The following is a 56895-nucleotide window of genomic DNA, read 5'->3' on the forward strand; positions in this document are numbered from 1 at the left end:
CCTGGAGTGGTGCGAGATGAACTGTGGCAGGCGCTGGCGGTTTGAGCGGCTTTCTTTTGCATACTTTTCTTTGCCGCTGCAAAGAAAAGTAGGTGCCGCCCCGCACAGGGGCAACGCTGGCATACCGCCACGAACACAAGGAAAGGCCAAAGCCCTCAACGCACAGAAGGTTTTCTTCTACTAGCCACCTTAAACTAACCACTCCGCGCGCCAGCAACAGTCTCACGCCCCTGCAAACCCAGATCGACAGCACGCTCCTCAGACTCGAAGTCAACCGCGCCATTTAAAACCGCCCGCGCGCGATCAACATCAATCGCCCCTTCCCACCGTGCAACCACAATAGTCGCCACCCCGTTTCCGATCAGATTCGTCACCGCACGGGCTTCATTCAGAAAGCGATCCACGCCAAGCAGCAGCACGAGCCCCGAAACCGGAATCTTGTGCATCGACGCGAGCGTAGCCGCAAGCGCCACGAACCCCGCGCCCGCGACGCCAGCCGACCCCTTCGAAGTCAGCAGCAAAACGCTCAGCACAACAATCTGATCGAGCACCGTGAGATGAATATTCATCGCCTGCGCGACAAAGAGCGCCGCCATCGTGAGATAGATCGCCGTACCGTCCGCGTTGAACGTGTAACCGGTCGGCAGCACCATGCCGACAACCGGCCGCGAGCAGCCCAGGTGCTCCATCTTGACCAGCATCTGCGGCAGCACGGCCTCGGTCGACGCCGTGCCGAACGTGATCAGGATTTCGTCGCGGATATAGCGCAGATACTTCCACAGCGAAAAGCCGAAAACGCGCATGACGAGCCCGAGCACGACCACGACGAAAAAGATCGACGTCACATACAGGCACAGCATCAACTCGCCAAATGACGCCAGTGTGCCGAGCCCGTACTTCGCGATGGTGAACGCCATGCCGCCAAAAGCGCCCACGGGCGCGACATACATGACGATACGCACGACACCGAACATGCCCTGCAAAAACATGTCGAGCATATCGACGAGCGGTGCAGTGCGCGGACCAAGCTTCGCCAGTGCGATGGCGAACAGCACGGAGAAAAAGATGATGGGCAGAATTTCGCCATTCGCAAACGCGCCGACAATGCTGTTCGGCACGATGCTCATGAGAAACCCGATCGCCGTGTGATCGTGAGCGGCGTGTGCGTAGCCGGCGATAGCCGAACTGTCCAGGTGCGCCGGATCGATGTTCATGCCGCTGCCTGGCTTGATCACGTTCACGACAACGAGGCCCACCAAAAGCGCGATGGTCGATGCCACTTCGAAGTAGAGCAGCGCCTTCACGCCTACGCGCCCCGCCTCGTGCAGGTCGTTCATGCGGGCAATGCCCACGACGACCGAGGCGAAGATGATCGGCGCGAGCGCCATGCGGATCAGCTTGATGAAGAGATCGCCGAGCGGCTTGAGATCGGCGCCGAAATCCGGGTAGAAGTGGCCGACGAGAATGCCGGCCACAATGCCGATCAAAACCTGTACGTAGAGCTTCGAAAGGTACTTTTTGAGTGTCGAGGGCCGCATGTCTGTCTCCTGAGCATGGCGCCATCCAGGTGAATCCAGGCGACCGCCAACCGCCATGCGTGCAGCGGTTGTGTTTCCGGTCGCGCTTTTCCCTTTACTTCGTTGCGCTTCGCGCGAGCGTCACGGTGCGAGCTTTTGCATCTGCTCAAACAGATCGGCCTTGCCCTCGAAGCCGATGCCGGGCAGGTCGGGCATCGTGATATAGCCGTTGTCGACCTTCACGCCATCGGGGAAGCCGCCATACGGCTGGAACAGGTCGGGGTACGACTCGTTGCCGCCAAGCCCGAGACCCGCCGCGATGTTGAGCGACATCTGATGGCCGCCGTGCGGAATGCAGCGGCTCGCCGACCACCCGTGTTGATGCAGCATCTCCAGCGTGCGCAGATATTCGACGAGGCCATAGCTGAGCGCGCAGTCGAACTGCAGCCAGTCGCGGTCGGGACGCATGCCGCCGTAGCGGATCAGGTTGCGCGCGTCCTGCATCGAGAACAGATCCTCGCCGGTCGCCATCGGCTTGTCGTAGTAGTTGCGCAGCGTGGCCTGCAATTCGAAATCGAGCGGGTCGCCCGGTTCTTCGTACCAGAACAGGTCATATTGCGAGAGCGCTTTGGCGTACTGGATCGCGGTGTCCAGATCGAAGCGGCCATTGGCGTCGACGGCAAGCTTCTGGCCGTCACCGAGCACGCTCAGGATCGAGTCGATGCGGCGCAGGTCCTCGTCGAGCGATGCGCCGCCAATCTTCTTCTTCACGACCGTGTAGCCGCGGTCGATATAGCTGCGCATTTCGTCTTTGAGCTTGTTGTGGTCCTGGCCCGGGTAGTAGTAGCCGCCCGCCGCGTACACGAAGATCTTGCGGTTCGGCTGCCCGTTGCCGTAACGGTCGGCGAGCAGCTGAAAGAGCGGCTTGCCTTCGATCTTCGCCACGGCGTCCCACACCGCCATGTCGATCGTGCCGATCGCCACCGACCGCTCGCCGTGGCCGCCCGGCTTTTCGTTGGTGAACATCGTGGCCCAGATCTTGTGCGGGTCGAGGTTGTCGCCCGCGTCGTTCACGAGCGAGGCGGGATCGGCTTCGAGCAGGCGCGGGATGAAGCGCTCGCGCATCAGCGTGCCCTGGCCGTAGCGGCCATTCGAGTTGAAGCCATAGCCGACGACAGGCTTGCCGTCGCGGATCACGTCGGTGACCACGGCGACGAGGCTCAGCGTCATCTTGCTGAAGTCGATATAGGCGTTGCGGATCGAGGAACTGATCGGCACGGTTTTTTCGCGGATTTCAACGATTCTCACGGGTGTCTCCTGGTGGCACGGCCAGCGCTGGTGGTTGGCTGGCTGTTGGAGACGCTAGGTTATGCGCCCGGATCGGTACTATGATTCACTTGTTTTCACATCTTTATTAACCTGCGGTGAAGAATGACCTGACCTCGTATCTGGAGTTTTTCGTCCTGCTCGGGCGTTACGGAAGCCTTTCGAGCGTGGCGCGGGACATGGACATCACGCCGCCGGCGGCGACCAAACGGCTCGCGCAGCTCGAGGCGCGCCTGGGCGTGCGGCTCGTCAACCGGACGACGCGCAGCGTGAGCCTGACCGCCGAAGGCGAGACCTTTCTGCACTACGCGGCGCGCATTCTTGCCGAAGTGAAGGAAATGGAAGACGTGGTGTCGTCGAGCCGTTCCGTGACGCGCGGCTTGCTGCGCGTGAACGCGACACTCGGCTTCGGGCGCACGACGATTGCGCCGCTCGTTTCGGAGTTCGCGCGGCGCCATCCGCATGTCGAGGTGCAGCTCGACGTCACCGACCGGCCGATCGATCTCGTCGAAAGCGGCGTGGATCTCGCGATCCGTTTTGGGGAGCTGCCCGACAAGCGGCTCATTGCGCGGCGCATCATGACGAACCGCCGCCTGCTGTGCGCCTCGCCGCGCTATCTGGAGCGGCAGGGCACGCCTGCCACGCTTGCGGATCTCGCCAGTCATCAGTGCATCGTGCACCGCCAGAACGACAGCGCTTATGGCATATGGCGGCTGGAGCGCGGCGGCGAGGCGCATTCCGTAAAGGTGCACGGCATGCTGTCGAGCAACGACGGCGACATCGTGCTCGGCTGGGCGCTCGACGGTCATGGCATTCTGCTGCGCTCCGAGTGGGACCTGGCGAAGTATCTGGAGAGTGGGCGTTTGCGCGTCGTGCTGCCTGAGTTCGTGCAGCCGCTTGCCGATTTGTTCGTCTATTACCCGAACAAGCGGAACCAATCGGCGCGTGCGCGCGCGTTCATCGATTTTCTGGCGGAGCGCTTCAATCAGCACGATGCGGTGGCTGCGCCCGGGGGCGAGTGAATTCCCCTAAGGGCGTATGACGCGCCTCGCACGCTACAGCGAACTGCCCCCGCAGATCATGATCTGCTGCCCCGTGATCGCGCCGGCCTGCGGGCCGAGCAGATACGCGACCATCGAGGCCACTTCCTCCACGCTCACGTAGCGCCCGATAGGCGGCATGACCGGCGCGCTGGACGTGCGCTGCGGGTCGCTCAGCATGGGCGTGGCGGTCGCGGCAGGCGACACCACGTTGACGGTGATGCCGCGCGGTGCAAGCTCGATGGCCCACGAACGCGCCATGCCGACCATGGCGGCCTTGACGGCGGCGTACTGGCTGCGCCCGGCGGCGCCCGCCGACACGCGGCTGCCGATCAGCACGATGCGCGCGCCTTCGCGCATGGCGGGCACGAGCGCGTTGGCAAGCGCCGAGGCGGCGGCCACGTGCAAGCGCCACATCGCTTCGCCACTGGCTTCGTCGAGTTCGCCAAGGCGCGCCGTTTTCATGAAGCCCGCTGCGTGCACAAGGCCGTCAACCGTGCCCAGCTGTTGTGCGAGTCCGGCAATCGCGGCGGTATCGTCGAGGTCAGCGGTGCACCACGTGAAGCGAGGATGATCGAGGTCCGGCGCGCTGCGGCTCAGGCCAATCACGTCATGGCCTTGGGCGAGCAGTTGCTTCGCAATGGCGTAGCCGATGCCGGAGCTTGCGCCCGTCACGACCATGCGTTTGTTCGTGGCGCCAGCCAGCGTGTCAATCGTTGGGCTCGTTGCGTTGTCCATTGTCGTCTTTCAATGCGCGGCTCCCGCGGGCACTTCAATCGGCTCGATCGTGAGCCCCGCGAGATTGCGGAACGCCTGCAACTCGACATGCGTAGCGCTCGCGTCCGTGATCAGCGTCCACGGCTTTTCAATCGGCGCCCAGTGCTGCTGGCTGTCGCGGTTGAGCTTGTCGGCGGTCACGAGCACGAAGAGGCTCGCGGCCTGCCGCATCAGGCATTCCTTGAGGTAGGCCTGGTCGGCGGTCGCTTCACACAGGCCGCGGCCGGGCACCACGCCATCGGCGCCGAGGAAGGCCTTGTCGACCGTCACCCGCGTGAGCGCGAGCTGCGCGATCGGCCCGAGCGTGCTCATGCTCGACTCGCGCACCTCGCCGCCAATCAGCGTGAGCGGCACACTGCTGCCCGCGAGCGCCTGCACGACGAGCAGGTTGTTGGTCACCACGCGTATGTCGTGGCGGCCGGCCTGAGCGAGCGCGCGTGCGAGCGCGGCGGTGGTCGTGCCGCTGTCGAGGAAGATCGTGTCGCCGGCGCGCACGTGAGCGGCCGCCGCGTGGCCGATGGCGTCTTTCTCCGCCTGGAAGCTCTGGCGGCGCTGCTCGAGCGATTCCTCGGGCGCGTGCGTGCCGACCGAGGCCGCGCCGCCATAGGTGCGCAGGATCAGCCGCTCGTCGGCGAGCGCGCGCAGATCGCGGCGCACGGTGGCCTCCGACATGCCGAAGTGTTCGCACAACTCTGACACCTCGGTCATGCCGGAGAGGACGGCCTGGAGCATGGCTTCGCGGCGGCGGGCTACTTTCATGGAGTGTTCGGCGTTGGGTTCGGGACGCCGCTTCGCGGCGAGGCAGACGGCTTGGACAATACGGCGCGCACGCAGTTTACCGCGTACTTCACCCCGTACTGTATCCACTTTCCGACGCCTCGCGTTCATCGCGCAGGTCCCGGTTCCCGGTGTGCCCGTGACCCGTCAGGCTGCGGCGGGCGCGGGCTGCGTGGCCGCGGGGGCCGTGCTGGCCCATTCCTCGGCCACGCTCACGTACTTGATGCGCTGGCGGAAGTACGTGTAAGCGATATGCAGGCGGCCATCGGGCGACTGCGCGATCGACGGGTACGAGAACTCGCGGTTGAGCTTGTCCGTCGAGTTGTTCGTCATGCAGTAGCCGTCGCCGGTTTCCAGGTTGCGCGTGATGGGCCAGGTGCGGCCGCCATCCATGGAGATGGCGAGCGTCATCGGCGCGCGCGGTGCGCCCCAGAATGCGGTGCCGTGCGCCGAGGCGGCTTGCGTCACGAGATCGCCGCTGTCTTCCGAGTCTTCGATATCGTCGTAGAGCGAGGCGCGCCGCCCGGTGCTCTGCGCCGCGCTGCTCGCGTTGAACACGAGGCCCAGGTGGCCGTTGGCGAGCGCGACGAACTGGATCGACGAGTTGTTGTTCGGCAGGGCGAGCGGCTCGGGCGCGCTCCACGCCATGCCGTCGGCGGAGCGGCTTGCGTAGATATGGTCGGCCCAGCGGCTGCGGTAGAGCGCGAGGAGCGAGCCGTCAGCGAGCGGCTGGATGTTCATGTGCACGCAGCCCACGCTCGCGGGCACCGCGTGCTCGGTCCAGCTCGCACCGTTGTCGGTCGAGCGCATCACCACGCTCACATCGTCGTTGCCCGACCAGCGCTCGCCGGGTTGCACGCGGCACAGGAACACCGGGCACAGCCACGCACCGTCGCGCGCCACCACGATAGGCTGGCGCACGAAGGTGCCGGGGCGTTCGAACAGCGTTTCGATGGGGCCCCAGGTGCGGCCTTGATCGGCGGAAACGCGCCGGCGCACGATCGAGGTGTTCTGGTGACCCGAGAGCTGCGCCGTGTAGATCAGCCAGATGTCGCCGTTGGGCGCGGCAAAGAGCACCGGGTTCTGCTCGGAGCGCGTGGGGTCGTCGGAGAGGCGCACCGGCTCGCTCCATTGGTCGCTGCCCTTGTTCAGGCGCGAGAGGTAGACCGAAATGTCGGGCACGCCTTCCTGCGTGCCGCCGAACCACGCGCACAGCACGTCGCCGTTGGCGAGCGCGAGCAGGTTCGCCGCGTGGCACTGCACCGTGGCGGCGGGGAGGTAGGCGTCCGTGCGCGCGGCGTCGCCGGCGGCGGCATGCAGGCGGCCGGGCAGGGTGAACGCGGCGTCGGGCAGCGTGGAGGGAGTCGTCATGATGTATTCCTGTTGCGGTGTGGCAAGGGGTTCGCAGGTCGCGCTTTACGTGTCGCGCTTCACGAGTCGGTGTGTGCGACGCGCGGGCCGTTGCCGCTCGCCGTGGGCGCGAGCAGCTTTTCGACGACCATCACGATCGCAGGCGAAACGAGCGCGACGTACATGTTGTCGATGCCAAGCGGATTGCCGAGCAGATACCAGATCGTCGTGGCGATCGTGGCGACCACGAGCGCGCTGATCGCGCCGCGGTTGCTGTTGAAGAAGGGCAGGTAAATGCCCATCAGCGCGACCACGGTGACCGAGAGGCGCAGCGCGCGGGTGAAGAACGAGAGCGCGAGAATTTGCGGCACGAACAGCACGAAAATTAGCGGCAGGAAGCCCACCACGAAGGAGATCGTGCGCGTGGCGCGCAGTTCTTTCTCAGGCGTCGGGCGAAAGCGCGGTACGTAGAAGTCCTTGACGATGAGCGAGGCGATGGCGAGCGCCACCGTGCTCACGCTCACGAAGATCGAGGCGACGAGCGAGACCGTGACCACGCCCGAAAGCAGCGGGTGCATGTGCTGGAGAAAGATCGGCAGTGCGTAGAGGCTCTTGATGTTGGGGAACAGGAACTTCGCTGCGACGCCGAGAAAGCCGAGCGCAAGCGCGATGGGAATGCACAGCGCGCCTGCGATCAGCGTGGCGTTGCGCGCCTCGTTCGCGGACTTCGCGCCCGAGATCGCCTGAATGATGAACTGCGTGGAGAAGATCGCGCCGGCCGTGCCGATGATCCATGCGCCGATCGTGCCGCCGCTCAGCATGCCGTTCCAGGTGAAATACTGGGCCGGCATGGCGTGCACCATCGGCGCGACGCCGCCCGTCATGGAGAGCGCGACCCACACGAGAATGCCGATGCCGATGAGCTTCACCGCGCTATGCAGGATCGTCACATAGGCCACGCTTTTCAGGCCACCCCAGGCAAAGTAGATCGTGCTCACGACAGCGGTGATGAACGCGGCGGTGGGCAGGTTCACGCGCATCACGGTCGAAATGGCGGCGGCGCCGCTCACGTAGTTGCCCACGTTCACAATGAAGAGCGCGTAGATCATGACCGCGGAGACGACGAGCCGCGCCGTCTTGCCGTACTTCTGCGCAATGAAGCCCGAGATCGTGAATTCGCCTGAGCGGTACAGACGCTTGGCCATGAACAGGCCGAAGAACACGAAGCCGATGGAAGCGGAGATCACCGACCACGAGGCCGCGAGACCCACGTTGAAGGCTTCCTGTGAGGTGCCGATGGTCGACTTCGCGCCGATGTACTCCGACATCAGCAGGATGGCGATCACGATGGCGGGCGTGGAGCGGCCCGCGACCATGAACTGCTCGGTGGTCTTGCTGCGCAGCCGGATGCTGATCCAGGCCGTGACGACGATGTACACGACCACCATCGCAATGATGATGGAGGTGTCCCACACGGTGAGGCGATTCATAGGTGATGTCTCCGATTGTTGTGTGCTCAACGGCATGCGCCCGCATGCGCGGGCGCGCGCGTTGCGACGCTAGGCCGTTTGAACGGCGCGGCGCGTGGCGAGGTCTTGTGCCTGCTTTAGCGCTTCGAGCATGCTGCGTTCGTCCGCAATGCCCTTGCCCGCGATATCGAATGCCGTGCCGTGATCGACCGAGGTGCGGATCACCGGCAGCCCCACCGTCACGTTCACGCCCGCTTCGAGGCCCATCACCTTTACGGGGCCGTGGCCCTGGTCGTGATACATGGCCACGACCACGTCGAAGTCGCCGCGGCCCGCACGGAAGAACAAGGTGTCGGCGGGGAGCGGGCCCTCCACGTCCCAGCCGCGCTCGCGCAGCACGGCCACGGCGGGCATGATCTTTTCCTCTTCCTCGCCATAGCCGAACAGGCCGTTTTCGCCCGCATGCGGATTGATGCCGCACACGCCGATACGCGGTTGCTCGATGCCCGCGCGCATGAGCGTTTCGTGTGCGCGTTCGATCGTGCGCTGCACGAGGCCCGGCTCGATCTTGCGAATCGCATCGAGCAGGCCGATATGCGTCGTCACGTGAATCACGCGCAACTTCGGCGCCACGAGCATCATCGAGACTTCGGGAATGCCCGTGAGGTGCGCGAGCATTTCCGTGTGGCCGGGGAAAATGTGGCCGCCCGCGTGCAGCGCTTCCTTGTTCAGCGGCGCGGTGCAGATCGCGTCGAGTTCGCCCGCCGAAGTCAGTTCGACCGTGTGCGCGATGTACTGGTACGCGGCGTCGCCGGCAACGGCGGAAAGCTGGCCGTAGGGCATCGATTCGGGAATCAGGCCGAGGTCGATGCAGTCGACCACGCCGAGCTGGAAGCGGGCTTCGGCGGGGGCCTTGATCGAGCGCACTTCTAGCGTGACGCCCGCGCGCCGTCCGGCATCGACGAGCCGTTTGGCGTCGCCGATCACGAGCGGGCGGCAGCCGTCGTACACCGACTGGTGCGCGAGGCTCTTCATGATGATTTCCGGGCCCACGCCGGCGGCATCGCCCATCGTGATGCCGATTACGGGACGATAGTTCATGGCTTCCTCTTTGCTGGATTGGCGCGGCGCCTTCGCGTGCGCTTGCGTCATGGCGGCGAGCCGCTGCCATGCACGATAAAGGGTGTCGGGACGCCCGAAGCCGCCCGCCTTGGTGACGACGGGCAACACGCGCGACGCCTGGGTGGCGGCCATGAGCGGCACGCCGTTTTCGACTTCTTCGATCACCCGCAGCGTGGCCACGCCCATGGCCGCGAGCAGCGCGTGCGCCGTTTCGCCGCCTGTGGCGATCAGTGCGGCTGCGTGGGCGGCGGCGGGGGCGAGGCTTTCCGCGAGCTGGCGGGCGAGCAGTTCGCCATCGCCTATCAATACGCGCTCGGTTTGACTCAAGGCCACCACCGCGTGGCGCCCGCGCATAAGCGTGTTCGCAACGCGTGTGCCCAACGTGAGCGACTCGGGGCTCACCGGGTCGAGCAGCGCCACGACATCGACTTCGAATACGTCGACGGCATCGCCCGCATGGGCGCGCAGCGTGGCGACCTGCTCGTGCGAGACACTCGACATGCTGCCCACCACGGTCAGCACGCCGCGCGGGTGTTGCGAGATCGTTGCATGCGCAACGGCAGGCGTGGACGTTGCTGCACTGTGCTGCGCGCTTTCGTTCGTGAGCGTTGCGATCAGCGTTTGCGCGAGTCCCGCCGAGCCGACCCAGAACACGCCGTCGAGCGTGGCGGACGCTTCGGCAAGCATGGCGAGATCGGCGTCCGTTTCGCTGTCGCAGACCACGGCCTGGCACTTCGAGGCGCGCAGGGCTTCGAGGCGCGCGCGCAACGGCGCCGCGCCTGCGCGCACGGCTTGCAGGCCGATATGCTCGACCCGCAGACCAGCGCCCGCGAGCATCGAAGGCAGATGGCCCGTGCCGCCGAGACTTTCGTTGCGCCAGACTTCCGTCGCTTCGACGGGCGTGCCGTTCACGAGAAGGCAGCCGTTCTGCGTCGCGCGGCCCGCCTCGGGCAGCGCGGGCGCGACGATCGCCATGCCCGCGTGCGCCGCGAGCGCGGCCACTTCGGCGGCGACGTTGCCTCGCAGCGTCGAATCGATCTTCTTGTACAGCCGCCGGCCGGCAGCGTGCGTGCGCCATGCCTGCGCATTCGCGCTCGCGGCATCGGCGGGAGAGGCGCGACGCGTGTCGGTGTCGATCGCGAGCACGTCGGGACCCGCTGTGCGGTCCTGCGCCGCTGAAGCGTTCAGGCACACCACGCTGGAGAGGCCGCGATGCGTGCTCTTCACGGCGCAGTCCGCCGTGCCGGAGAGATCGTCTCCGAGAATCAGCAGGCGCACGTTGCGGGTAGTGGGCGCGTTCATGGCAGCAGACGGCTGTAGATTGCCTTGATATCGTCGAGGCTCAGCGCCTTGGGGTTGTTGCCGAGCAGGCGCTTGACCTTCGCGGCTGCAACGGCGAGCGCATCGAGATGCGTTTCCGACACGCCGAACTGGCGCAGATCCTGCGGAATCGCGAGCGCCGCGGTCCATTCGCGCAAGCGCTCGAGGAATTTGTCGGCGGCTGCCTGATCGCTGTCTTCGTGCTGCGCGATGCCGAGCGCGTGCGCGACCGTGGCGAGGCGGCCGACGATCGCGTCGAGATTGAACGCCATCACGTGGGGCAGCAGCATCGAGTTGGCCACGCCGTGCGTGATGTTGAACATGCCGCCGAGCGGGTAGGCGAGGGCGTGCACGGCGGCCGTGCCGGCCGCGGTGAGCGCGAGGCCGCCGTACATCGAGCCGAGCAGCATGGCTTCGCGCGCCTTCAGCGAGTGGCCGTTCTCATAGGATTCGAGCAGGTTCGCGCCAATCAGGCGCATGGACTCCATCGCGAACATGTCGCTGATGGGATTGGCCTTGGTCGAGATATACGATTCGAGCGCGTGAATGAACGCGTCCATGCCCGTGGCGGCCGTAATGGGCTTCGGCAAGTCGAGCGTCAGCGTGGCGTCGAGTATCACGAGCTGCGGCAGCAGATGGCGGCTCACGATACCCACTTTCAGCTCCTCGTCGGGCAGCGTGACGATGGCGTTGGGCGTGACCTCGGAGCCGGTGCCGGCCGTGGTCGGCACGAGAATGAGCGGCACCCCCGGCGTCTTGATCAGATCGATGCCGAGCCATTCGCGCAGCGGCTGCGCGTTGGTGAGGCGCGCGGCGAAGAGCTTCGCGGCGTCGAGCACGCTACCGCCGCCAACCGAGAGCACCGCATCGGGCGCGAACGGCTCGATCTGGCCGCGAAACACCGTCTCCACGTTCTCGATGGTCGGCTCGGGCTGCACGTCGCGCACGATCAATACTTCGATGTCCTTCGCTTCGAGCGCCGCCACGACGCGCGCCGCGACGCCGTTTTCCTCCATCACCGGTTGCGTAATGAACGCAATGCGGCGAACCGGGCGGTCGAGCAGCGCGAGCTTTTCGGGCAACTGGTCGAGGCTGTTGGCGCCGTGCACGACGTGCTTGACGGTCTGGAAGTGGTAAACGGGGTTCATATCGTGAGTCTCAATTTCGGTCTTGCTACTGGGCGCTAATGGGCGTTCGTTCGGTGGCGGGCGTGACGTCAGGCAACGCGCGGGTAGATTTCGAGCGCCTTCGCGAGGCGTTCGCGCGTGGCGGCATCGAGCGGCTGCGCGGGCGAGCGCGCCGGGCCGGCGGGCATGCCGAGCATGGCGGCCGCGGTCTTGAGCACGACCGGCATCGTGCCGAGCGCGAAGGCGTCGCGCAGCGCGCGCAGCGATTCCTGGGCGCGGCGGGCCGCCTCGATGTCACCCGCCTGGAAGTGATTCCAGATCGACATCACGACGCTCGGCACCGCATTCGTCGTGGCGGCAACGGCGCCATCGCCGCCCGCGATCAGCGACCAGAGAATCATCGAATCGGTGCCGGTAAATACGGCGAAATCGTCGCGGCGCAGGTTGATGAGCTGCAGCAGGCGGTCGAAGTCGCCGCCGCTGTCCTTGATGCCGCGAATGTTCGGAATTTCGGCCAGGCGGCGCACCGTGTCGATGGTGAGCGTCACGCCCGCTTTGGCCGGAATCGTGTAGAGCATCACCGGCAGCGGGGTGGCGCGCGCGATGCGCTCGTAGTGCGTGAACAGTTCGGGCTGCGAAGCACCGTTGAAGTACGGCGTGATGACGGAGACGGCGTCCACGCCCGTGTCCAGCATCTTGCTGTTCAGTTCGATCACGTCGCGCGTGGCATAGGCGCCGGTGCCCGCGATCACCGGCACGCGCGAGCGCGCCTGATCCACGGCGATGCGCGCGATGCGCAGCTTTTCCGCCTCGGAAAGCGCGATGAATTCGCCATTGGTGCCGAGCACGAACAGCGCGTGCACGCCTGCGCTGATCAGGCGCTCGACGAGGGTGCGCAGGCCGGCTTCGTCGACTTCCTCGTCGGCGGTCATCGGGGTGATGAGGGCGGGGATGATGCCCCGGAAGTTCACTGCCATGTTCGTTCTCCACTTCGCCGGAGAGCAACGCCTCGCTGCCCTCCAGCCATCGCGGCGCGATGGGGCGCGCCGCCATTGTTTGCTGGCTCGTTTGCCTGCTAGAACCGGTGCCGCAGCCCCAGTGCCGCGACGATCTGATGCGAGTTGCTCGAAGCCGTGATCGGCCAGAGCGCGGCCACGGCGGCCTTGCCTGTCGAGTCGGTGCCGCTTGCGCGCTGGTAGGCAGCGGTCAGGTAAATATCGGTGCGCTTGGAAAGCAGATAGTCGCCGCCGATATTGGCCTGGTTGTAGTGCGCGTCGCCGGCGCCGTGGCTGTTCGTATATTCGTACGCTACGCCCATCAAGAGCGCAGGCGTGAACTGATAGCTGAAGCTCACTTCGGCATTGTCGAACACCGCCGTTGCCCCATGGTAGGCCGCAATCGGCGCCGCCGCCGCGCCCGAGCCGAGGTCCTCGAAACGCGAGTTCGAGTACGCGAGACCGACCTTCGCGTTGCCGAACGTGTAATTGCCCGCCACCGAAGCGACCTGTTGCGTGCGTGCCGACGTGTAGCCCGAGAAGATCGGCGAATTGTTCGGCGAAATCGGTGCGGCGCCGGCCGTGCCGTCCCACAGCGCCGTGTTGGGGCGCGAGGTGTTGATGTACGACGCGGCCAGCGCGAGCGGCCCCTGCGTGTAGCCCGCCACGAGGCTCCAGATGCGGTTGTTGTTGAAGGCGCCCGGCGTGCCGCCGAAGCTGAACAGCGCGCCGCCGCGCAAGCCGTGATAGCTCTGGCTCAGGAACTTGATGCTGTTGCTCACGCGCGAATTCACGTACAGGTTGTCGGTGTCGCCCGGATGCGCGCCAATGCCGCCCGCCCACTGGTTCGCGACGACGAGCGGGCCGACAAGATCGGCGGAAGGCTCGTTCTGGCGGCCGAGCGTGACGCTGCCGACCGGCGTGGATGCGCCCACCCAGGCTGCGCGGCCGAACATGCGGCCGTTCTGGCCCAGCGTGCCCGTGGTGCTGCTGAAGCCGTTTTCGAGCTGGAAGATGGCCGCGTACCCGCCACCCAGATCCTCGGAGCCCTTGAGGCCCCAGCGGCTGCCTGACAAGACACCGCTCGACATCTGGTAGTTCGCCGACCCCTTCTGGTTGTTCGTGTACACGAGCGACGTGTCGATCAAACCGTAGAGGGTGACGCTGCTTTGCGCATGTGCGCCGATCGCGGCGCCCAGCAAGCCAAGCATGGCGGTGGTCCTTCTCATCGTTTTTTGTCTCCGGCTGGGTGGGTTATTTGATTGATTCGATCAAAGCGGGGTGGGCTTCAGCGATTGAGCGACCTTGAACTGATCGGTTGAGTCATCTTATTTGACCGAATCGATCGTTTCAACCGAGGGAAAACCCTAAATTTGATTGAATCGATCATTTTTTGGAGGGTTCGTCAGGCGTGGACCGCGCAAATTGACTGCGCAGCGCGAGGACATTCCACCCGGCTGGAAAGGCAGGGGCGATCGTTACAGCCGGGCAATGTTTGCGGTAACGTGCCGATTCGCAGGGGCTGGCATCGAGCGACGAACTGGAGAGAGACAGATGGCAAAGCGAGTCATAGTGACCGGCGGCAGCGGCCTTGCCGGAAAATGGGTGGTCGAGAACCTGGTGGCGCACGGCTACGAAGTGTTGAATCTGGACCGCGTGCCCATGCCAAAGCGCACCGCGCGCACGCTGATCACGGACATTACGGACGCGGGCCAGGTGTTCAATGCGATCGCGTCGACCACGGCGCCGGTGGAATTCGCCGACGACCTGGAGCCGCAGCCGATCGACGCGATCGTTCACTTTGCGGCGATCCCCCGCATCATGTTGACGACCGATAACGAGGTCTACCGCATCAACGTGATGGGGACCTACAACATCCTGGACGCCGCTGCGAAGCTCGGGGTCCGCAAGGTGATCGTGGCCTCGAGCGAGACGACTTACGGCGTGGTGTTCGCCCACCGCCATCGCGATCCCGCGTACTTTCCGCTCGACGAGGACTATCCGGTGGATCCGATGGACAGCTACGCGACCTCGAAAGTGGTCAACGAAGTGACCGCGAAGGCATTCCAGGCGCGCACCGGGTCGGACATTTACTGCTTTCGCATTGGCAACGTGCTCGACCCCGAGGACTATGCGAAGTTCTCCACGTGGCTGAAGGACCCGGCGCTGCGCAAGCGCATTGCGTGGAGCTATATCGACGGGCGAGATCTCGCCAACGCGTGCAGGCTGGCCATCGAAACGGACGGGCTCGGCTTCCAGATCATGAACGTCGCGGCGGACGACGTGTCGTCCGACTTGCCGACCCAGACCCTGCTGGATCGCTACTATCCGGGCGTGCCGGTCAAGAAGCCGCTCGGCGAGTTCGAAACGCTGCTCAGCAACGAGAAGCTCAAGCGGCTGCTTGGCTGGAAGCAGCAGCACTACTGGCGCGAAGAGGCGAAACGCTTCAATCCGTAAGCGCGATAAATGAAAAGGGCCAGCGCGTGCTGGCCCTTTTCAAGTAAACGACCCGCGAGGCGTCAGGCCGCCAGCTTGAGCGCTTGCGAGAAGTCCGCGATCAGGTCGTCGATATCTTCGATGCCCGCCGAAAGGCGCAGCATGCCGTCGGAAATGCCCATCGCCTTGCGCGTTGCTGCGCCGGCTTCGAAAAAGATTGTCGGCGCAACGGGAATGATGAGCGTGCGCGTGTCGCCGAGGCCGGTCGCCTTGATCGGCAGCTCGAGCGCGTTGACGACGTCGATCATGCGCTCCGCGTTGAGCAATTCGAACGAGAGCAGCCATGATGCGCCCTTGAACAGCGCCTGTGCGACCTCGTATTGCGGATGGCTCTTGAGGCCCGGATAGAACACCTTGCCAACAGCCGCGTGGCCCTCGAGGAACTGCGCGAGCGCGAGCGCGTTGTCGCTGCTTTGCTTCACGCGCAGGGCGAGCGTTTCCGCGCCCATCGCGATGGCGTGCGCCTGCTCCGAAGACAAGGAAGCACCCATGTCGCGCAGGCCCTTCTTGCGGATCTGCAGGAGCCCCTGATCCTTCGCAGGCGATCGCCGATAGTCGTCGGCGATGTTCGGGTACGCGCTCCAGTCGAACAGGCCCGTGTCCGTCACCGCGCCGCCGAGTGCGGCGCCATGGCCCGCGATGGTCTTGGTCAGCGAGTTGATGACGAGGCTCGCGCCGACCGCCTTCGGCTGGAACAACGCGGGCGAGGTAATCGTGTTGTCGACGACGTAGGCGATGCCGCGCTCGCGGCACAGCTCGCCAATGCCTTGCAGGTCGGGAATCTGCGTGCCCGGATTCGCGATGGTTTCGACGAACACCATCCGTGTATTCGGGCGGATGGCGTTCTTCACGTTCTCGGCGTCGCAGGCGTCGACGGTCGTGACTTCCACTCCGAGCGTGCGCAATGTGCCGAACAGGCTGTTGGTGTTGCCGAACACGTAACGGCTCGACACGAGATGATCGCCCGCGCGCAGCAGCGTGAGGAAGGTTGCCGTGATCGCGGCCATGCCGGTGCTGAAGCAGACCGTGCCGGTGCCGCCTTCGAGGCTCGTGATCTTGCGCTCGAGCGCGGCGGTCGTGGGGGTGCCTTGCCGCGCGTAGTTGAAGCCGCCTTTCTTCGTGCCCTGGAACACGCCGATCAGGTCCTCGACGCGCTCGAAACCGTATTGCACGGACGTATGAATCGGCTGGCGCACGCCGCCGTGCTCGGTGCCCGCGATCCTGTCGCCGTGAACGATGCCAGTGGTGAAGCCTTGCTTGCTCATCCTTACTCCGTTTCTCAATCGATTGCGTTCGGCACATTATCGCCTGTAACGCGTGTTGCTGGCATTGGGGCGCACCGCGCCCATGTTCCCAGCGCACTAACGCAGTTCGGACTCCGACGGTTCCAGCACGCCGCGCAGTTTGCCGAGCAGCCAGTTGACCAGCGTATTGTTGTGCCGGTAGTGATTCCAAGTGGGAATCTGGCGCGCGCCCAGAATGCGTTTGAACTCATAGGACGTGGCGCCCAGTTCGATCTCCTCGAAGCCTTCGCGAATGCCGAATTCGACCGTGCGGATGAACATGGCGAAGTACAGGCCGTATTCGTGGCTCTTTGCGTAGTCGAGCCCGATATAGCGGTTGACGAGGTGCCGTCCCTTGCCGATCAACTGGGTGAAGCCAATCAGTTCGTCGCCCAGAAAGTACAGCAGATAATGGCTCAAGCTGCGGGTGTTGGCGAAATACTCCGGCGTGAGCTTCTCGAACTTCAACTCGGCCTTTTGCCAGGTGTTCAGATACAGCGCATGCACTTTGGCGACGAGATGATCGGGCAGCCCCGCGCATTCTTCATAGCGCAGTGCGGCCGCTTTCTTCAGCTTGCGTTTGAGCAGGTTTCTGCGGTCGCTCTTCATGGCCGGGTAGTAGTCCGGGCCGATCGACAGTACCGGCACAGGCAGGCCTTTTGCCGCCACGAAGCCGCGCAGCGGCAAATCCTCGGCGAAACCTTTGTAAGCGAGCAGGCTCCCTTTCTTCGCAAGCGCCGTGCTGATGGCAGCGAGCGTTTCCTGCGAGACTTCACCCTGAATACGGCCGGCGTCCACGGTCGGATGCCCGATGCAGGCGAGCTTGAAGCGGATCCAGCTCAAGCTGTTCTTCAGCCAGCCGCTGGGAAGCAGCGTATTGAGCCGGAAATTCATCACGAAGTAGGGCGCCACGGTCACGAGCGTGCCGTCCCGGTACACGGCGAAATAGCCGAAGCTGAAGTCGTCCAGCCGGGCCGTCTGAAAGGCCTCGTAAAACGCCGCCCCCTCCGGCTCGTCGCGCAGAAATCCCTCCGGCGGCGTGGCCAGATCCTCGATGTGCAGCATGGGTTGCGGTCCCCTTTTTTCTGACTGTTCTATTGACTGCCGGATGTAGGGCACCGATTGTCGGCGATCTTCGCTTCGTTGTCGAATGGCCCGCGGCGCCCGTGCAGGCGGCACAGGCATCGTCAACGCGGATCACAGTTGCGAATCGAGCAGGGCGGCCACGTGCTCCAGCAGCTTTTCGCGCAGCGGCCGGCGGCGCCAGTCGTCCAGTGTGATGCGCTTCGCGAGCGCAGCGTCGGCATCGAAAATGGCGGTCTGCTGGCGTGCGAAATCGCGGTCATAGATGTTGAGATTGGCTTCGTCGTTGAGCTTGAACGAGCGGCTGTCGAAGTTGGTCGAGCCGACCGACACCAGATAGTCGTCGACGACGATCAGCTTGCAGTGGAACATCGTCGGCTGATACTCGTACATCTGAACGCCCGCCGCGAGCAGATCGCCCCAGCATGCGCGCGACGCCTCGCGCACCGTGTGGGTGTCGATGTGCTTGCCGGGCGTGATGATGCGCACCGTCACGCCGCGCTTCGCCGCTTCGACAATGGCGTTGATCGTGAGTTTGTCCGGCACGAAGTACGCCGTCGACAAGTGGATGGTTCGCGTCGCGGCGGTGATCGCCATGAGGTACATCAGCTCCATGTCGTCGCTGCCGCCCGAAGGCGAACTGCTGAACATGTGCGCGAGGCCATCGCCCGCGGCGTCGATCGCCGGAAAATATTGCGGGCCGTGCAGCACATTGCCCGTGGACTTGACCCAGTTGTCCATGAAGACGGCCTGCATCTGCCCGACCGCCGGACCTTCCACGCGAAAGTGCGTATCGCGCCAGTGTTTTTCATCTTGCGCGCGGCCGGTCCATTCGTCGGCGATCCCCACGCCGCCCGTAAAGCCGATGCGCCCGTCGATCACGAGCAGCTTGCGGTGCGTGCGGTCGTTCATGCGGCCAAGACCGGTCCAGTGCGGCTTGTGATACAGCACGAGCTGGACGCCGGCCTCGCGCAGCATTTGCTGGTAGCGCTCGTCCATCTTCGAGGAGCCAACCCAGTCGAGCAGCACATGCACGGCAAGACCTGCACGCGCCTTGTCGGCCAGCGCGCTCGCGATGTCCTCGCCGATCGCCCCGGACCAGTAAATGAAGGTCTCGAAGGTGATGGTGTGCTGCGCCGAGCGCATGGCCTCCAGCATCGACGGAAAGATTGCGTCGCCGTTCACGAGCGCCTCGAAGCGATTGCCTCCCAGGACGGGTGGTCCGAGCAGCAGCCCCATCGAGCGGATGAACTGCGGACTGTCGCTGGCGTAGAGCCGTTCGATCTTGTGCTCGATCTTCTTCTCGCCGCTCGTGAGGTTCGCGATGACCAGGATGACGACGAGCGTCACCGTGACGGTCACGGCTATGAGGGCAATTGTCGACATGCGTGGGCCTCGCCTGGCGGATGGATCCATCGATGTCCCGGCGCCCGCCTGGGAACGATCCCATGCAGGTAGCACATTGCGTGCGCGAGTGGCCCAGGGCGATCAATCCGTGTCAGCGGCTGCGTCCATGTCGTCGAGATTCACCTGAAGTTTCATCAAGACGCGATGCGCGGCCTTGATCTCGCTGACCGTCACGCCCTCGGCCAGGCGGTTGACCCAGGGGGCCTGAAGACGCATGGCGGCTTCGAATGCCCGGCGGCCCTCGTCGGTCAGTACGACCAGCTGCGCGCGACGATGGTGTGGGTTTGTCTCGAAGCGCACCAGACCGTCGTTGGCAAGGTCGTTGACGATCCGTTGCACGTTCTGCCGATTGGCTCCCAGATCGCGGGCGATCCAGGCCACCGGCTGTGGCCGCTCCGCAGCGCTGATGGCGCCCAGCATTTGCCAGCGTGCGCTCGTGAGCCCGAGGCCCTCGACGAGGCGGTCCCCCGAGGTGAGCAGCTGGCTATTGAGCCGGAAGAGATCGAGCATGATGCTCGACAGGAGTTCGCCAGCCGGTGTTCTCGCAGGTTCATGCATATGTCACCTTATTTCTAAATTGACATCATCATGTCAATTTACTATAAATTGCCCATGACGGGTTGACATCATGCTTCCAGAACCAGGAGTGCACCATGCTGCAATTGCGACCGCTTGATCCGGCTTGTCCGATCGAGCATCAACTTGCCATTGACGCCGAGCCCGTTGTGCTCGTGAACGTCTTTACGCTCGATCTGGCCGATGACGCGAAGTTTCTTGAGGTCTGGCACGACGACGCCGCATTCATGAAGCAGCAACCGGGCTTCATTTCGACGCAACTCCATCGCGCCCTCGGGGCGCATCCGGCCTATATGAATTACGCGGTCTGGGAATCGACCGCGCATTTTCGGGCGGCGTTCTCTCATCCGGGGTTCAGGTCGCGCCTGGCCGCTTATCCTTCTTCGGTGATCGCATCGCCACACATTTTTCAGAAGGTTGCCGTGCCTGGGATTTGCGCGAGTTAGGCACGGCTTTTACGCTTTTTTGTGAGGTGCAGTTCGATCAGGACCGCTTATTACTTGCCAGCCGATTCATTTGCATCGGGTTCGCTGGTGCGATGCTCGTCATTTGCGGCGCGGTTCGACAAACGGTTCTTGGCGATGGAGTCGCCATGCGGGGAGGCGGTCGGCGCCGGCATGCGCGCCATGGCCATAAACGGTGCCATCATGAGGAGGCCGGCAATGGCGAACGTGGCGTTGAGTCGGCTGAAGTACGTGATCACGCTTTTCTCCTTGATGGTGAAATAAAGGATGACTAATTAATCGATGGATTGACTGGAAGTTCGACAGAACCCCGGGAAGACGCGTTCCGAATCCAAAGCTTACGTGAAGTTTACATTCCGTAAGATTTGATGGCAAGCCACGCGTGAACATTTCGTGCGGCTTAACGCCTCACGAAATAGGGGTATGACCGCGGATGCAGAAGTTTCAGAGCGCGAGCACGCGAGCCTCGATGCGCGCGAGACGTTTGACGTGGCGCGGCGCCGGTACGAGATCGGCGCCGGAGAAGAGCACAGGGGCGCCATGTTGCGCGTCGAGCGGCTTGTCCCCGCATTCGTAAGCGATAACCACCTGCTCGCCTACGGGCGTGTTGAACAGTTCGTGCCAGGAGAACGTCACGAAGTAACCGTCGTGGCCGACCGCGAGAAAGACCATGCGCTTGAAGTCGCCGTCCACGTCGTTGCGCAGTTCCGCTTGACGGAGCAGATCCGTCAAGCGCACCCCGCGGTAGGGCGCGACAGTGCGGATGAAGCGCTGCGTGGTGTAGCAGCGCAGATCGAACGCCGGGCACGTCACGGCCGGATATTGCCGCAGCGCCTCGAGCGACAGGGACATCGGATGCACGAGGCTGCCCGTGAGTTGAAGCGGAGCGCCTGGCTCGACGGCATTGTCGATCGGGGCGGGGGCGGTCGCGATATCCATGTGTGAGTCTCCGGGCCGGTGTCGTTCGATATAACCTCGCGTATATTACGCTCGCGATCCACCGGAGTCAGCCTCGCGAGCAAGATGCCGGACATGCCATAGCGGTTATGGCCCCCGAAGCGGCGCTTTTGTATGCGCGAAATCAGGCCATGGCGGCGTCCCTGAGCCGGAATGCGGCGACGGTCTCGCGCAGCGCGTGCGCCTGCTCGGCCAGCGCATGCGCCGCCGCCGATGCTTCCTCCACGAGCGCCGCATTCTGCTGTGTGACTTCGTCCATTTGCGTGACGGCGATGTTCACCTGTTCGATGCCCGTCGACTGTTCGCGCGAGGCCGTCGAAATGTCCTGAACGGTGCCGGAAACCCGCTGCACGGCCTCGACGATCTCGTCGATGATCTGGCCGGCGTCGGCCACCTGCGACGATCCGCTTTCGACGTGTTCCTTCGACTGCTCGATGAGCGTCTTGATCTCGCGCGCTGCGTTCGCGCTACGCTGCGCGAGCGTGCGAACTTCGCCCGCGACCACGGCGAAGCCGCGGCCTTGTTCACCCGCGCGCGCCGCTTCGACGGCTGCGTTGAGCGCAAGAATGTTGGTTTGAAACGCGATGCCGTCGATCAAGCCGATGATCTCGCCGACCTTGCTGGAGCTATGGGCGATGGACTGCATCGTGCCGACCACGCCGCGCATTACCGTGCCGCCGCGCGCCGCGGTTTGTGCCGCCGTGCCCGCGAGCGAGGTGGCCTCCTGCGCGTTCTGGGCGTTCATGCGCACGATCGAGGTGAGCTCTTCCATGCTCGCAGCGGTTTCTTCGAGCGACGCGGCCTGCTCTTCGGTGCGCGAGGACAAATTCTGGTTGCCGGAGGCAATTTGCGCGCTCGCGGTCGCGACGCCTTCGGCATTGGCGCGGACTTCGCTCACTACGCGCGCGAGACTTGTCTGCATTTTCGCGAGCGCCGTGAGCAGTTCCGCGGTTTCGTCGTCGCCCCGCGCATGCAGATCGGTCGAAAGGTCACCGTTGGCGACTTCGCGGGCAAAGCCCACCGCGCGCCCCAGCGGGCGCGTGACCGTACGGCTGAACAGCACGCCGCCTGCCAGCGCGAGCACGAACGCGACCACCATGAGCACGGCGCTCACGACGGTGGCGTGCGCGGCTTGCACCGCGGCCTGTGCGGCTACCTGTGCGTTGGTGGCGGCAATGGTCTGCGCGGCGCGGTCGAGCAGCTGGGCCGGCGCGCGATCGACACCGGCGACCACGGTATCGCCCGCAACGGGGTCGGCGCCCGCCGCCTTGAACGCCTCGAAGCCCTTGCGATACCCCTGGCCCATCGCCTCGTGCGCCGCGGCGAACTGTTCGACGAGGGCGCGCGCCTCACCATCGGGCAGCTTTGTTTCGAGCGCGGCGGCGAGATCGTTCACGGTGCGCTCCCGCTTCTGAAATGCGCTCCAGTACCGATCGAGTTTTTGCGGGTCCTTGCCGCGCAGGAGTGTGTCCTTCCACTCCTGCACTTGCAGCTTGAACTCGACGAGCGTGGCCGACACCATGCGCTCGTTCGCGGCGGCGTCCTGCACGGTGGTGCGATAGGTATCGATGGCCTGATTGAGCGTGTGGATGCCGTATAACGCCCCCGCCGACATGAGGGTGAGAGACGCGGCGAAAGCGAGGGGAATCTTGCGGCTGAGTTTCATAGGGGGCAGATGACTGAAAACGCAGGGCGCGTGGCGCGCCGACCCCCTTATTACGGCTCGCGCGGGACCTTCTTTAGTATTGGCGCATTACGTCGTCTTTCGTCATACGTAAGCCGTTGCCGACATCGTTTTCGAGCCGCGCCGGGACATTGCGATTGCCAAAAAAAAGTCCGACTATTCGCGAGTCATTCTGAAAGCCTGTGCTGCTGTGCATCGCGGGGCTTTGCAACTTAATGTGGAATGCTTATTAAAGTGACTGTCGCCGTTTGGCATCGTTTCCGTTACGCAGCGTTCAGGCCCAGCATGTTGTAGAGCGTGTAACGCGCAATGCCAGCGTATTCATGGAGCGCAATATCGGCGAGCACGAAGTTGTACGAAAGCGGCAGTGGCGACAGAACGGCGCGTAGATAGTCGGCACGCACCGGAATGGCGTCGACACCGAAGTGCGAAAAATAAAGCGTGCTCCGCTTCAGATGGATGGCCGACGACACCAGCAGAATTTCGTCCGGCTGGTATCGCTGCAGCAAGGCGCGGGTGAACTGGGCGTTTTGCCATGTGTTCATGCTGTCGGGCTCGCTGAGCACATCGGCGGACTTGACGCCGAGCCGAAGCAACGCGGCTCGATACACCGAAGCTTCCGACTCGCCGTTATGGCGCGGATCGCCGCCGCTCACGATGACCTTGCAGTCCGCGCCTGTCATTCGGCAATCACGATAGAGCGCGGCGGCTTCAACGATACGCGAGTACGAGAATATCCCCGGCTCGACGACCCCGGCACGGGGGATCTTTTGCGTGCCTGCGCCGAGCACGACGATGGCGTTTCGTTTGCTCCATTGCACCGTTGGATGCACCGCATAGGCCGATTGCAGGTTCGTCAGCAGCCACGCGGGAACGGGGCCGCAGCCGACAGCAAGAAACAGCGCGAACGCAGCGGCATACAGCGCGCGACTCGTGCGCCGCCATTCGAGCGCGGCGAAACAGGTGGCGATGGCAATGGCGACGAGAAGGACGACGAGCGTCATGCGAATCACCCGATATCGAAACGAAAATGAAAATTGGCGAGCACGATAGCCGCCGCGCGCCGCATCGCACAGAACAGCTCGAGCAAGCCATTTATTCCAGCCGGCTCTGGCAAATATGACTATGCGCGGCTGGCTTGACTCACCCACAATACGCTTCTCGTTCGCCTGCTACGCGCGCCTGCCCGATTAGAGATCTGCCTCCCCTTCAAACGCCTCGAAATGAAACTCGGCGAAAAGGGGAGGGGGCGCATCCATGGGGGACTCGGCAGCGGAGTCCGGGGCTGGCGTTGACGTTTCGTTCGATGCGACCGCGTCGCTCGCGAGGAAAACAATGCCGGTAATCACGCAGCCACCGAGGAGCCAGAATAGTTGATACCAGTAGAAGAACGGCATGCCGTCCCACATGGGATCGATTCTGTCGTAGGTTGGAATGGCGATGAGGGCCAGCCACGGTATGTACAACAGGGAAAGCCGGCGTCGCAGCGATCCTGGTTTGCCTTTCAATTGCGTAGCCCTTCGAAAGTTGCAATCGCCGCGTTAAGGAAATCGGCGATCTGGAAGGCATAACACGCGATCGATCAGGCTTATTCCTGATAAGAAGGATTGTGAATAATAATATGGGATCCGAAATAAATATCTGCCATGCGCGATGAGGCGCGCGGCGGTAAAGCACGCTTACGCGGGAACAACGGATACGCATAGGCGCACGGTTGATAGAATTGTGCAACGCGCAACCGCTCAATTCGAAGGAGCCAGTCTGAATGTCACCGCACACGGATACCGAACTTTTTCGCCTTCTCGCACATAGCTATCGCCGCCTGTTGGGCGTTGCGCTCGTGCCCGAAGGCATGAGCGATGCAGAAGGCGCGGCCTGGCTCTATGAGCGCGCGCCGTTCGGTTTGCTTGCGCACGGCACGCAGGAAGACCCCGTGTTCATGTATGGCAATCGTCGCGCACAGGCGATTTTCGGCTACGACTGGGACGAAATCACGGCGCTGCCTTCGCGTCTTTCGGCGCAGGCGCCCGAGCGCAGTGAGCGGCAGGCATTTCTCGATTCGGTGACGCGCGAAGGCTTCGTGAAAGACTATCGCGGCATCCGTATCACGAAGTCGGGGCAGCGCTTCTGGATCGAGCGCGCAACGGTCTGGCAACTGCTCGACGAAGCCGGCGTGCTGCATGGGCAGGCTGCGATGATTCCGCATGTTGCACCTTGCTGACACGCACACGCACACGCACACGCACACGCACACGCACACGCACACGCACACGCGCTAGCGAAGCCCGCGCTCATTGCGAGTTCAGCGGGCCGTTCTGCTTCGCTTGTGGCGCCCCCACCGCGTAGCCCGCGAGAAATACGTCGACCGCCCGGTTCACGACCTGCAGCAATTTCGCGCGCGAGGTTTTCACTTCATAGCCGAGCGTCGCGAGTTCGACCAGTTCCGCCTCGAGAAGCGCCAGCAGATGGTGCGCCGCGACGCCCGTGTCGCAAGGCCGGATCGCGCCCGACTCGATCGCACTCGCCAGAAAGTCGCGCACGTGCTTCAAGCCCTGTTTCGGTCCCGATTCGTACAAGATCCGGCCCACGTTCGAGCGGTCGACCTCCTGATGGCACAGGCGGCGTATCGCGAGAAAAGAGGGCTGCAGCACGGCGCTCAGGTAGTGGAGCCCGAACGCGACGAGCGACTCGCCTAGCGGCAAATCGAGTGTCAGCTGACTGAAGGCATCGCGGATTTCGGTTCCGGCGCGGCTCGTCATTGTTTCAGCAAATAACGCCTCTTTCGACTCGAAATAGCTATAGAGCGTCGCCTTCGACGCACCTGATCGCGCCGCGATTTGCGTCATCGACGCCTGCTCGAAGCCCTCGTCCCGGAACACCTCCAGCGCGGCTTCGATGATGGATTGGCGCTTTTCTTCCGTCTTCTTTCTCATGCAGTCTCCCTCCCTGACTCGCTCTCCTGGCTGGGACGCGAGCGTCCACTCAACACACCGGCCGGTCACGAATGGAAACATTCGTGACCGGGTAATGTAATTGACAGCCATCAATCGTTCTATTATAAACCATACCGTTCAGTTTAGTTATGTGATCGGGAACATGGGATTTAGGGTTGGAAGGTAATGCGCACTGAGGCCTCAGCATGCTGAGCCTCACGATTCCAACCGCTTAGTAGTGCGAGTCAATTCATTCGCGCCTGTCCATGTTCCAATGCGCGATTCGATGGGATATATGCCACAAAAGATTCATGCAAGAGATGGATGGAGCAGGAAAAGCCGCCGCTTGAGCGCCGCGCTTTTCTGCTCGACCGCAATTGTGATTGCAGGCTGTCAAGGTCACGACGCCGGGATGCCCGCTCACTCCGCAGGCCCTGCTGGCCAGAGCGTTGAAGTCGGCGTCAAGACGCTTGCGCCGCAACGCATCGTGATGACGGCCGAGCTTTCGGGCCGGCTTTCGGCGCTGAAGGTTTCGGATGTGCGCCCGCAAATTGGCGGCATCGTGCAGAAGCGTTTCTTCGTTGAAGGCTCGGACGTGAAGGCCGGCCAGGTGCTCTACCAGATCGATCCTGCGACCTACCAGGCGACCTACGACCAGGCGCGCGGCACGCTCGCCAAGGCCGAGGCCACGCTCGCTTCCGCGAAGACGAAGGCCGACCGCTACGCGCAACTCGTGAAGATCAACGCCGTGAGCGCACAGGACAACGACGATGCGATCGCGGCCGTGCGCGAGGATGAAGCCGACGTGATCGCGGACCGCGCGTCGCTCGAATCGGCACGGATCAATCTCGGCTACACGCGCATCACGGCGCCTATTTCAGGCCGTATCGGTGCTTCTTCGGTGACCGAAGGCGCGCTCGTCACCTCGGAGCAGACCACGGCGCTCGCCACCATTCAGGCGTACGACCAGATGTACCTCGATGTCACGCGTTCGAGCGCCGACTGGCTGCGCTTGCGCAAGGCATTTGCCTCGGGCCGCCTCAAGCGCTCAGGCGAGGGCGCGGCCGTGCAACTCGTGATGGAGGACGGCACGGCCTACGCGCACGCGGGCGTGCTGCAGTTCTCGGGCATCACCGTGGACGCGACAACGGGCTCGGTGACGTTGCGCATGGTCTTCCCGAACCCGGAGGGCGAACTGCTGCCCGGCATGTTCGTGCGGGCGCAGCTCGACGAGGGCGAGAGCACGAGCGCGCTGCTCGTACCGCAGCTCGCGGTCACGCGCGCTTCGGATGGCGGCGCGAGCGTGTGGGTCGTCGATGCAACCGGGCACGCGAAGCAGGTCGCAGTGCGCGCGGACAGCGCCTATGCGGACCAATGGATCGTCACGAGCGGCCTGAAGGACGGCGATCGCGTGATCGTGAGCGGGCTGCAAAAAGTGCAGGCCGGGGTGGCGGTACACGTGGCGGCGGATACGGCCGCGCCCGTTGCCGCCTCGGGTGTCTCGGTCACGTCCGCGGCGACGTCTCCGGCAAAGTCGTAAGGAGGGCGCATGGCAGGTTTCTTCATCCAGCGCCCGATCCTCGCGTGGGTCATCGCGATCGTCATCATGTTGATCGGCGGTGCGGCGACCACCACGCTGCCAATCGAGCAGTATCCGACCATCGCGCCGCCTTCGGTGCAGGTTACGGCGACCTATCCGGGCGCCTCCGCCGACACGGTTGCGAAGACCGTCACCCAGGTGATCGAGCAGAAGCTCTCCGGCATCGACAACCTGTTGTACATGTCGTCGACGAGTAGCGGCGCGGGGCAGGCGACCATCAACCTGACGTTCAAGCCGGGCACCAACCCGGATATCGCGCAGGTGCAGGTGCAGAACAAGGTGACCCAGGCCACGGCCTCGCTGCCGGAAACGGTGCAGGAGCAGGGCGTACAGGTGGCGAAGGCGTCGAGCGACTTTCTGATGATCGTCGCGCTGTCGTCGCCGGGCGGCACGCTCAACTCGATCGATCTGGGCAACGTCATCGCCACGCAGATCGAGGACCCGCTCACGCAGATCAACGGCGTGGGCGACGTCACGCTGTTCGGGGCGCAGCACGCCATGCGCATCTGGCTCGATCCCGTGAAGATGCGCAGTTTCGGCGTGACCGCTTCCGATGTAACGACCGCCGTCACCAACCAGAACGTGCAGCTTTCCGTCGGCGAGCTCGGCGGTGCGCCTGCTACGAACTCGCAGGCGATCAACGCGACGATCTCCGCGTCGAGCCTGATGACGACTGCCGACCAGTTCGGCGGCATTCTCCTGCGCGTGAATAGCGACGGCTCGAAGGTCCTGCTCAAGGACGTCGCGCGCGTCGAGGTGGGCGGCGACTCGTACGATACGTCGTCGCGGCTCGACGGCAAGCCGGCGGCCGCGCTGGCCGTGAAGCTGTCGACCGGCGCGAACGCCATGGCGGTCGCGAAGGCCGTGCGCGCCAAGCTCGTGGAACTGCAGCCGCAGTTGCCCAAGGACGTGGCCATTGCGTATCCGTACGACTCCACGCCGTTCGTGAAGATCTCGATCGAGGAGGTCATGAAGACGCTCTTCGAAGCGGTGATCCTCGTGTTCCTCGTGATGTACCTCTTCCTGCAGAACCTGCGCGCAACGCTGATTCCGACCATCGTCGTGCCGGTCGCGCTGCTCGGCACACTGGGCGTGATGTCGGCGATCGGCTTCTCGATCAACGTGCTTTCGATGTTCGCCATGGTGCTCGCGATCGGCTTGCTCGTGGACGACGCGATTGTCGTCGTGGAGAACGTCGAGCGGATCATGGCCGAGGAAAAGCTCGACGCGAAGACGGCAACGAAGAAGGCGATGAGCCAGATCACCGGCGCGCTCGTGGGCGTGACGACCGTGCTGACCGCCGTGTTCATCCCCATGGCGTTCTTCTCCGGCTCCACCGGGGCGATCTATCGCCAGTTTTCGGTCACGATCGTGTCGGCGATGGTGCTCTCGGTGCTGCTCGCCATGACGCTCACGCCCGCGCTGTGCGCGAGCTTGCTGAGCCCGTCGGCGCTCGAGCACGCGCAAAGCCGCGGTTTGCTCGGCGCGTTCAACCGCCTCTTCACGAAGAGCAATGCGCGCTACAGCGCCACGCTGGCGCGCGTGGTGGCGAAACCGGCGCGCTGGATGCTTGGCTACGCGCTCATTGCGGGCGTGGTCGGCATTCTGTACGTGACGCTGCCTTCGTCTTATCTGCCGGAAGAGGACCAGGGCTCGGTCATGGTGTCCATTTCAGCGCCGGTCGGCACGCCGGCTTCGAAGACGCTGAAGACCGTGGCGCAAGTCGAGCAGTATTTCCTCAAGCAGCCCGCGGTGACGCACGTGATGGCCGTGAACGGATTCAGCTTCAACGGGCAAGGGCAGAACAACGCGCTCGCATTCGTGCAGTTGAAGGACTGGAGCCAGCGCGGTTCGAACGATAGCGCCCAAGCGGTGATCAGCCGCGCGAACGCCGCCTTTGCGAGCAATCGCGACGCGCAGATCTTCGTGATGAACGAGCCTGCGATTCATGGCCTCGGCACGCAAAGCGGCCTCGACTTCGAAATCGAGGACCGTGCGGGCCAGGGACACGACAAGCTGCTGAAAGCGCGCAACCAGTTCCTCGCGCTGGCTGCGAAGGATCCTTCGCTTGCGATGACGCGTCCGGCGGGCCTCGAAGATACGCCGCAGCTTTACGTCGATATCGACCGCGAGAAGGCGAGTGCGCTCGGGCTGTCGATCGCCGATGTCGACACGACGATTTCCACGGCGTTCGGCTCGGCATACGTGAACAACTACATCGATACCGGGCGTATCCAGAAGGTCTACGTGCAGGCTGACGCGCCGTACCGCATGATGCCGGACGACATCGGGCAGTGGTACGTGCGCGCGGATTCGTCGTCGTCGAGTACTTCGTCATCCTCAAGTTCGTCGTCGAGCTCATCTTCGAGTACGACATCGACGTCGACGACGACGACTTCGGGCTATGACGGCCAGATGGTGCCGTTCTCCGCGTTCGCCACCACGCGCTGGACGTTCGGGCCGCCGCAGATCGAACGCTACAACCGCGAACTGGCGATGCAAATGAGCGCCCAGCCGGCACCCGGTGTGAGCACGGGCCAGGCAATGGCCGCCGTCGAAAATCTCGCGAAGCAGCTGCCCACCGGTTTCGGTATCGAGTGGACGGGGCAGTCGTATCAGGAAGTGCTCGCGGGTTCCCAGGCCACGTACCTGTACGCCATTTCGCTGATCGTGGTGTTTCTCTGCCTCGCGGGGCTGTACGAAAGCTGGTCGGTGCCGCTCGCCGTCATTCTCGTGGTGCCGATCGGCGTGCTGGGCGCGCTGCTGGGCGCGCATATGCGTGGCCTGTCGAACGACGTGTATTTCAAGGTCGGTCTGCTGACGACCATCGGTCTGGCCACGAAGAACGCGATTCTGATCGTCGAATTCGCGAAGGACCTGCAGGCGCAGGGCCGCGGACTCGTCGAGGCCACGCTCGAAGCGGCGCATCAGCGTTTGCGGCCGATTCTCATGACGTCGCTCGCTTTCGTGTTCGGCGTGCTGCCGCTCGTGATCAGCACCGGCGCGGGCTCGGCCGCGCGCCATGCGATCGGAACCGGCGTGGCCGGCGGCATGATCGCGGCAACGGCGCTCGCCATTTTCTTCGTGCCCGTGTTCTTCATTGTGGTGCGCAAGCTGTTCAAGGAACATGGCGAAGCCACGCCGGCCGCAAAGGATCATGAATGAAATTGAAGCTTTTATCGGTGCTCTGCGCGGCAGTATTGAGCGCGTGTTCTCTCGACCCGGTTTATCAGCGTCCCGCGGCGCCGGTCGCTACCGCGTGGCCAACGGGCGCCGCGTACGATGCGGGCGCATCGGCAGCTGCGGCGCCCGCATCATCTACGGCGCCGAACGCCGCTGACGTCGGCTGGCGCGACTACTTCAAGGACCCGAAACTGCAGGAGTTGATCGCGCTCGCGCTCGACCACAATCGCGACCTGCGCGTCGCGGCGCTGCAGGTGGCCGAGTACGAGGCGCAGTACCGCATCACGCGCGCGGAACTGGCGCCGACGATCGACGCCGGCGGCTCGGTCACGAATACGCGTACCGATGGCGCGGTGAGCCACTCGAATACCGTTTCGGTCGGCACGACGTCGTGGGAAATCGACTTCTTCGGGCGCATTCGAAGCCTGAAGCGCCAGGCGCTCGAAAACTATCTGTCGACGCAGGCCTCGCGCACGAGCACGCAGCTTTCGCTCGTGGCAGATGTTGCGACCGACTACCTGCAATTGCTCTCCGACGAGACCTTGCTGAAAGTCTCGACCGACACCGCCACGGCTAACCAGAGCACTTACGATCTCACGGTGAGCATGATGAAGATCGGCAGTGCGTCGCTTCAGGACGTGCGTGAGGCGCAAACGTCGCTTGCGAGCGCGCGTGCGAGCGTAGCCTCGTACACGCGCGCGGTCGCGCAGGACCGCAACAATCTGATCGCCGAAATTGGCTGCCCGTTGCCGGATGACTTTGGCACGGGGCCCACGCTGCTGGATAGCGACGCCATGTTCGCCGACGTCGATGCGGGCATTCCGTCCGACTTGCTTGCGCGCCGGCCCGATATCATCGAGGCCGAGCATACGCTGAAGGCCGCGAACGCCAATATCGGCGCCGCGCGTGCGGCGTTCTTTCCCAAGATCGAGCTGACTGCGAGCGCCGGCACGGCCAGCACGAGCCTCTCGCAGCTGTTCAAGGCGAGCACGGGCGCATGGTCGTTCGCGCCGACGATCACGATGCCGATCTTCGATTACGGCAGCAACAAGGCGTCGCTCGACGTTGCGAAGATCGAGAAGGATATCGACGTAGCCGACTACGAAAAGGCGATCCAGACGGCGTTCAAGGAAGTATCGAACGCACTGGCGGGGCGCGCGACCTATGTCGATCAGGTCGCGGCGGATCGCGAGTACGTGAAAGCGGCGCAGGATTACTACGATCTCGCGCAGGCGCGCTACAAGGCCGGCACCGACAGCTTCCTGACCTTGCTGACCGCGCAACGCACGCTCTACACGGCGCAGGAGCAGCTGGTGACCGACGAGCTGGCGAAGCTGTCGAATCAGGTCACGCTGTACAAGGTGCTGGGCGGCGGCTGGTCAGCGACGAGCGTGCATGAGCAAGCCGCCGCAAGCAGCCAGGCGCATTCCTGACGCTTGCGAGGCAAAATGCGGTCACAGCACGCGACCCGCTAGAATTGCGATATTCGCCGCTGCCCTGAGCGCCATGCGCACGATGAGCACCGGCATTCGCGATTTCCTTGCCATTTCCCATTCAATCCACGCGTGAAGACCGCTACCCTCGAACAACTGCGTGACGGTCAACTCGCCGGCGCGCGACAGCTCAAGCTCGCCTGCGGGTTGACCGAATTTCCGCGCGAGATCTTCGATCTCGCCGACACCCTGGAGGTGCTCGACCTCTCGGGCAACGCGCTCACGTCGCTGCCGCACGACCTGGCGAGGCTGCGGCATCTGCGCATTCTGTTCGCCTCGAATAACCCGTTCACCGAGTTGCCGCCCGTACTTGGCGAGTGCGAGTCGCTGAGCATGGTCGGCTTCAAGGCGAACCGCATCCGCCGCGTTTCAGGCAGTGCGCTGCCGCCGCAATTGCGTTGGCTGATCCTGACCGATAACGAGGTCGACGCATTGCCACCCGAAATCGGCGAACGTCCGAATCTGCAGAAGCTGATGCTCGCCGGCAACCGGCTGCGCGCGCTGCCTGAAACGATGGCCGCTTGCAGCCGCCTCGAACTGCTGCGGATCGCGGCGAACCGGCTCGACGCCTTGCCCGACTGGCTGTTGCGCCTGCCGCGCCTCGCGTGGCTCGCCTACGCGGGCAATCCGCTCAATACCATGCGCGAGCAGGTGGCGCTCGCTGACTCACCGGTGCCCGATATCGACTGGCACACGCTCGCACTCGGACAAACGCTTGGCGAGGGTGCATCGGGCGTGACGCATCGCGCGACGCGTCTTCTGCGCGACGGGCATCCGGTGGAAGCGGTCGCCGTCAAGCTGTTCAAGGGCGCGGTGACTAGCGACGGTTTGCCGGAACTGGAAATGGCCGCGTGTCTGCAAGCAGGCTCGCACCCGAACCTCATTCCGGTGCTCGGCAAAGCCACGGGACATCCGCTGGGCGAGCATGGCCTCGTGATGGAGCTGATCCATCCGTCGTTCGGCAATCTCGCCGGGCCTCCGAGCCTCGACTCATGCACGCGCGACATCTACGCGCCCGATGTCCGGTTCGACAGGCCGGTGGCGTGGCAGATCGCGCGCGGCATTGCTTCGGCGGCGCGGCATTTGCATGGGCGCGGGATCATGCACGGCGATCTCTATGCGCACAACATCCTGCACGACGGTGCGGGGCACGTATTGCTCGGCGACTTCGGCGCGGCGTCGCTGCACGATATCGACGATCGCGCACAGGCGCAGGCACTCGAACGTATCGAGGTGCGTGCGTTCGGCTGCCTGCTCGAAGAACTCGCGCAACGTTTGGCCGGCGAAGCGCATGAGCATGCCGCCGGGTTCGATGCGCTAATCGCCGACTGTTTCGCAGAGCAGGTCGAGATGCGGCCTTCGTTCGATGAGATTGTCGAGCGACTGTCTGCGTTGAGCGTTTAAGCGCAAGCAGTGAGCGCCCCAGCGGCGAACGGCGGGCCATTCACAATGACGATGGCCTGCCCGTAACTTTCATTCATGCGCTTTGCGGCGAGGACCGCCGTGGGCCTGTCCTTCCTGCCAATGCGGCAAGCGCGGTTCGAGGCAATTCTTCAGTGGCCAGCGCCCACAGCGAATACGCAACGCCGCGCTGAAACAACAAGCTGACAGCAGTGCGAAGCTCGCCCCTGCCCAGCGCATACACGGACTCAGTTACGCCCATCGCGCCGTGCATCAGGACGCTGGCATGCCGGTAGCACCCCATCATGCAGGCATTACAGGGCTCCCGCTGATCGGGCAGGCGGTCCAGGTCGAAGACCGAGCCCATGGGCTCATGCCACGGCTCGCAACGCCAGACGTCGAGATTCCAGTCGATATAAAAATACTTGCTGCCGGCAATACACGGAATGAGTTGCTGTTCGCCGCGCACGAACCTCGCAACCTCGTTCAGTGCGGCGCTCGGGTCCATCACGCGAAAGTGCTTTTTGAGGCGCTCGATTGCACTCAATGCGTCGAGTAGCTCGTCGCGGCTGAGGTCGACGAGCTTCGAATTTTCGTCGTACACGAGCGATGTGGAACCGAATGCGTCACGCCTTGGATAGGAAAACACCACGGAATCGAAACCCAGCCGTTCGAGCGTCTCGGGAAGCGATTCGTAATGAACCAGATGGCTTACCGTAACCGTCGCACAGACCGGAATGCCGAATGCATGGGCTTGAGCGATGCCCTCGCAGATGCGGCCTTCGAGGCCTGGCAGGCCGCGATTGCGCTCGTGCTCGCGCATGTCCGCGCTATCGATCGATATCAGGAGACGCTTGAGGCCCGCGGCAGCCAGTTGTTTGATGTGTCGAGGGAGGAACCAGCCGTTCGTAATCACGCCGCACTGGATGCCGGCTTGCGTGGCCGACGCTACGAGCGATTCGATTTGCGGGTGAACCAGCGGCTCACCGCCTTGCAGCGTCATGTAGCGAATCTTGCGTTTGCGCAGCATGGGCATGGCGCGCGCGAATGCGTCAGGATCGATATAGCGGCGCGGACCGGCTAACTTCTTCTCGCGCGAAAAGCCGCAGAAGTCGCATGCGGCGTTGCAGACGTTCGTAACCGACACGTCACAGACTGCGGGCAATGGATTACGCGGCTCAATCACGCCGCTGCTTACATTTGGCAAACTGCGCCACTTGATGGTCCGCTCTGTCCTGTCCATGGTGTCCTCATGGTTTGCCGACTCAATGCGCACGAACCATCATAGGCTACGCTTGGCACACGTGCCGGATCGGCCGCGATATTTGTCCAGAAATGGATCGAACAAATCCTGTTTGACAGGCTAGTGTCAGGCGACTTCAATCCCCATACTTGAGGTGTCTCGCCGGGAAGCGAGTGCCTGGCGAGTTTGTGAACGCAATGCACGGGTTGCAGGAGGAGAGTGAAATGGTTGACACCACAACCACCAAGCCGCGCGCGATCGGTTTCAATCACGTCGCGCTGGAAGTTGGCGATATCGAGCAAGCGCTGGCTTTCTATGGCCGCATCTTCGACTTTCAGTTGCGCGGCAAGAGCAAGACGATGGCCTTCATCGATCTCGGCGATCAATTCATCGCGTTGCAGGCGGGGCGCAAACAGCCCGCAGACGACGGCCGCCATCTCGGCCTCGTTGTCGATGACAAGGAGGCGGCGCGCGCCGCCCTGAAGGCTGCGGGCGTGAAGCTGCTCGACGGTCCGTTTCTGGATTTTCGCGACCCTTGGGGCAATCGCATCGAGATCGTGGGCTATGACAATATCCAGTACACCAAAGCGCCGAACGTGTTGCGCGGCATGGGCCTCACGCACTTGACCAAGAACGAGAGCGCGAAAAAGGAACTGGCGGAAAAAGGGATGGCGGCGAGCTAGCCGCCAACGATGGCTGATGGCTCTACGGCAGCACTGCGGCTTTTGCTCAGTTCGGCAGTGGCTGCGGCTGTGGTTGCAATTGCGGTTGCGGTTGCGGCGGCAGCGCCGGCAACGGCTGCGGCGCCGTGATCGGTTCGAGCCCGCTGCGCATAATCGCGGGCGCTGCATCCGGCGAAGACAAAAAGCGGATCAGCGCCTCTGCGCCGGCCGGATTCTTTGCCGTGGCGGCGATGCCCCCGGAGTACACCACGTAACTCTGCAATTCCGCGGGCAAACTGCCGACCACCGTCACTCCCTTCACCGGCAACAGCTCCACGACCTGCTGCAAGCCGATCTCCGCGCCGCCGCTTGCAACGACAGTGGCGACCCGTTCGGCGGGCACCATGCGGCTCTTGCTTTTCACACGCGCTTCAATGCCCAGACGCGAAAACAGCTCGTTGGCGATATACGCGCCACTCGCGCTTTGCGGATAAACAATCGACTTCGCCTCAAGCAACGTGCGGCGCAAAGCGTCGACAGAACTGATGTCCGGTTTCGGCGCACCTTCACGCACCACCATGCCGATTGGCGAGCGCGCGAAGTCCACCCTGCTGCCGGGCACGACATTACCCGCGTGAATTTGATCGTCGAGCGCGTAGCTGACCACGATCAGCACGTCGGCCCATTCGCCACGCGCAAACCGCACGGGAATGGCAGTCAGGGCCGTGCCTGCCGCGGCCCCCCATACCGTGAGCAATGTATTGCCGGTCTCGTCCTCGAATAGCGGGCCGAGCTCGCGATACGCCGGCGCAAACCAGCCCGACATCATGACCTTCACCTGGTCCGCCAGACACGCGTCGGGACCCAGTAACGCGAGCGCTATGCAAAACGCGAGTGTGCGAACGCGGTGAGTCATGACTGACCTGGCACGGATATACATCGCTCCCTATTTGTGAAGAAAGCGCATGAAGAAAACGTGTGACGAAAGTGAGTCGCGCTATGGCCGTTTTGCATCGTTTATACAACACGTTCGTTTGTGCACACACTGGTTTTCTTCGCCTCTGATAGTCTTTTCTCAGCGACGGTTCGGGCAGTTATCAAACTTGACGCGTGAAATCGAAGACAGGGGGGCTTATCCATGTTGCATTGGCTTTCAAACTTGATTGCCCACAATGCCGCAACGCCGGAGAAGCAGGCTCAACGCGCGCTGGGTGAATTGCGTATGGCGCTGTTCCAGGCTGAACAGCGGGTTCTCGATGCGCAATTGCAGGCCGAGTACTACCGCACGCGAATTGCGTTTTGCGAAGAGGTGCTGAAGACGGGCATCGAACAGGTGTCGGACCAGCGCAAAGGGCAACGTGAAGCGGTCACGCACGACCTGCGTCCGAACCTCAAGCTCACAACTTCGCAATAGTCGTCGATTGCCGGGGCAAATAATCGGCATGCCGAATGATTTGCTCAGCCGGGGCAGGGTTGACGACAAGCGGCAGATGCGCGCCTCGCCGCGCGCATCGCGCTTTTCGGCAATTTTTCGGCAACTTATCGGGAATCGGCAGGGTCAACGACGAACCGCTAGATGCGCGGTAGATCGTCGATGGACTTTTCGACGTTGCCGTCCGGCACTTCCAGATCGATGCCATCGATCCCGTTGGGATGCGGCACCGGCTTGATCTTCGGCCCAAGAAAGCGCATGCCGCCGAGCGTAAATACCGAATACACCACGGCGCCCAAGCGGATGTCATTCGTGATGGTCCCCACCTCGGAGATGGTGGGTGTCGAAAGCCAATCGTGCGTCTGGGGGTCGATTAGCGCCCAGCGCACATGGGTTACCCGGTCCGTTGAGGAACTGATGCGTACACCGTCGACACCATAGGTAGCCATAGCCGTCACCCTCGAGACGAGACTTCAATGGTAGTCCGTTCGCTGCCCGGGTGGTAGCGCGCCGTCGAGCGCCCTCACCACACCGCCTGGCTCGTGATCGCAAACTGCTTGAACTGCGCATCGACGCGCAACGGCTCACCACGCTCCGTTTTCTCGATGTGATCCACGAGCGGCAGCCCCACGCCTTCGAGCCAATCCGAGAGACCGAGATCGACAGGCGTATCGATACGCACGAACATGCCCGCGTTGGAGGCGAGCCAGTGGCTGATCAGCGCCTTGGCGCGGCAGGCGTCCGGCGAATCGGGGGCGATCACGGGGCCGATCACGTGGCCGTCGCCAAAGCGGCGAAAGAGTGCGAAGCCGATCAGTTCGCCGTCGCGGTCGAGCGCGATGCCGCTTGCCTGATCGAGCAGTTTGGGCAGCATGTCGGAGCGATCAAGGCCGCTTGCGCGCGTGGCCAGCTCGACCAGGCGCGGCCGGTCGCTCGCGCCGATCGGGCGCAGCCGTTCGCCCGCGGGCAGGGAGACGAGCGGCGGCTGGAACGCCGCGCCCTGGTGCTGGTGAATGCGGCCAATGCGTGTAAAGCCGAGCCGCTCGACGAGCGGCCAGCCCGTGTCGCTCGCATGGAGCAGCAGCGTGCGCGAGGCGAGCGCCTGCATCCAGTGCTCGATCATGGCCCGCCCAATGCCGCGGCGCTGATGACTCGGCTTCACGATCAGCATGCCGAGCGTTGCCGCGTTAGGACCGAACAGCCAGGAGAAAGCCGTGCCGACGAGCGCGCCGCTTTCGTCCACGGCCACGATGCCTTCGCCGATGCGCGCGGCGAATCGCCAGTCTTCGGGGCGGTGCCGCCAGCGCACTGCTGTCGACAACGCATGCGCGGCGGCCAGATCGTCGGCCGTGAAGGCACGGTAGGTGATGACGCTGTTCGGGTTTGGGTCGGACACGCCGGCCTCCAGATTCTGTATACGCGTTCCGTGACTATCGCATTGCCCGCTGAGGCTGACTAGGACGATCTTCCTGTTCTGGGCACGCGCCCGGCCTCGCCCGTGATGCAATGCAAAACGCGGGGTTGGACGGTCAATAACGCGTCGATTCTGCTGATTGCGCTTTTTTGTCGGCGAAATATGCGGCGGCAGTGGACCTACGATATTTCCCATCGAGACCAAGTCGAGGGAACCCAGTCATGGACCAGTTCGAGCCCGCCGCAGTGGCTGCCGCCGTGGCCGCAACAGCCGGCCATTTCATTGGCGGCGAGCGGGTCGTGGAGGGCGCGGAGCGCATCGGCGTTGCGCGGCCATCGGATGGCGTGTTCTATGCCTCGGTGCCGCTCGCCGATGCGCAACGGGTGGACCGCGCCGTCGAGAACGCCACGCGCGCATTTCGCGAGAGCGGCTGGGCGCGCATGGCGCCGCGCGAGCGCGCCCGGATCCTGCGCCGCTTCGCCGACCTGATCGCCGCCGACACCGCCACGCTCGCGCCGCTCGAAGCGCTCGGCTCGACGCGCCCCGTGCGCGACGTGTGCGCCTGGGACGTGCCGTTCACGGCGGAAGGCATTCGCTTCTACGCCGAGTTCGCCGACAAGGTCGGCGGCGAGGTCGTGGCCACTGATCACGACCATCTGGGCATGACGATCGCCGAGCCCTACGGCGTGGTCGGCGCGATCGCACCGTGGAATTTCCCGCTCGTCATGGCGTCGTGGAAAATCGGCCCGGCGCTCGCAGCAGGCAATGCCGTGGTGCTCAAGCCCTCGGAAATGACGCCGTTCTCCGTGCTGCGTCTGGCCGAACTCGCGATCGAAGCGGGCATTCCGCCGGGCATTTTCAACGTTGTGCAAGGCGACGGCGCGACGACCGGCGACGCCCTCGTGCGTCATCCGGGCGTCGCGAAGGTGACCTTCACCGGCTCGACGCGCGCGGGCGCCGCGATCATGGCGGCGTGCGCACAAAGCGGCACGAAGCCGGTCACGCTGGAACTGGGCGGCAAGAGCCCGCAACTCGTGTTTGCCGATGCACCGAGGCTCGACGAGGTCGCGCGCCGCATCGCCGGTGCGATTGCGGGCAACGCCGGGCAGGTGTGCGTGGCCGGTTCGCGGCTGCTGGTCGAGCGCGGCATTGCCGACGAACTCGTGTCGCGCATCGAGCAGGCCTTCGCAACGCTGCGCGCGGGCGCGACGTGGGCTGCGGGCACGACGCTGCCGCCCATCATTTCAGAGGCGCAGGCCGCGCGCATCGAAGCCATCGTCGAGCGCAGCGTGGCCGAAGGCGCCACGCTGTATTGCGGCGGCCGCCGCGCCGACGCGCCTGTGCCGGGCGCGTTCTACCTGCCCACCATCCTCACCGGTGTGACCCCGCAAACGGAGGCGGTGCGCGCCGAGATCTTCGGCCCCGTGCTCACGGTGCAGACCTTCGACACGGAGGAAGAAGCGCTCGCGCTCGCCTCGCATCCCGAATACGGCCTCGCCGCCGGCGTGCACACCGCGGACCTCGGCCGCGCGCTGCGCCTCGTGCGTGCACTCGAGGCGGGCACCGTGTGGGTGAACCGCTACGGGCGCAGCAGCGATTTCATGATCCCGACGGGCGGCTACAAGCGCTCGGGCATGGGCAAGGATCTCGGCCGCCAGGGCTATGAGGCGCACCTGCGGTTCAAGAGCGTGCTGATCGATACGCGGAGCTGACGACATGCCGACTGCCACGCCGACGAATCACGCAGGAAAACGCACGGTCATGCGGCTATTACGCGCGAAATGGCGCCACCGCAGAATCTGCTGCGCCGGCCCCTGCAAACGCGTGGTTTATACCGTGCAGGCCCCACGATTCGACGCCAACCCCAAATTTTGCGCTGTTTAAATTTTCCACAGGGACGCACTTCTTCCTGTTTTCGCCACTGAGCCCCAAACGGGTTCATCACACGAAAGGATTGTCATCATGATCGATTTCGAGCCGAAGTACATCACGTTCGACTGCTACGGCACGCTGACGAAGTTCCGCATGGCCGACATGGCGCGCGAGATGTACGGCGACCGCCTCAAGGGCGCCGAACTCGAGAAGTTCGTCGCGTTCTTCGCCGGCTATCGCCGCGACGAGGTGCTCGGCGCATGGAAGCCGTACCGAGACGTCGTCGTCAATTCGGTGCGCCGTGCCTGCAAGCGCATGAACGTCGAGTTCATCGAATCCGAAGCCGAAAAGTTCTACACCGCCGTGCCGACCTGGGGCCCGCATCCGGACGTGCCGGAAGGCCTCTCGCGTCTCGCGAAGAAGTACAAGCTCGTGATTCTCTCTAACGCTTCGGACGACCAGATCCAGAGCAACGTCGACAAGCTCGGCGCGCCGTTCCACCGCGTGTTCACGGCGCAGCAGGCGCAGTCGTACAAGCCGCGCATGCAGGGCTTCGAGTACATGTTCGACCAGTTGAACTGCAACCCCGGCGACGTGCTGCACGTTTCGTCGAGCCTGCGCTACGACCTCATGACGGCGCACGACATGGGCATCAAGCACAAGGCGTTCGTGAAGCGCGGCCACGAGCCGGGCACGCCGTACTACGAGTACTACGAAGTCGAGACGATTGGCGAACTCGCTTCGCAACTGGGTCTGTGAGAGACGAGATAGCCGAGGCCGCCCGATGAAGCTCGACTCCTACTGGCTCGATACCGCCCCTGGCGGTCTGCTCGCAAGCGAGGGACCGGTGGAGGGCCGCGTGGACGTCGCCGTGGTCGGCGGCGGCTTCACGGGGCTATCCGCCGCGCTTGCGTTTGGCCGCCGCGGCGCGAGCGTCGCGGTGCTGGACGCGGGCCGCATGGGCGGCGGGGCATCCGGGCGCAACGGCGGCCAGTGCAACACGGGCGTGGCGCAGGACTATGCGGCGCTGCGCGCTCAACTGGGCGTCGAGCGCGCGCAGGGTTGCTACCGCGCCTATGCGGCTGCCGTCGATACGGTGGAGCGGCTGATCCGCGAAGAGGGCATCGAGTGTGACTACCTCGCATCGGGCAAGCTCAAGCTCGCGTCGAAGCCGCATCACCTCGAACACCTCGAACGCACGGCCGAACTGATTCGCCGCGAAGTCGATCCGGATGTCGAGATCATCGGACGCGAGCAGATTCGCAGCGAGGTGGAGTCGGACAGCTTTTATGGCGGACTGCTGCACAAGCATGGCGGCCAGATGCACATGGGCCGCTTCGCAGTGGGTCTTGCGAACGCTGCGGTACGGCGCGGCGCGCGGCTCTACGAGCACGCTGCCGTGACGTCCATCGCGAAGGAGGGCGGCGGCTATCGCGTGGAGTCGTCACGCGGAACGTTGCGCGCGCAACAGGTATTGATCGCGACGGGCCCTTCGCGGCACGGCCCGTTCGCGTGGTATCGGCGGCGTCTTGCACCGGTTGGCTCGTTCATCGTCGTGACGCAACCGCTGCCGCCCGGGCAACTCGCACGGCTGTTGCCGAACCGCCGCTCGTACACGACGAGCCGCCTCATGCACAACTACTTTCGCGTGACGCCGGACTCGCGCCTGCTGTTCGGCGGTCGGGCGCGCTTCACCGCATCCGAGCAACCCTCTGATGCAAAGAGCGGCCGCATCCTCCAGCGCAGTCTCGCGCAGCTCTTTCCGGCGCTCGCGAGCGTACGCATCGATTACTGCTGGGGCGGACTCGTCGATATCACCGCGGACCGCTTGCCACGCGCGGGCCAGCACGACGGCATGTGGTTCTCGATGGGCTACAGCGGGCACGGCACGCAGATGTCGACACACATGGGCCAGGTGATGGCCGAGGTGATGAGCGGCAATACATCGGCGAACCCGTGGCGCGATTTCGCTTGGCCCGCCATTCCGGGGCACACGGGCAAGCCGTGGTTTTTGCCGCTCGTCGGCGCGTACTACCAGATCAAAGACGCTTTTTACTGACCCTGCTTTTCCACTGCCTTTTCCATAAAACACAGCCTCGATACGAGCTGCGGTCCCCCACATCAGACGCGGAGAAGTTTCATGAGCATCGACAAATCGCTTGAAGACATTGCACACCCCGGCGTGCGGCTCGAGGCATTGACGAAGCGCGGCGCCACGCGCCGCGACCTCCTTCGCGCCATGGTCGCGGGGGGCATGGTGTCGATGACGGGCGCGGGCCTGCTCACCGCGAGCGGCGCGGCGCTCGCGCAGGAAAAGCCGAAGCAGGGCGGCAAGATTCGCGTGGCGACGCAGTCGGCGTCCGCGTCCGATACGCTCGATCCCGCGAAGGAGTCGGTGTCCACCGACTATGTGCGCGCCTACATGGTGTACAACGGGCTGACCGAGTACGACTCGCATCTCGGCGCGCAGATGGCGCTCGCGCAGTCGCTCGAAACGAAGGACGCGACGGTGTGGGTCGTGAAGCTGCGCAGCGGCGTGCAGTTCCACGACGGCAAAACGCTCGCGCCCGCCGACGTGGTCTACTCGCTCATGCGCCACAAGGACCCCGCGGTGGCCTCGAAGGTCAAGACGCTCGCCGACCAGTTCCAGGACGTGAAGGCCACGGGCCCGAACGAAGTGACGATTACGCTCACGGGGGCGAACGCCGACCTGCCCGTGATCCTCGCCGACTCGCACTTCATGATCATCAAGGACGGTACGAACGACTTCAAGACGGCCGTGGGCACCGGTCCGTTCAAGCTCAAGGAGTTTTCGCCGGGCGTGCGCACGGTGGTCGTGCGCAACGAGCGCTACTGGAAGCCGGGCCTGCCGCATCTGGACGAGATCGAACTGGTCGGCATCGGCGACGAATCGGCGCGCGTGAACGCGCTGCTTTCTGGCGACGTGCAGCTCATCAATCAGGTGAGCCCGCGTTCGACCTCGCGCATCAAGGGCACGCCGGGCTTCGCGGTGAAGGAAACGAAGACGGGCCAGTACACCGACCTGATCATGCGCGACGAAGGCGGCATCACGGGCAACGCGGATTTCCGCCGCGGCATGATGCACCTGTTCGACCGCGAGCAGATCCGCAACGCCGTGTTCCTTGGCTACGGCGCGATCGGCAACGATCAGCCGATCGATCCGACCAACAAATACTACTTCGCGGGCCTGCCGGAGCGCGCGTTCGATCCGCAGAAGGCGAAGTTCTATTTCCAGAAGGCGAAGCTCGGCAACACGCCGCTGCAGATCTATGCCTCACCGGCTGCGGACGGCTCCGTCGAAATGGCGATGCTGCTGCAGCAGGTCGCGCCGCAGGCGGGCCTGAACCTCCAAGTGGTGCGCACGCCGAGCGACGGCTACTGGTCGAACCACTGGATGAAGCACCCGCTGACCTTCGGCAACATCAACGCGCGCCCGAGCGCCGACGTGATCTTCACGCAGTTCTTCAAGTCGGACGCGCCGTGGAACGAAGCGAACTGGAAGGACCCGAAGTTCGACCAGATGCTGCTGGCGGCGCGCGGCGAGCCCGACGACGCCAAGCGCAAGAAGATCTACGGCGACATGCAGGTGCTCGTGCATAGCGACGGCGGCATCGGCATTCCGATGTTCCTGAGCTCGCTCGACGCGCATACGACGAAGCTCAAGGGCCTCGGCTCGATTCCGATTGCGGGCCTCATGGGCTTCAAGTTCGCCGAGAACGTCTGGCTCGAAGCGTAGTTCCCGATGTGATGGTTGCGGCCGGGCGCATGCCCGGCCACCGATTTCCCGCTTCATGATGCTCAGGGAGGCGACATCCGATGAAAGCTCACGCGCAACGTCTCATTGCCGCGCGTCTCGGTCTCGCGCTGCTCACGTTGCTGATCGTCTCGGCAATCGTGTTCGGCCTCACGGGCCTCTTGCCCGGCGACGCCGCGCAGCAGGCCCTCGGCCAGGCGGCCACGCCCGAGCAGGTGGCCGCGTTGCGTCACCAGTTCGGCCTCGATCAGCCCGCGCTCACGCGTTATGTCCACTGGCTATTGCAGGCCGTGACCGGCAACTTCGGCACGTCGGTGTCGAACAACCAGCCGGTGAGCGAGCTGATCGCCACGCGCCTGCCGAATTCGCTCGTGCTGGCCGGGCTCACCACGCTGGTTTCCGTGCCGCTCGCGCTCGCCATCGGCATCTTTTCCGCTGTGTTCCGCGGGTCGCTGCTCGATCGCGCACTGAACGTGCTCACGCTTTCCGCCGTGGCCGTGCCCGAGTTTCTCGTCGCCACCATCGCGGTGCTGATCTTCGCGGTGAAGCTGCGCTGGCTACCTGCGCTCGCGTACCTCTCCGAGGTGGACTCGTTCGGCACGCTCCTGCGTATCTATGCGATGCCGGTCATGACGCTGTGCTGCGTGATCGTCGCGCAGATGGCGCGCATGACGCGCGCCGCCGTGCTCGACCAGTTGGGGGCGCCGTATGTGGAAATGGCCCGCCTGAAGGGCGCTTCACCTGCTCGCATCGTGCTGCGCCACGTGCTGCCGAACACGATCGGCCCGATCGCCAATGCGGTAGCGCTCAGCCTCTCGTATCTCTTTGGCGGCGTGGTGATCGTGGAGTCGATCTTCAACTATCCGGGCCTCGCGAGCCTGATGGTCGACGCCGTGACGAACCGCGATCTGCCGCTCGTGCAGGGCTGCGTGATGGTGTTCTGCGCCGCGTATCTGGTGCTCGTGCTGATCGCGGACCTGTGTCAAATCGTATCCAACCCGAGGCTGCGTCAACGATGAACCGACCCGCCACATCCCATGCCGCGACCGTGCTCTACGCGACCAGCGAGAGCGAGGAACGCGCCGCCGAGGTTGCCAAGGACGTACAGAGCGATGTTCCCACGCCGCCGCGCTCGCCGCTGCGCCGTATCGTCGGGCGCCTCTCGGTGCTCGGCCTGATCGGACTTGCCATTGTCGTGTTCTGGCTCGGCGTGGCCTTCATCGGGCCGCTCGTCGCGCCGTACAAGGGCGGCGCCATCACCTCCACGGAGATCTTCGGCTCGTATAGCGCGGCGCATCTGCTCGGCACCGATTTCCTCGGCCGCGACATGCTGAGCCGCGTGCTCTACGGCACGCAGTACACGGTGGGCCTCGCGCTCGCCGCCACGCTGCTCGCAAGCGGCATCGGCACGTTCTTCGGACTGCTTGCGGCTGTCGCGCCGCGCTGGATCGACGAGGTGCTGAGCCGCCTGTTCGACGCGTTGATCTCCATTCCGAGCAAGGTGCTCGCGCTCGTCGTGATCGCGGCGTTCGGCTCGTCGGTGCCTATGCTCATCACCGTCGCAGCGCTCGCCTATATTCCGGGAGCGTTTCGCATCTCGCGCTCGCTCGCCGTGAACCTGATGACGCTCGAATACGTGCAGGTCGCCCGGGCGCGCGGAGAGGGGCTGTTCTATATCGCCCGCGTGGAGGTGCTGCCGAACATGATCCACCCCATGCTCGCCGACTTCGGCCTGCGCTTCGTGTTCATCGTGCTGCTGCTCTCGGGCCTCTCGTTCCTCGGCCTCGGCGTGCAGCCGCCGGATGCGGACTGGGGCTCGCTCGTGCGCGAGAACATTGGCGGCCTCGCGGAAGGCGCGCCCGCCGTGCTGATGCCGGCCGTCGCCATCGCGACGCTGACCGTCGGCGTCAACCTGCTGATCGACAGCCTGCGCCGTCACGGCGGCCGCGCGCATGGAGGCGGAAAATGAACATGATCGAAGTGACGGGCCTGCGCGTGGTCGCGGGCGCGGTGCCCGATCCGGTCGTCGAGATCGTCAAGGGCGTCGACTTCACGGTGAAAAAGGGCGAAGTGCTCGCGCTGATCGGCGAGTCGGGGTCGGGCAAGACCACCATCGCGCTCTCGCTGCTCGGCCATGCGCGCGAGGGCTGCGCCATCGCGGGCGGCAGCGTGAAGATTGGCGGCACGGATGTGCTCGCGCTCGACGAACGCGGCCGCCGCGCACTGCGCGCGCGCACCGTGGCTTATGTGGCGCAGAGCGCTTCGGCGGGCTTCAATCCGGCGCGCACGATCATGGATCAGGTGACCGAGCCCGCGCTGCTGCACAAGCTGATGTCGCCCGCGGCGGCGCGCGAGAAAGCGGTGAGCCTGTTCCGCGCGCTCGCGCTGCCTTCGCCGGAGACGATAGGCGCGCGCTATCCGCATCAGGTTTCCGGCGGCCAGTTGCAGCGGCTGATGGCGGCAATGGCGCTTATCACCGATCCCGCCGTGGTCGTGTTCGACGAACCCACCACGGCGCTCGACGTGACCACGCAGATCGAAGTGCTCGCGGCGTTCCGCAAGGTCGTGCGCGAGCTGGGTACGACGGCTGTGTACGTGTCGCACGATCTCGCAGTCGTCGCGCAGATGGCCGATCGTATCGTCGTCCTGAACAATGGCGCGGTGCGCGAGAACGGCACGACGCTCCAGGTGCTCGACGCTCCCGCCGACGACTACACGCGCGCGCTGCTGGCCGCGCGCCGTCACCCCGATCCCGGTCCGCCCGTCGCGCCGCCGCCTGCCGAGGTGCCGCTACTCGAAGTTCGCAGCCTGATCGCGGGCTATGGCCGCGTCGATGCGAACGGTGTGCCGGCCGTGCGCGTGCTGGAGGACGTGAGCCTGCGCATCCCGCGCGGCAGTGCGCTCGGCGTGATCGGCGAATCGGGCTCGGGCAAGACGACGCTCGCGCGCGTGGTGGCGGGGCTCGTCGAGCGTGCGCGCGGCGAGGTGCTGCTCGACGGCGTGCCGCTGCCCGCCACGCTTTCGGCGCGCACGCCCGACCAGTACCGCCGGATCCAGATCGTGTTCCAGAACGCGGACACGGCGCTGAACCCGAGCCGCACGATCGCCGATATCCTCGCGCGGCCCATGTGCTTCTATCACGGTCTGCGCGGCGCGCGGGCGCAAAAGCGCATGCTCGAACTGCTGGACCTCGTGAAGCTGCCCGCGTCGATTGCGAAGCGCCAGCCGGGCGCGCTCTCGGGCGGCCAGAAGCAGCGCGTGAACCTCGCTCGCGCGCTCGCGGCGGAGCCCGCGCTCATTCTGTGCGACGAGGTGACCTCTGCGCTCGACACCGTGGTCGGTGCAGCGATTCTCGACTTGCTCGCCGAATTGCGGCGCGAGCTGGGCGTCTCGTACATGTTCATCAGCCACGATATTTCGACGGTGCGCGCGATTTGCGATGACGTCGTCGTGCTGTACGGCGGCCAGTGCGTGGAGGCGGGTCAGCGCGATGTGCTGGAAGCGCCGCCTTATCACCCGTACACGGGCCTGCTCGTCGATTCGGTCCCGGCCCTGCAGCCGGGCTGGCTCGATGCACGGCGCGCTGTAGCGGGCACGGCGCTCCCGCCGCTTGGCGCCTCGGCCGAAGTGCGCGAACTGTGCGCGTTCCGCGCGCGATGCCCGGTGCGCATCGACGGCGCCTGCAACGTCACGCCGCCCGCGATCAAGCGCTTGCCTGGCGGCGCGCAGATTCTTTGCCATCACACGACGGCCGAACTGCAGCGGCTTCAGACCGCACAGGCGGCACAGGTCGCGCAAGCCACGCAAGCCACAAAGAGGGCCGCCGCATGAGCGCACGCTTCGTGAGAGTGGCGGAAGCGGGCCGGCCGACCTTCGACATCGAAATCGACGGCCGCATGGCGCAGGCCGCCGAGGGCGACACGCTGATGGTCGCGCTGCTCGCCACGCAGGACGCGCTGCGCGACTGCGAGTTCGACGACGGGCGGCGTGCCGGCTTCTGCCTGATGGGTGCGTGCCAGGACTGCTGGGTGTGGACCGCGCAGGGCGAGCGGCTGCGCGCTTGCACGACGCCGGCGGCGCCGGGCATGTCGATCGTGACGCGCAATGCGCTTGCCGGGGAGGGCGTATGGCCGCGCGCGCAGAACTGAAGGTGGTCGTGATCGGCGCGGGGCCCGCTGGCGTGCGCGCGGCGCAAACATTGGTCGCGGCGGGGCTGCGCCCTGTCGTGGTGGACGAAGGGCGGCGCGATGGCGGGCAGATCTACCGCCGCCAGCCCGAAGGCTTCAAGCGCAGCTACGAAACGCTCTACGGCACCGAGGCCGCGCGCGCGGCGTCGCTGCACCGCGACTTCGACGCGCTGCGCCCGCAGATCGATTACCTGCCCGACACGCTAGTCTGGAACGTCGGGCCGAAGTCCGTGCACCTCGCAAGCGGTGCGCGCTATCACGAGCTGGCCTTCGACGCGTTGATCGTCTGCAGCGGCGCGACCGACCGGCTCATGCCGGTGCCGGGCTGGCATCTGGCGGGCGCCTATAGCCTGGGCGGCGCGCAGGTCGCGCTGAAGTCGCAGGGCTGCGCCATCGGCGCGCGCACCGTCATGATGGGCACAGGCCCGCTGCTTTACCTCGTCGCCGCGCAGTACGTGAAAGCGGGCGCGACGGTGAGCGCGGTGCTCGATACGTCCACGACAGGCCAGCGCGTGCGCGCGTTGCCCGATCTGCTGCAAGTGCCCGCCACGTTGCGCAAGGGCATGGCGCTGCTGCGCACGCTGCGCCGCGCGGGCGTGCCGGTGCATCGCGGCGTCACGCCGCTCGCCATCGACGGCACGCCCGAGCACGGCGTGAGCGCCGTACGCGTGAAGCTCGCAAACGGGAACGAGCAGCGCGTGGCGTGCGACGCCGTCGCGCTCGGCTATCACCTGCGCTCCGAAACGCAAATCGCCGATCTCGCCGGTTGTGCGTTCGCGTTTGATGCGGCTGCGCGGCAATGGCTGCCCGAAGTCGATCAGGACGGCCGCAGCAGTGTGGCAGGCGTGTATCTCGCTGGGGACGGCGCGCGCGTGCGCGGCGCCGACGCGGCCGAGCGCGCGGGGCGTCTCGCTGCGCTTGCGGCCTTGCAGGATGCGGGCGTGGGCTCATCGAACGAAGCGCTTGCCGAGACAGCAAGACTGCGCGTTGAACTCGCGCGTTTCACGCGCTTCGCACAAGGCTTGCGCAAAGCCTTTCCGTGGCCCGCGCACTTCGCGGCGGCGCTGCCTGACGACACCGTAGTGTGCCGTTGCGAAGCCATCACGGCGGGCGAGTTGCGCCGCGTGGTGCGCGAGACGGGCGCAACCGAAGCGAATCGCGCGAAGGCCTTTTCGCGCGTGGGAATGGGGCGCTGCCAGGGGCGCTTTTGCGCGCACGCAGGGGCCGAAGTGATTGCCGCCGAGGCGCGCGTGCCGCTCGAAGCCGTGGGCCGCCTGCGCGGGCAAGCGCCGGTGAAGCCGCTCACGATGACGCTGAGCGCCGTAGAGAATGGCATTGACGAAACGCAGGCCATAGCCGCACAAACGCAGCACGGCGCGTGCTGCGCAAAGGAGTTCAGCGAATGACGGATCGCGCCGATGTGATCGTGATTGGAGGCGGCATCATCGGGACGTCCACGGCGTTCTTCCTGAGCCGCCGCAAGCGCTCAGTGATCCTGATCGAGCGCGGGTTGACGGGCCAGCAGGCAAGCGGCGTGAACTTCGGCGGCGTGCGCCGCCAGGGCCGCGCGCTCTCGCAGCTCGCCATGTCCAATCGCGCGCTCGATATCTGGTATCGCGCGCAGTCGCTGCTTGGCGAAGATGTGGAGTTCCTGCCTTCGGGCCACACGCGCGTGTGCTATCACGCACACGACGCCGAGTACTTTCATCGCTACGCCGAGCAAGCGCGTGCATACGGGCTCGATCTCGAAGTGCTCGAAGGGGCGGCGATGTTCAAGCGCTTTCCGTTCCTTGGCCGCGAAGTGCTGGCCGCCTCCCTCTCGCCGCGTGACGGCCACGCCAATCCGCGTCTGGCCGCACCGGCCTTCGGCCGCGCTGCCGCGCGCATGGGTGCGCAGCTCGTGGAGAACACCGAGATCGTGCGGGTCGAAAAGGAAGCAGGCGGCTTTCGCGTGGAGAGCGCAACAGGGCACGTGTGGCGCGCGCAGCAGCTGCTGATTTGCGCCGGTGCATGGGCGGGGGCGCTCTCCGAGCAGTTCGGCGAGCCGGTGCCGCTCGTTGCGCGCGGCCCGCAGATGGCCGTGACCGAGCCCGTGCCCTACCGCTTCACGCATTCGATGGGCGTCTACACGTCGGTCAAGGAAGAAAGCGTGTACTTCCGGCAGATTCCACGCGGCAACCTCGTGCTGGGCGGCGGCCCCGCGGGTCCCGCCGACACCGGCACGCGCCGCGCCGGCGTGCTGCCCGGCAACACCGTGCAGCAGATCGCGCAGTTTCGCCGGCTGGTGCCCGCGCTCGCGCCGCTGCACGTGATCCGCGTGTGGAGCGGCGTGGAAAGCTATCTGCCGGACTCGGAGCCCGTGATTGGTCCGAGTTCGACAACGGAGGGCCTTTTCTACGCATTCGGCTTCAGCGGTTCGGGCTTCCAGATCGGGCCCGGCGTGGGCGAAACGCTCGCGGAACTGCTCGACGCCGGCGCAACCGACATGCCGCTCGAACCGTTTTCGATTGCGCGCTTCGGGCGCAGTCCATTGGCGGCATCTGCGGTCGGCGCTCAGGCATCGACCGCGAGCGAGGCTTGATCATGCATAACGCGACCGTGACTCCGCTTCGCGACGCGCTGGCCTATATCGAAGCGAATTTCGACAAGGCGGTGAGTCTCGCCGAACTGGCCGAGGTGTCCGCGCTCAGCGTGTCGCGCTTCGCTACCGTGTTTCGTCAGCAGGTCGGCCTTTCGCCCTACAAGTACCTGTGCGAAGTGCGCGTGCGCCGCGCGCAGCACTTGCTGCTGGCGGGCGTGCCGGGCGCCGTGGTGGCGACCGAAGTCGGTTTCTTCGATCAGAGCCATCTGGCGCGCCATTTCAAGCGCTTTTGCGGCGTGACGCCCAGCGCCTTTCTGCAGCAGGCGCGAGCGCTCGAAGCGGCTTGAGCGCTCGCCCGCGTCTCGCGTCACAAAATGACGTAGACCTTGCGCATCGTTTCGTCGACTTCCCACGTGCCTTCCGTGTTCGCCGCGAAGAACAGCGTATCGCCGCCGCGAAAATGCACGGTTGCCTCGCCGTCGGGCGTGAAGCGTCCGCTTCCGCTCAGGATGTGCATGACCTCCGCTTCTTTCACCGAGCGCCGGTAGGTGCCGCTGGTGCATTCGAAGAGCCCCGTATCGATAGATTCGGTGCCCGGAATCACTTTTTGCACGCCCGAGACGCGTATCGTCTGCGAGCCGGGTGCGCCCGCGCTGCCCCAGTCCTCCAGTGCCTGCACGTTAATGCTTTGCGTGATCTGCTGAACTTTCATCATTCGTTCGTTTGCCTAAGTAAAAAGAGAAAGCGCTTCAGCGCTTCTGATCGATGCGCTGCTCGATCTTGCCGAGCCGAACCACGGTCACGCCCGGGCGCAACTGGCGCAGCGAGGGCATCACGAGTATACAGTCGTCGTAGGGCGTGACGACCGGCTCGCCGTTGGACCAGCCGATCACGGCGCCCGCCCTGGGGAACACTTCGAGGCCCGTGTACTCGCCCGCGAAACGAAAGTCCATGCTCTTCGCCACCACGGGCTCCGTCACGCGCACGACACGCATTTCCGGTGGCAGCGGCTGTAGCCAGCCCGCGGGCAGGTCCGCTTCGTCCACCACACCCGAGAGCAGCAGAAAGCGCGCGGTGACATCGCGCGCCACGGTCACGGCGCTCGCTTCCCAATGCTGTCCGCACTCGATCAACAGCGCGTTCTTCGCGCTCGCCGCGTCGCCGAAGCCTTCGTAGTCGCGCATGCGGCGGCCTTCAGGGTGGCCTTCGTCGCAGATGACGGTGGCCGGCGCGCCAAGCCGCGCCGAGAGTTCGACGCCCTTGGCAAGCGGCCCCGCGACGATGAGCGGCCTGGACTTCTCGTGCATCGAATGCAGATCGAGCAGCAGATCGACGTCGTCGATCACGGGCCGCATCGCGCGGGCGCGGCGCAGTTCGCTCGAGTCGCGCGTGAGGTCGTCGAGTGCCTGCGCGGTCCATACGCGGTTGAAGTCCTGATCGACGAAACGCGCGGCGTCGGGGCACGCAGGATCGAAGCGGCCATAGGCCTCCACGTTCGCGAACGCGAGCGTGAGCTTGCCGTGCCGTGGCCGCAAGCGCGCGCGCAGCAACGCATCGACGACGATCGCGCCGCACACCTCGTTGCCGTGCGTGAGCGCGTTGATCATCACGTGCGGGCCGGGCACGCCCGAATCGAACGTATGCACATAGGGGATGCCGGTTTCGCTGCGCTCGTGCGCGGCGAGGTCAGGAAACGCAACTTCGATCGGATAGGTGCTCATGCAAGCCCTCCCTGGCAGAGGTATTTGAGGCAGAGATAATCGTCGAGCCCGTACTTCGAGCCCTCGCGGCCATAGCCCGATTCCTTCACGCCGCCAAAGGGCGCAGCTTCGCTGGCGAGCGCGCCCTCGTTGATGCCGACGATACCCGCTTCGAGCTGCCGCGCGACGCGGTCGATGCGGCGCACGTCCTGGCTGTAGAAGTACGAGGCGAGGCCATAGGGCGTGTCATTCGCGGCGTGGATGGCGTCGGCTTCATTCTCGAAGCGGAACAGCGGCACAACCGGGCCGAAGGTTTCTTCGCAGCTTAGCTGCATGTCGGGCGTGGCGTTTGCGAGCACCGTGGGCGCGTACCAGTTCGGGCCCAGTTCCGCGAGGCGCTTGCCGCCCGTGAGCACGCGGGCGCCGCGGCTCACGGCGTCGTCCACGTGGCGGGCGATCTTCTCGACCGCGCGCGCATTGATCATCGGGCCGATCTGCGCGGCGGGGTCGGTCGCGGGCGCGACTTTCAAGGCGGCCACGCGCGTGGCGAGCTTGTCGGCGAAGCGCTCGAACACGCCCGACTGCACGTACACGCGATTCGGGCACACGCAGGTCTGCCCGCCGTTGCGGAATTTCGCGGCCATGAGGCCTTCCACAGCCGCATCGAGATCGGCGTCGTCGAACACGATGAACGGCGCGTTGCCGCCCAGTTCGAGCGAGAGCTTCTTGAGCGTGCCCGCCGATTCTTTCGCGAGATGCTTGCCCACGGGCGTCGAACCGGTGAAGGTGATCTTGCGCACGCGGCTGTCGGCGAGCCAGTCCGCCACAGCGCTCACGCCGCGCTCGCGCGAAGCGCAGATGAGGTTCAGCACGCCAGGCGGCACACCCGCCTCGTGCGCGAGCATCACGAGCGCGAGCGCGGTGAGCGGCGTGTCTTCGGCCGGTTTGCCGACCACTGTGCAGCCTGCTGCCAAGGCAGGGGCGATCTTGCGGGCGATCATCGCGAGCGGGAAGTTCCAGGGCGTGATTGCCGCGACCACGCCCACCGGTTCTTTCACTGCGCTCATGCGCTTGCCGCGCTGCTGCTGCGGGATGATGTCCCCGTAGATGCGCGTGGCCTCGTCGGCGAACCATGCAACATACGACGCGCCATACATGGCTTCGCCGCGCCCTTCGTGCAGCGGCTTGCCTTGTTCGAGCGAAATCAGTTGACCCAGCTCGTCGGCGTTCTCGACGATCAGCGCATGCCAGCGGCGCAGTATCGCGGCGCGTTGCGCGGGGAGCGTGTCGCGCCACGCGGGGAACGCGCGCGCGGCGGCGTCGGTGGCGGCGCGGGCGTCGCTCGCATCGCTGTCGGCGATCTCGGCGATCGTGTTGCCGGTCGCGGGATCGGTCACGGCGAAGCGCGTGCCGGAGGCGGCGGGCACCCATTGCCCGTCGATGAAGTTGTCGCTGCGAATCAGCGCGCTCAAGGGGTAACGCGTAGTCATATGCCGATTCCTTTCCGCCCATGCGGAAGTCGGTGGTTCGATGCGAGGCAATGAGCGCGCACGACCAGCGCGCCGAAACCGTGAAGTTTCAGCGCGAAGCGTGCGCGAGAAAATGGATGCGAGGCGAGAGAGCGCGAGGCGCGTGCCTCACGTCCGTTGCCCATGCTCAGGAATGCAGGTTCTGCGAAAACAGCGTTTCGAGCGGATAGTGCGTCTTGACGAACGCCGTCTTGATGATCACGTAGCTGAAGTACTTCTCGATGCCAATGTCGCGCTCCAGCAGCCCTTCGACAATGCTTTGATAGTGGCTCACGCTGCGCGCGACAAACTTCAGCAGATAGTCGTAGCCGCCGCTCGCAAGATGGCATTCGACCACCTCGTCCACTTCGCGTATGGCCTTCTCGAACTTGATGAAGTCCTCGCGGCGATGGTCGGCGAGCGTGACCTCGGTGAACACCATCTGCACGTCGCCGAGCTTTTCCAGCTGGATCTGCGCGCCGTAGCCGACGATGAACCCCGCCTTCTCCAGACGTTTCACGCGGATCAGGCAGGGGCTGGGCGACAGCCCGACTGCGTCGGCCAGTTCGACATTCGTGATGCGCCCCCGCTTCTGCAGTTGCGAGAGGATGCGCAGATCGATTCGGTCCAGCTTGCAGTCGTTGCTCATCGTGATGGGGGCGGCCCCGCATGTCGAAGTATCGAGTGATGTTATCACGCGGCGACACGGGCGCTGACCCCATTCTTTACCTTCAATGCAGCGTGCACTTCGGGCTGCGCGAGCACGTCGTCGAGTGTTTTTTCGAGGCGCTCGAACAGCAGGTCGAACTCGCTTTCGGTGTACGAAAGCGCGGGCGCGAAGCCGAGTATGCCGTCGCCGAACGCGCGGAATACGAGGCCGTTGCCGTACGCTGCGGCGGCAATGCGATCGGGCAGGCCGAGCGATGCGTCGAAGCGCTGCTTGCTCTCCTTGTCGGCCACGAGTTCGAGCGCGCCGAGCAAACCGCGGTGACGCGAGTCGCCCACGAGCGGGTGCGCGAGCAGCGCGTCGAGCCCGGCGGCAAAGCGCGGTGCGCGCGCCACGCCGTTCGCGAGCAGACCGCCTTCGTGATAGAGGCGCATGACTTCGAGGCCGATGGCCGCGCTCACCGGGTGCGCCGAATACGTGTGGCCGTGGCCGACCACAGCGGCGCTGTCGCCATCGGCAATGCCTTGATAAATGGCGTCCGACATCAGCACAGCGCCCATCGGTGCGTAGCCTGCCGTGAGGCCCTTGGCCACGGTCATCAGATCCGGCTCGACGTCTTCGGCCTGGCACGCGAAGAGCGGGCCCGTGCGGCCAAAACCCGTAATCACTTCATCGGCGACGAACAGAATATCGAGCTTGCGGCACGCTTCGCGCATGGCTTTCAGCCAGCCTTCGGGCGGTACGATCACGCCGCCCGAACCCTGGATCGGCTCGCAGAAAAACGCGGCGACGTTTTCGGCGCCGAGTGCGGCGACCTTCGCTTCGAGCGCGGCGACCGAAGCGGCGACGAGCGCGGCGTCGTCCGCATGCTCGCTGCGATACGCATAAGGCGAGGGAATGTGATGCTGCGTGGCGAGCGGCAAGTCGAAGTTGCGATGAAACGCGGGCAATGCAGTGAGCCCCGCACCGACCGCCGACGAGCCGTGATAGCCGCGCTCCTGCGCGATGATGTGCTTCTTCGCGGGGCGGCCCGTTGCGTTGTAGTAGTGCGTGATGAAGCGCAGCGCAGAATCCACGGCATCGGAGCCGCCCAGCGTGAAGTACACATGCTGCAGCGAAGCGGGCGCGCGTTCGACGAGTTGCGCGGCCAGTTCGATGGCGGGCTCCGAGCCGAAGTGGAAGTAGCCGGTCGCGTAGGGCAGGCGCGCCATCTGGCGTGCAGCGGCTTCGACGATGCTTTGATGGCCGTAGCCCGTGTTGACGCACCAGAGGCCGGAGAACGCGTCGAGCAGTTCGTTGCCGTCGGCGTCGCGCAGGAACACGCCCTGGGCGGAGTCGAGCACGGTCACGCCGCGCGCTTCGTGTGCGCGGTAGTTCACGACGGGATGGATCAGATGTTTGCGGTCGGCTTCTATGAGCGAGAGAGTCTGCGAGCGATTCGGCATGGTTCGGTTCCCGGCTGAAAAGTCAGAGGAGTGCGGCGCTTGGGCCATTGATCAGGCGTTGATTGGCCGTTGATTCACCGTTCCATGCTACCGGGCCGATGCCGTTACACGCTTCGCCAAATAATTCGCGAAATAGCGAGTTTGTGGCGTTTTGATCGGGGGCCGCAGCATATTCTGCTGAGCCCTTTTAGCGCCAGTCGCTTCAGTAACCGCGCGTGCGGTCGATGAGGCCGAGCATCGGCAAGCCGTCGCGGTGGCGGCGGATGTTCTCGAGCACGACATCGACGGCTGTTTCGGGGCGCGTGGCGCTGGCGATATGCGGCGTGAGGCGCACGCGCGGATGCGTCCAGAACGGATGCTCCGGCGGCAGCGGTTCGGGGTCCACGACATCGAGAATCGCATTGTGCAGGTGGCCGCTATCGAGCGCGTCGAGCAGCGCCCGCTGGTCGAGCTGCGGCCCGCGCCCGACGTTGATGAACGACGCGCCCTGCGGCAGCCTGGCGAAGAGCGTGGCGTCGAGCAGCCCGCGCGTGGCTTCGGTGAGCGGCAGCAGGCAGATGAGGATATCGGTGCGCGCAAGGAAGGCGTCGAGCGCTTCGGCGCCCGCATAGCACGCAACGCCTGGCAAGGTGCGCGGCGAGCGGCTCCAGCCTGCGCAGTCAAAGCCGAAGAGGTGCAGGCGTTCGAGCACCGCACTGCCCAGCATGCCGAGCCCCAGCACGCCAACGCGCCGAGACGCCGCGGCGCGCACCGGCCGGGCGCGCCATACGCGCTGTTGCTGTTGCAAGGCGTAGTCGAACAGATCGCGGTGGATGGTCAGGACCGCCTGCGTCACATACTCGACCATCCCTTCGACGATGCCCGGCTCGATCATGCGCACCACGGCGACATGGTCGGGCACGCCTGAGAGATCGAACTGGTCGATGCCTGCGCCCACGGAGAAAATCACTTCGAGATTGGGCAGCGTGCGCGCGGGATTCTCGGGCGGCTGCCACGCCGCGAGATAACGCACGTCGGCGGGGTCGCCGG

Annotated in this window: 52 protein-coding genes (1 of these 52 only partly in view); 22 read left to right on the plus strand and 30 right to left on the minus strand. The window is 64.7% G+C overall.

Going from position 1 to position 56895, the window contains the following annotated elements:
* Window positions 1–184, plus strand: a 184-nt coding sequence (locus tag U5A52_RS37830) for a hypothetical protein (protein ID WP_321939201.1), incomplete at its 5' end; no start/stop codon positions are given.
* A gap of 10 nt (window positions 185–194) precedes the next feature.
* On the opposite strand, the gene dctA is transcribed toward U5A52_RS37830, so the two are convergent.
* Window positions 195–1538, minus strand: a complete 1344-nt coding sequence (gene dctA / locus U5A52_RS37835; protein WP_321939203.1) for a C4-dicarboxylate transporter DctA — start codon at window positions 1536–1538, stop codon at window positions 195–197.
* Between the two features lie 120 nt (window positions 1539–1658).
* Complete coding sequence (locus tag U5A52_RS37840; RefSeq protein ID WP_321939205.1) at window positions 1659–2825, minus strand: mandelate racemase/muconate lactonizing enzyme family protein; 1167 nt, start codon at window positions 2823–2825, stop codon at window positions 1659–1661.
* Between the two features lie 116 nt (window positions 2826–2941).
* Here U5A52_RS37840 and U5A52_RS37845 point away from each other — a divergent pair, with 116 nt between their 5' ends.
* Window positions 2942–3865: a LysR substrate-binding domain-containing protein gene (locus tag U5A52_RS37845; RefSeq protein ID WP_321939207.1), complete on the plus strand. Its 924-nt coding sequence runs from the start codon at window positions 2942–2944 to the stop codon at window positions 3863–3865.
* Window positions 3866–3898: 33 nt separating this feature from the next.
* Here the strand turns inward: U5A52_RS37845 and U5A52_RS37850 are convergent, their stop codons facing one another.
* The 8 genes from U5A52_RS37850 to U5A52_RS37885 all read right to left on the minus strand — a co-directional run bounded on the left by U5A52_RS37850 (window position 3899) and on the right by U5A52_RS37885 (window position 14049).
* Window positions 3899–4621 carry an SDR family oxidoreductase gene (locus U5A52_RS37850; protein WP_321939208.1) on the minus strand — a complete coding sequence of 241 codons (723 nt, stop codon included), beginning with the start codon at window positions 4619–4621 and terminating at the stop codon, window positions 3899–3901.
* A gap of 9 nt (window positions 4622–4630) precedes the next feature.
* Window positions 4631–5419: a DeoR/GlpR family DNA-binding transcription regulator gene (locus tag U5A52_RS37855; protein ID WP_321939211.1), complete on the minus strand. Its 789-nt coding sequence runs from the start codon at window positions 5417–5419 to the stop codon at window positions 4631–4633.
* A 165-nt stretch (window positions 5420–5584) separates the two neighbouring features.
* A complete protein-coding gene (locus U5A52_RS37860; RefSeq protein WP_321939213.1) occupies window positions 5585–6808 on the minus strand; it encodes a sialidase family protein in 1224 nt (407 codons plus the stop codon).
* Between the two features lie 59 nt (window positions 6809–6867).
* Entirely contained in the window at window positions 6868–8277 is a 1410-nt protein-coding gene (locus U5A52_RS37865) for a sodium:solute symporter family protein (protein WP_321939215.1), read from the minus strand.
* 69 nt (window positions 8278–8346) lie between these two features.
* Window positions 8347–10680 carry a 4-hydroxythreonine-4-phosphate dehydrogenase PdxA gene (gene pdxA, locus U5A52_RS37870; RefSeq protein WP_321939216.1) on the minus strand — a complete coding sequence of 778 codons (2334 nt, stop codon included), beginning with the start codon at window positions 10678–10680 and terminating at the stop codon, window positions 8347–8349.
* Complete coding sequence (locus tag U5A52_RS37875; protein ID WP_321939218.1) at window positions 10677–11846, minus strand: iron-containing alcohol dehydrogenase; 1170 nt, start codon at window positions 11844–11846, stop codon at window positions 10677–10679. The genes pdxA and U5A52_RS37875 overlap by 4 nt, the downstream gene beginning before the upstream one ends.
* A 68-nt stretch (window positions 11847–11914) precedes the next feature.
* On the minus strand, window positions 11915–12802 hold the full coding sequence (gene dapA / locus U5A52_RS37880; RefSeq protein ID WP_321939219.1) for a 4-hydroxy-tetrahydrodipicolinate synthase: 888 nt from the start codon (window positions 12800–12802) through the stop codon (window positions 11915–11917).
* Window positions 12803–12900: 98 nt separating this feature from the next.
* A complete protein-coding gene (locus U5A52_RS37885) occupies window positions 12901–14049 on the minus strand; it encodes a porin (protein ID WP_321913360.1) in 1149 nt (382 codons plus the stop codon).
* Window positions 14050–14374: 325 nt separating this feature from the next.
* Between U5A52_RS37885 and U5A52_RS37890 the strand changes: the two genes are divergently transcribed.
* Window positions 14375–15277, plus strand: coding sequence for an NAD(P)-dependent oxidoreductase (locus tag U5A52_RS37890; protein ID WP_321913361.1), 903 nt, complete (start codon window positions 14375–14377; stop codon window positions 15275–15277).
* A gap of 62 nt (window positions 15278–15339) precedes the next feature.
* Here U5A52_RS37890 and U5A52_RS37895 read toward each other — a convergent pair whose 3' ends face one another.
* From U5A52_RS37895 to U5A52_RS37910, 4 genes are all read right to left on the minus strand, one after another.
* Complete coding sequence (locus U5A52_RS37895) at window positions 15340–16581, minus strand: cystathionine gamma-synthase family protein (RefSeq protein ID WP_321939222.1); 1242 nt, start codon at window positions 16579–16581, stop codon at window positions 15340–15342.
* Window positions 16582–16677: 96 nt separating this feature from the next.
* Window positions 16678–17664 carry a GNAT family N-acetyltransferase gene (locus tag U5A52_RS37900; protein ID WP_321939224.1) on the minus strand — a complete coding sequence of 329 codons (987 nt, stop codon included), beginning with the start codon at window positions 17662–17664 and terminating at the stop codon, window positions 16678–16680.
* A gap of 132 nt (window positions 17665–17796) precedes the next feature.
* Window positions 17797–19068 (minus strand): cardiolipin synthase, encoded by a 1272-nt coding sequence (gene cls, locus U5A52_RS37905; protein WP_321939225.1) that lies wholly within the window; start codon window positions 19066–19068, stop codon window positions 17797–17799.
* 102 nt (window positions 19069–19170) lie between these two features.
* Window positions 19171–19599, minus strand: coding sequence for a MarR family winged helix-turn-helix transcriptional regulator (locus U5A52_RS37910; protein ID WP_321913365.1), 429 nt, complete (start codon window positions 19597–19599; stop codon window positions 19171–19173).
* A gap of 143 nt (window positions 19600–19742) precedes the next feature.
* Here U5A52_RS37910 and U5A52_RS37915 point away from each other — a divergent pair, with 143 nt between their 5' ends.
* Window positions 19743–20111 carry an antibiotic biosynthesis monooxygenase family protein gene (locus tag U5A52_RS37915; RefSeq protein ID WP_321939226.1) on the plus strand — a complete coding sequence of 123 codons (369 nt, stop codon included), beginning with the start codon at window positions 19743–19745 and terminating at the stop codon, window positions 20109–20111.
* Window positions 20112–20161: 50 nt separating this feature from the next.
* Here the strand turns inward: U5A52_RS37915 and U5A52_RS37920 are convergent, their stop codons facing one another.
* From U5A52_RS37920 to U5A52_RS37940, 5 genes are all read right to left on the minus strand, one after another.
* Complete coding sequence (locus U5A52_RS37920; protein ID WP_321939227.1) at window positions 20162–20368, minus strand: hypothetical protein; 207 nt, start codon at window positions 20366–20368, stop codon at window positions 20162–20164.
* Between the two features lie 205 nt (window positions 20369–20573).
* Window positions 20574–21068, minus strand: coding sequence for a molybdopterin-dependent oxidoreductase (locus U5A52_RS37925; RefSeq protein WP_321913368.1), 495 nt, complete (start codon window positions 21066–21068; stop codon window positions 20574–20576).
* A gap of 142 nt (window positions 21069–21210) precedes the next feature.
* Window positions 21211–22752, minus strand: coding sequence for a methyl-accepting chemotaxis protein (locus U5A52_RS37930; protein ID WP_321913369.1), 1542 nt, complete (start codon window positions 22750–22752; stop codon window positions 21211–21213).
* Window positions 22753–23033: 281 nt separating this feature from the next.
* Window positions 23034–23774, minus strand: a complete 741-nt coding sequence (locus tag U5A52_RS37935) for a YdcF family protein (protein WP_321939228.1) — start codon at window positions 23772–23774, stop codon at window positions 23034–23036.
* A 186-nt stretch (window positions 23775–23960) separates the two neighbouring features.
* Window positions 23961–24278: a DUF3311 domain-containing protein gene (locus tag U5A52_RS37940; RefSeq protein WP_321939230.1), complete on the minus strand. Its 318-nt coding sequence runs from the start codon at window positions 24276–24278 to the stop codon at window positions 23961–23963.
* A gap of 257 nt (window positions 24279–24535) precedes the next feature.
* Here U5A52_RS37940 and U5A52_RS37945 point away from each other — a divergent pair, with 257 nt between their 5' ends.
* Window positions 24536–24991, plus strand: a complete 456-nt coding sequence (locus U5A52_RS37945) for an MEKHLA domain-containing protein (protein WP_321939232.1) — start codon at window positions 24536–24538, stop codon at window positions 24989–24991.
* A 70-nt stretch (window positions 24992–25061) separates the two neighbouring features.
* Here U5A52_RS37945 and U5A52_RS37950 read toward each other — a convergent pair whose 3' ends face one another.
* Complete coding sequence (locus tag U5A52_RS37950) at window positions 25062–25703, minus strand: TetR/AcrR family transcriptional regulator (RefSeq protein WP_321939233.1); 642 nt, start codon at window positions 25701–25703, stop codon at window positions 25062–25064.
* A gap of 295 nt (window positions 25704–25998) precedes the next feature.
* Between U5A52_RS37950 and U5A52_RS37955 the strand changes: the two genes are divergently transcribed.
* The 4 genes from U5A52_RS37955 to U5A52_RS37970 all read left to right on the plus strand — a co-directional run bounded on the left by U5A52_RS37955 (window position 25999) and on the right by U5A52_RS37970 (window position 33383).
* Window positions 25999–27243 carry an efflux RND transporter periplasmic adaptor subunit gene (locus U5A52_RS37955; protein ID WP_415774118.1) on the plus strand — a complete coding sequence of 415 codons (1245 nt, stop codon included), beginning with the start codon at window positions 25999–26001 and terminating at the stop codon, window positions 27241–27243.
* Between the two features lie 9 nt (window positions 27244–27252).
* Complete coding sequence (locus tag U5A52_RS37960; protein WP_321939238.1) at window positions 27253–30468, plus strand: efflux RND transporter permease subunit; 3216 nt, start codon at window positions 27253–27255, stop codon at window positions 30466–30468.
* Complete coding sequence (locus U5A52_RS37965) at window positions 30465–31919, plus strand: efflux transporter outer membrane subunit (RefSeq protein ID WP_321939240.1); 1455 nt, start codon at window positions 30465–30467, stop codon at window positions 31917–31919. The genes U5A52_RS37960 and U5A52_RS37965 overlap by 4 nt, the downstream gene beginning before the upstream one ends.
* Before the next feature lie 132 nt (window positions 31920–32051).
* Window positions 32052–33383 carry a leucine-rich repeat-containing protein kinase family protein gene (locus tag U5A52_RS37970; RefSeq protein ID WP_321939241.1) on the plus strand — a complete coding sequence of 444 codons (1332 nt, stop codon included), beginning with the start codon at window positions 32052–32054 and terminating at the stop codon, window positions 33381–33383.
* A 73-nt stretch (window positions 33384–33456) separates the two neighbouring features.
* Here the strand turns inward: U5A52_RS37970 and U5A52_RS37975 are convergent, their stop codons facing one another.
* The gene (locus tag U5A52_RS37975) at window positions 33457–34527 is read right to left on the minus strand and encodes a radical SAM protein (RefSeq protein ID WP_321939242.1); all 1071 of its coding nucleotides are present in this window, start codon (window positions 34525–34527) and stop codon (window positions 33457–33459) included.
* Window positions 34528–34847: 320 nt separating this feature from the next.
* On the opposite strand from U5A52_RS37975, the gene U5A52_RS37980 reads away from it, so the two are divergent.
* On the plus strand, window positions 34848–35306 hold the full coding sequence (locus U5A52_RS37980; RefSeq protein ID WP_321939245.1) for a VOC family protein: 459 nt from the start codon (window positions 34848–34850) through the stop codon (window positions 35304–35306).
* Between the two features lie 46 nt (window positions 35307–35352).
* Here the strand turns inward: U5A52_RS37980 and U5A52_RS37985 are convergent, their stop codons facing one another.
* The gene (locus U5A52_RS37985; protein WP_321939247.1) at window positions 35353–36201 is read right to left on the minus strand and encodes a substrate-binding domain-containing protein; all 849 of its coding nucleotides are present in this window, start codon (window positions 36199–36201) and stop codon (window positions 35353–35355) included.
* A 222-nt stretch (window positions 36202–36423) separates the two neighbouring features.
* Here U5A52_RS37985 and U5A52_RS37990 point away from each other — a divergent pair, with 222 nt between their 5' ends.
* The gene (locus U5A52_RS37990; protein WP_321913381.1) at window positions 36424–36699 is read left to right on the plus strand and encodes a hypothetical protein; all 276 of its coding nucleotides are present in this window, start codon (window positions 36424–36426) and stop codon (window positions 36697–36699) included.
* A 158-nt stretch (window positions 36700–36857) separates the two neighbouring features.
* On the opposite strand, the gene U5A52_RS37995 is transcribed toward U5A52_RS37990, so the two are convergent.
* Window positions 36858–37166, minus strand: coding sequence for a hypothetical protein (locus U5A52_RS37995; RefSeq protein ID WP_321913382.1), 309 nt, complete (start codon window positions 37164–37166; stop codon window positions 36858–36860).
* 74 nt (window positions 37167–37240) lie between these two features.
* Window positions 37241–38113: a GNAT family N-acetyltransferase gene (locus U5A52_RS38000; RefSeq protein WP_321913383.1), complete on the minus strand. Its 873-nt coding sequence runs from the start codon at window positions 38111–38113 to the stop codon at window positions 37241–37243.
* Between the two features lie 239 nt (window positions 38114–38352).
* Between U5A52_RS38000 and U5A52_RS38005 the strand changes: the two genes are divergently transcribed.
* The 11 genes from U5A52_RS38005 to U5A52_RS38055 all read left to right on the plus strand — a co-directional run bounded on the left by U5A52_RS38005 (window position 38353) and on the right by U5A52_RS38055 (window position 50893).
* The gene (locus U5A52_RS38005; RefSeq protein WP_321939249.1) at window positions 38353–39843 is read left to right on the plus strand and encodes an aldehyde dehydrogenase family protein; all 1491 of its coding nucleotides are present in this window, start codon (window positions 38353–38355) and stop codon (window positions 39841–39843) included.
* Between the two features lie 250 nt (window positions 39844–40093).
* Complete coding sequence (locus U5A52_RS38010; RefSeq protein ID WP_321913385.1) at window positions 40094–40762, plus strand: haloacid dehalogenase type II; 669 nt, start codon at window positions 40094–40096, stop codon at window positions 40760–40762.
* Window positions 40763–40787: 25 nt separating this feature from the next.
* On the plus strand, window positions 40788–42062 hold the full coding sequence (locus tag U5A52_RS38015) for an FAD-dependent oxidoreductase (protein ID WP_321939251.1): 1275 nt from the start codon (window positions 40788–40790) through the stop codon (window positions 42060–42062).
* An 81-nt stretch (window positions 42063–42143) separates the two neighbouring features.
* Window positions 42144–43760, plus strand: coding sequence for an ABC transporter substrate-binding protein (locus U5A52_RS38020; RefSeq protein WP_321913387.1), 1617 nt, complete (start codon window positions 42144–42146; stop codon window positions 43758–43760).
* A gap of 80 nt (window positions 43761–43840) precedes the next feature.
* Complete coding sequence (locus U5A52_RS38025) at window positions 43841–44797, plus strand: ABC transporter permease (RefSeq protein ID WP_321913388.1); 957 nt, start codon at window positions 43841–43843, stop codon at window positions 44795–44797.
* On the plus strand, window positions 44794–45747 hold the full coding sequence (locus U5A52_RS38030) for an ABC transporter permease (protein WP_321913389.1): 954 nt from the start codon (window positions 44794–44796) through the stop codon (window positions 45745–45747). The genes U5A52_RS38025 and U5A52_RS38030 overlap by 4 nt, the downstream gene beginning before the upstream one ends.
* A complete protein-coding gene (locus U5A52_RS38035; protein ID WP_321939253.1) occupies window positions 45744–47609 on the plus strand; it encodes an ABC transporter ATP-binding protein in 1866 nt (621 codons plus the stop codon). The genes U5A52_RS38030 and U5A52_RS38035 overlap by 4 nt, the downstream gene beginning before the upstream one ends.
* Complete coding sequence (locus U5A52_RS38040) at window positions 47606–47926, plus strand: (2Fe-2S)-binding protein (RefSeq protein ID WP_321913391.1); 321 nt, start codon at window positions 47606–47608, stop codon at window positions 47924–47926. Before U5A52_RS38035 ends, U5A52_RS38040 begins: the two co-directional genes overlap by 4 nt.
* On the plus strand, window positions 47905–49371 hold the full coding sequence (locus tag U5A52_RS38045) for an FAD/NAD(P)-binding oxidoreductase (protein WP_321939256.1): 1467 nt from the start codon (window positions 47905–47907) through the stop codon (window positions 49369–49371). The genes U5A52_RS38040 and U5A52_RS38045 overlap by 22 nt, the downstream gene beginning before the upstream one ends.
* Complete coding sequence (locus U5A52_RS38050; protein ID WP_321939258.1) at window positions 49368–50546, plus strand: FAD-dependent oxidoreductase; 1179 nt, start codon at window positions 49368–49370, stop codon at window positions 50544–50546. Before U5A52_RS38045 ends, U5A52_RS38050 begins: the two co-directional genes overlap by 4 nt.
* A gap of 2 nt (window positions 50547–50548) precedes the next feature.
* Entirely contained in the window at window positions 50549–50893 is a 345-nt protein-coding gene (locus U5A52_RS38055) for an AraC family transcriptional regulator (RefSeq protein WP_321939259.1), read from the plus strand.
* 20 nt (window positions 50894–50913) lie between these two features.
* Here U5A52_RS38055 and U5A52_RS38060 read toward each other — a convergent pair whose 3' ends face one another.
* The 6 genes from U5A52_RS38060 to U5A52_RS38085 all read right to left on the minus strand — a co-directional run.
* On the minus strand, window positions 50914–51258 hold the full coding sequence (locus U5A52_RS38060; protein WP_321939277.1) for a cupin domain-containing protein: 345 nt from the start codon (window positions 51256–51258) through the stop codon (window positions 50914–50916).
* Between the two features lie 37 nt (window positions 51259–51295).
* Window positions 51296–52267: a M14 family metallopeptidase gene (locus tag U5A52_RS38065; RefSeq protein ID WP_321939261.1), complete on the minus strand. Its 972-nt coding sequence runs from the start codon at window positions 52265–52267 to the stop codon at window positions 51296–51298.
* Window positions 52264–53736, minus strand: a complete 1473-nt coding sequence (locus U5A52_RS38070) for an NAD-dependent succinate-semialdehyde dehydrogenase (RefSeq protein ID WP_321913396.1) — start codon at window positions 53734–53736, stop codon at window positions 52264–52266. Before U5A52_RS38070 ends, U5A52_RS38065 begins: the two co-directional genes overlap by 4 nt.
* Window positions 53737–53902: 166 nt before the next feature.
* On the minus strand, window positions 53903–54403 hold the full coding sequence (locus U5A52_RS38075) for an Lrp/AsnC family transcriptional regulator (protein WP_042269347.1): 501 nt from the start codon (window positions 54401–54403) through the stop codon (window positions 53903–53905).
* Window positions 54404–54447: 44 nt separating this feature from the next.
* Window positions 54448–55866, minus strand: coding sequence for an aspartate aminotransferase family protein (locus U5A52_RS38080; protein WP_321913397.1), 1419 nt, complete (start codon window positions 55864–55866; stop codon window positions 54448–54450).
* A 202-nt stretch (window positions 55867–56068) separates the two neighbouring features.
* A protein-coding gene (locus U5A52_RS38085; RefSeq protein WP_321939263.1) for a glyoxylate/hydroxypyruvate reductase A crosses the window boundary here: on the minus strand, window positions 56069–56895 show its 3' portion. The gene runs 100 nt beyond the window's last position; the window shows 827 of its 927 coding nt (coding positions 101–927); its start codon lies off the right edge, out of view; it ends in the stop codon at window positions 56069–56071.

It is taken from the genome of Paraburkholderia sp. J8-2, from assembly GCF_905220195.1.
GTDB lineage: Bacteria > Pseudomonadota > Gammaproteobacteria > Burkholderiales > Burkholderiaceae > Paraburkholderia.

Coding starts and splice junctions, on each gene's coding strand:
- U5A52_RS37950 (WP_321939233.1), bottom strand. CDS start 25,703: ATGAGAAAGAAGACGGAAGAAAAGCGCCAATCCATCATCGAAGCCGCG.
- U5A52_RS37930 (WP_321913369.1), bottom strand. CDS start 22,752: ATGAAACTCAGCCGCAAGATTCCCCTCGCTTTCGCCGCGTCTCTCACC.
- U5A52_RS37980 (WP_321939245.1), top strand. CDS start 34,848: ATGGTTGACACCACAACCACCAAGCCGCGCGCGATCGGTTTCAATCAC.
- U5A52_RS37890 (WP_321913361.1), top strand. CDS start 14,375: ATGGCAAAGCGAGTCATAGTGACCGGCGGCAGCGGCCTTGCCGGAAAA.
- U5A52_RS37875 (WP_321939218.1), bottom strand. CDS start 11,846: ATGAACCCCGTTTACCACTTCCAGACCGTCAAGCACGTCGTGCACGGC.
- U5A52_RS38050 (WP_321939258.1), top strand. CDS start 49,368: ATGACGGATCGCGCCGATGTGATCGTGATTGGAGGCGGCATCATCGGG.
- U5A52_RS37985 (WP_321939247.1), bottom strand. CDS start 36,201: ATGACTCACCGCGTTCGCACACTCGCGTTTTGCATAGCGCTCGCGTTA.
- U5A52_RS37955 (WP_415774118.1), top strand. CDS start 25,999: ATGCCACAAAAGATTCATGCAAGAGATGGATGGAGCAGGAAAAGCCGC.
- U5A52_RS37885 (WP_321913360.1), bottom strand. CDS start 14,049: ATGAGAAGGACCACCGCCATGCTTGGCTTGCTGGGCGCCGCGATCGGC.
- U5A52_RS37850 (WP_321939208.1), bottom strand. CDS start 4,621: ATGGACAACGCAACGAGCCCAACGATTGACACGCTGGCTGGCGCCACG.
- U5A52_RS37915 (WP_321939226.1), top strand. CDS start 19,743: ATGCTGCAATTGCGACCGCTTGATCCGGCTTGTCCGATCGAGCATCAA.
- U5A52_RS38025 (WP_321913388.1), top strand. CDS start 43,841: ATGAAAGCTCACGCGCAACGTCTCATTGCCGCGCGTCTCGGTCTCGCG.
- U5A52_RS37965 (WP_321939240.1), top strand. CDS start 30,465: ATGAAATTGAAGCTTTTATCGGTGCTCTGCGCGGCAGTATTGAGCGCG.
- U5A52_RS38060 (WP_321939277.1), bottom strand. CDS start 51,258: ATGAAAGTTCAGCAGATCACGCAAAGCATTAACGTGCAGGCACTGGAG.
- U5A52_RS38015 (WP_321939251.1), top strand. CDS start 40,788: ATGAAGCTCGACTCCTACTGGCTCGATACCGCCCCTGGCGGTCTGCTC.
- U5A52_RS38070 (WP_321913396.1), bottom strand. CDS start 53,736: ATGACTACGCGTTACCCCTTGAGCGCGCTGATTCGCAGCGACAACTTC.
- U5A52_RS37935 (WP_321939228.1), bottom strand. CDS start 23,774: ATGACGCTCGTCGTCCTTCTCGTCGCCATTGCCATCGCCACCTGTTTC.
- U5A52_RS38055 (WP_321939259.1), top strand. CDS start 50,549: ATGCATAACGCGACCGTGACTCCGCTTCGCGACGCGCTGGCCTATATC.
- U5A52_RS38010 (WP_321913385.1), top strand. CDS start 40,094: ATGATCGATTTCGAGCCGAAGTACATCACGTTCGACTGCTACGGCACG.
- dapA (WP_321939219.1), bottom strand. CDS start 12,802: ATGGCAGTGAACTTCCGGGGCATCATCCCCGCCCTCATCACCCCGATG.
- U5A52_RS37865 (WP_321939215.1), bottom strand. CDS start 8,277: ATGAATCGCCTCACCGTGTGGGACACCTCCATCATCATTGCGATGGTG.
- U5A52_RS38040 (WP_321913391.1), top strand. CDS start 47,606: ATGAGCGCACGCTTCGTGAGAGTGGCGGAAGCGGGCCGGCCGACCTTC.
- U5A52_RS37960 (WP_321939238.1), top strand. CDS start 27,253: ATGGCAGGTTTCTTCATCCAGCGCCCGATCCTCGCGTGGGTCATCGCG.
- U5A52_RS37945 (WP_321939232.1), top strand. CDS start 24,536: ATGTCACCGCACACGGATACCGAACTTTTTCGCCTTCTCGCACATAGC.
- U5A52_RS37855 (WP_321939211.1), bottom strand. CDS start 5,419: ATGAAAGTAGCCCGCCGCCGCGAAGCCATGCTCCAGGCCGTCCTCTCC.
- U5A52_RS38030 (WP_321913389.1), top strand. CDS start 44,794: ATGAACCGACCCGCCACATCCCATGCCGCGACCGTGCTCTACGCGACC.
- cls (WP_321939225.1), bottom strand. CDS start 19,068: ATGTCGACAATTGCCCTCATAGCCGTGACCGTCACGGTGACGCTCGTC.
- U5A52_RS37860 (WP_321939213.1), bottom strand. CDS start 6,808: ATGACGACTCCCTCCACGCTGCCCGACGCCGCGTTCACCCTGCCCGGC.
- U5A52_RS37990 (WP_321913381.1), top strand. CDS start 36,424: ATGTTGCATTGGCTTTCAAACTTGATTGCCCACAATGCCGCAACGCCG.
- pdxA (WP_321939216.1), bottom strand. CDS start 10,680: ATGAACGCGCCCACTACCCGCAACGTGCGCCTGCTGATTCTCGGAGAC.
- U5A52_RS37895 (WP_321939222.1), bottom strand. CDS start 16,581: ATGAGCAAGCAAGGCTTCACCACTGGCATCGTTCACGGCGACAGGATC.
- dctA (WP_321939203.1), bottom strand. CDS start 1,538: ATGCGGCCCTCGACACTCAAAAAGTACCTTTCGAAGCTCTACGTACAG.
- U5A52_RS37995 (WP_321913382.1), bottom strand. CDS start 37,166: ATGGCTACCTATGGTGTCGACGGTGTACGCATCAGTTCCTCAACGGAC.
- U5A52_RS38005 (WP_321939249.1), top strand. CDS start 38,353: ATGGACCAGTTCGAGCCCGCCGCAGTGGCTGCCGCCGTGGCCGCAACA.
- U5A52_RS38045 (WP_321939256.1), top strand. CDS start 47,905: ATGGCCGCGCGCGCAGAACTGAAGGTGGTCGTGATCGGCGCGGGGCCC.
- U5A52_RS38020 (WP_321913387.1), top strand. CDS start 42,144: ATGAGCATCGACAAATCGCTTGAAGACATTGCACACCCCGGCGTGCGG.
- U5A52_RS38075 (WP_042269347.1), bottom strand. CDS start 54,403: ATGAGCAACGACTGCAAGCTGGACCGAATCGATCTGCGCATCCTCTCG.
- U5A52_RS37925 (WP_321913368.1), bottom strand. CDS start 21,068: ATGGATATCGCGACCGCCCCCGCCCCGATCGACAATGCCGTCGAGCCA.
- U5A52_RS37910 (WP_321913365.1), bottom strand. CDS start 19,599: ATGCTCGATCTCTTCCGGCTCAATAGCCAGCTGCTCACCTCGGGGGAC.
- U5A52_RS38065 (WP_321939261.1), bottom strand. CDS start 52,267: ATGAGCACCTATCCGATCGAAGTTGCGTTTCCTGACCTCGCCGCGCAC.
- U5A52_RS38080 (WP_321913397.1), bottom strand. CDS start 55,866: ATGCCGAATCGCTCGCAGACTCTCTCGCTCATAGAAGCCGACCGCAAA.
- U5A52_RS38035 (WP_321939253.1), top strand. CDS start 45,744: ATGAACATGATCGAAGTGACGGGCCTGCGCGTGGTCGCGGGCGCGGTG.
- U5A52_RS37900 (WP_321939224.1), bottom strand. CDS start 17,664: ATGCTGCACATCGAGGATCTGGCCACGCCGCCGGAGGGATTTCTGCGC.